This is a genomic window from Citrobacter sp. HN-141 (assembly GCF_033341895.1).
In the GTDB taxonomy this organism is placed as follows: Bacteria; Pseudomonadota; Gammaproteobacteria; order Enterobacterales; family Enterobacteriaceae; genus Citrobacter.
This window is the reverse complement of record NZ_JAWPBF010000003.1, coordinates 170718-227439: the sequence shown is the minus strand read 5'-3', so window position 1 is coordinate 227439 and position 56722 is coordinate 170718. Positions and strand designations below refer to the sequence as shown.

At 54.2% G+C, this 56722-nt stretch carries 60 protein-coding genes (2 of these 60 only partly in view); 31 read left to right on the top strand and 29 right to left on the bottom strand.

Going from position 1 to position 56722, the window contains the following annotated elements; all coding sequences use genetic code 11:
* Nucleotides 1-716: the 5' portion of an aspartate-semialdehyde dehydrogenase gene (gene asd / locus RYZ59_RS05695; protein WP_137381955.1), read on the bottom strand. Its footprint begins 391 nt before the window's first position; 716 of the gene's 1107 nt are visible here — the first part of the coding sequence; the start codon lies at nt 714-716; the stop codon falls past the left edge of the window.
* A gap of 191 nt (nt 717-907) precedes the next feature.
* On the opposite strand from asd, the gene yhgN reads away from it, so the two are divergent.
* Nucleotides 908-1501: an NAAT family transporter YhgN gene (gene yhgN, locus RYZ59_RS05690; RefSeq protein WP_006687438.1), complete on the top strand. Its 594-nt coding sequence runs from the start codon at nt 908-910 to the stop codon at nt 1499-1501.
* Between the two features lie 58 nt (nt 1502-1559).
* On the opposite strand, the gene gntU is transcribed toward yhgN, so the two are convergent.
* From gntU to RYZ59_RS05665, 5 genes are all read right to left on the bottom strand, one after another.
* Nucleotides 1560-2900 carry a gluconate transporter gene (gene gntU, locus RYZ59_RS05685; protein WP_318045363.1) on the bottom strand — a complete coding sequence of 447 codons (1341 nt, stop codon included), beginning with the start codon at nt 2898-2900 and terminating at the stop codon, nt 1560-1562.
* A complete protein-coding gene (gene gntK, locus RYZ59_RS05680) occupies nt 2900-3430 on the bottom strand; it encodes a gluconokinase (RefSeq protein WP_032940611.1) in 531 nt (176 codons plus the stop codon). Before gntK ends, gntU begins: the two co-directional genes overlap by 1 nt.
* Nucleotides 3431-3571: 141 nt before the next feature.
* Nucleotides 3572-4567 carry a gluconate operon transcriptional repressor GntR gene (gene gntR / locus RYZ59_RS05675; RefSeq protein ID WP_318045367.1) on the bottom strand — a complete coding sequence of 332 codons (996 nt, stop codon included), beginning with the start codon at nt 4565-4567 and terminating at the stop codon, nt 3572-3574.
* A gap of 165 nt (nt 4568-4732) precedes the next feature.
* Nucleotides 4733-5428 carry a quercetin 2,3-dioxygenase gene (yhhW, locus tag RYZ59_RS05670; protein WP_318045369.1) on the bottom strand — a complete coding sequence of 232 codons (696 nt, stop codon included), beginning with the start codon at nt 5426-5428 and terminating at the stop codon, nt 4733-4735.
* Nucleotides 5429-5551: 123 nt separating this feature from the next.
* Nucleotides 5552-6589, bottom strand: coding sequence for an oxidoreductase (locus RYZ59_RS05665; protein WP_318045371.1), 1038 nt, complete (start codon nt 6587-6589; stop codon nt 5552-5554).
* A 467-nt stretch (nt 6590-7056) separates the two neighbouring features.
* Between RYZ59_RS05665 and yhhY the strand changes: the two genes are divergently transcribed.
* Complete coding sequence (gene yhhY, locus RYZ59_RS05660) at nt 7057-7545, top strand: N-acetyltransferase (RefSeq protein ID WP_137381960.1); 489 nt, start codon at nt 7057-7059, stop codon at nt 7543-7545.
* 63 nt (nt 7546-7608) lie between these two features.
* On the opposite strand, the gene ggt is transcribed toward yhhY, so the two are convergent.
* Nucleotides 7609-9354, bottom strand: a complete 1746-nt coding sequence (gene ggt / locus RYZ59_RS05655; RefSeq protein WP_318045374.1) for a gamma-glutamyltransferase — start codon at nt 9352-9354, stop codon at nt 7609-7611.
* Between the two features lie 117 nt (nt 9355-9471).
* On the opposite strand from ggt, the gene RYZ59_RS05650 reads away from it, so the two are divergent.
* The gene (locus tag RYZ59_RS05650; protein ID WP_202037535.1) at nt 9472-9915 is read left to right on the top strand and encodes a DUF2756 family protein; all 444 of its coding nucleotides are present in this window, start codon (nt 9472-9474) and stop codon (nt 9913-9915) included.
* Here the strand turns inward: RYZ59_RS05650 and ugpQ are convergent.
* The 12 genes from ugpQ to livK form a co-directional block, all read right to left on the bottom strand.
* Nucleotides 9912-10655 (bottom strand): glycerophosphodiester phosphodiesterase, encoded by a 744-nt coding sequence (ugpQ, locus tag RYZ59_RS05645; protein ID WP_318045376.1) that lies wholly within the window; start codon nt 10653-10655, stop codon nt 9912-9914. The two genes, RYZ59_RS05650 and ugpQ, sit on opposite strands and share 4 nt — an antisense overlap.
* Complete coding sequence (locus tag RYZ59_RS05640; protein ID WP_318045378.1) at nt 10652-11722, bottom strand: sn-glycerol-3-phosphate import ATP-binding protein UgpC; 1071 nt, start codon at nt 11720-11722, stop codon at nt 10652-10654. Before RYZ59_RS05640 ends, ugpQ begins: the two co-directional genes overlap by 4 nt.
* A 1-nt stretch (nt 11723) precedes the next feature.
* Nucleotides 11724-12569: a sn-glycerol-3-phosphate ABC transporter permease UgpE gene (gene ugpE / locus RYZ59_RS05635; protein ID WP_137381964.1), complete on the bottom strand. Its 846-nt coding sequence runs from the start codon at nt 12567-12569 to the stop codon at nt 11724-11726.
* Nucleotides 12566-13453 carry a sn-glycerol-3-phosphate ABC transporter permease UgpA gene (ugpA, locus tag RYZ59_RS05630; protein WP_271441367.1) on the bottom strand — a complete coding sequence of 296 codons (888 nt, stop codon included), beginning with the start codon at nt 13451-13453 and terminating at the stop codon, nt 12566-12568. Before ugpA ends, ugpE begins: the two co-directional genes overlap by 4 nt.
* A 101-nt stretch (nt 13454-13554) precedes the next feature.
* The gene (gene ugpB, locus RYZ59_RS05625; RefSeq protein WP_202037531.1) at nt 13555-14871 is read right to left on the bottom strand and encodes a sn-glycerol-3-phosphate ABC transporter substrate-binding protein UgpB; all 1317 of its coding nucleotides are present in this window, start codon (nt 14869-14871) and stop codon (nt 13555-13557) included.
* 237 nt (nt 14872-15108) lie between these two features.
* Nucleotides 15109-15516, bottom strand: coding sequence for a dTDP-glucose pyrophosphorylase (locus RYZ59_RS05620; RefSeq protein ID WP_202037530.1), 408 nt, complete (start codon nt 15514-15516; stop codon nt 15109-15111).
* A gap of 115 nt (nt 15517-15631) precedes the next feature.
* On the bottom strand, nt 15632-15913 hold the full coding sequence (locus RYZ59_RS05615) for a hypothetical protein (protein WP_202037529.1): 282 nt from the start codon (nt 15911-15913) through the stop codon (nt 15632-15634).
* Between the two features lie 101 nt (nt 15914-16014).
* Entirely contained in the window at nt 16015-16728 is a 714-nt protein-coding gene (gene livF / locus RYZ59_RS05610) for a high-affinity branched-chain amino acid ABC transporter ATP-binding protein LivF (RefSeq protein ID WP_271441318.1), read from the bottom strand.
* A 17-nt stretch (nt 16729-16745) separates the two neighbouring features.
* Complete coding sequence (gene livG / locus RYZ59_RS05605) at nt 16746-17513, bottom strand: high-affinity branched-chain amino acid ABC transporter ATP-binding protein LivG (protein ID WP_048213581.1); 768 nt, start codon at nt 17511-17513, stop codon at nt 16746-16748.
* Nucleotides 17510-18787 carry a branched chain amino acid ABC transporter permease LivM gene (livM, locus tag RYZ59_RS05600; RefSeq protein WP_137381969.1) on the bottom strand — a complete coding sequence of 426 codons (1278 nt, stop codon included), beginning with the start codon at nt 18785-18787 and terminating at the stop codon, nt 17510-17512. The genes livG and livM overlap by 4 nt, the downstream gene beginning before the upstream one ends.
* Entirely contained in the window at nt 18784-19710 is a 927-nt protein-coding gene (gene livH, locus RYZ59_RS05595) for a high-affinity branched-chain amino acid ABC transporter permease LivH (RefSeq protein ID WP_003023435.1), read from the bottom strand. Before livH ends, livM begins: the two co-directional genes overlap by 4 nt.
* A 61-nt stretch (nt 19711-19771) precedes the next feature.
* The gene (gene livK, locus RYZ59_RS05590) at nt 19772-20881 is read right to left on the bottom strand and encodes a high-affinity branched-chain amino acid ABC transporter substrate-binding protein LivK (RefSeq protein WP_202037527.1); all 1110 of its coding nucleotides are present in this window, start codon (nt 20879-20881) and stop codon (nt 19772-19774) included.
* 423 nt (nt 20882-21304) lie between these two features.
* On the opposite strand from livK, the gene panM reads away from it, so the two are divergent.
* Complete coding sequence (gene panM / locus RYZ59_RS05585; protein ID WP_318045657.1) at nt 21305-21688, top strand: aspartate 1-decarboxylase autocleavage activator PanM; 384 nt, start codon at nt 21305-21307, stop codon at nt 21686-21688.
* A gap of 159 nt (nt 21689-21847) precedes the next feature.
* Here the strand turns inward: panM and livJ are convergent, their stop codons facing one another.
* The 5 genes from livJ to ftsY form a co-directional block, all read right to left on the bottom strand.
* Entirely contained in the window at nt 21848-22951 is a 1104-nt protein-coding gene (gene livJ / locus RYZ59_RS05580; protein ID WP_170974354.1) for a branched chain amino acid ABC transporter substrate-binding protein LivJ, read from the bottom strand.
* A gap of 270 nt (nt 22952-23221) precedes the next feature.
* Nucleotides 23222-24076 (bottom strand): RNA polymerase sigma factor RpoH, encoded by an 855-nt coding sequence (gene rpoH, locus RYZ59_RS05575; RefSeq protein WP_003023425.1) that lies wholly within the window; start codon nt 24074-24076, stop codon nt 23222-23224.
* A 254-nt stretch (nt 24077-24330) separates the two neighbouring features.
* A complete protein-coding gene (gene ftsX / locus RYZ59_RS05570) occupies nt 24331-25389 on the bottom strand; it encodes a permease-like cell division protein FtsX (protein ID WP_005121584.1) in 1059 nt (352 codons plus the stop codon).
* Nucleotides 25382-26050 carry a cell division ATP-binding protein FtsE gene (ftsE, locus tag RYZ59_RS05565; protein WP_137381973.1) on the bottom strand — a complete coding sequence of 223 codons (669 nt, stop codon included), beginning with the start codon at nt 26048-26050 and terminating at the stop codon, nt 25382-25384. Before ftsE ends, ftsX begins: the two co-directional genes overlap by 8 nt.
* 2 nt (nt 26051-26052) lie before the next feature.
* On the bottom strand, nt 26053-27585 hold the full coding sequence (gene ftsY / locus RYZ59_RS05560; RefSeq protein WP_318045389.1) for a signal recognition particle-docking protein FtsY: 1533 nt from the start codon (nt 27583-27585) through the stop codon (nt 26053-26055).
* Nucleotides 27586-27736: 151 nt separating this feature from the next.
* On the opposite strand from ftsY, the gene rsmD reads away from it, so the two are divergent.
* Complete coding sequence (rsmD, locus tag RYZ59_RS05555) at nt 27737-28333, top strand: 16S rRNA (guanine(966)-N(2))-methyltransferase (RefSeq protein WP_318045391.1); 597 nt, start codon at nt 27737-27739, stop codon at nt 28331-28333.
* Nucleotides 28323-28598 (top strand): DUF1145 family protein, encoded by a 276-nt coding sequence (locus tag RYZ59_RS05550; protein WP_137381976.1) that lies wholly within the window; start codon nt 28323-28325, stop codon nt 28596-28598. The genes rsmD and RYZ59_RS05550 overlap by 11 nt, the downstream gene beginning before the upstream one ends.
* A 100-nt stretch (nt 28599-28698) precedes the next feature.
* Here the strand turns inward: RYZ59_RS05550 and RYZ59_RS05545 are convergent, their stop codons facing one another.
* Entirely contained in the window at nt 28699-29058 is a 360-nt protein-coding gene (locus tag RYZ59_RS05545; protein WP_318045394.1) for a DUF2500 domain-containing protein, read from the bottom strand.
* A gap of 141 nt (nt 29059-29199) precedes the next feature.
* Here RYZ59_RS05545 and RYZ59_RS05540 point away from each other — a divergent pair, with 141 nt between their 5' ends.
* Together RYZ59_RS05540 and zntA are read left to right on the top strand one after the other, a co-directional pair.
* Nucleotides 29200-29826: a lysoplasmalogenase gene (locus RYZ59_RS05540; protein WP_318045396.1), complete on the top strand. Its 627-nt coding sequence runs from the start codon at nt 29200-29202 to the stop codon at nt 29824-29826.
* Nucleotides 29827-29901: 75 nt separating this feature from the next.
* Nucleotides 29902-32100 carry a Zn(II)/Cd(II)/Pb(II) translocating P-type ATPase ZntA gene (gene zntA, locus RYZ59_RS05535; protein ID WP_318045398.1) on the top strand — a complete coding sequence of 733 codons (2199 nt, stop codon included), beginning with the start codon at nt 29902-29904 and terminating at the stop codon, nt 32098-32100.
* Between the two features lie 77 nt (nt 32101-32177).
* Here the strand turns inward: zntA and tusA are convergent, their stop codons facing one another.
* Nucleotides 32178-32423: a sulfurtransferase TusA gene (tusA, locus tag RYZ59_RS05530; RefSeq protein ID WP_005121576.1), complete on the bottom strand. Its 246-nt coding sequence runs from the start codon at nt 32421-32423 to the stop codon at nt 32178-32180.
* Nucleotides 32424-32591: 168 nt separating this feature from the next.
* Here tusA and RYZ59_RS05525 point away from each other — a divergent pair, with 168 nt between their 5' ends.
* Nucleotides 32592-33257, top strand: coding sequence for a 7-cyano-7-deazaguanine/7-aminomethyl-7-deazaguanine transporter (locus tag RYZ59_RS05525; RefSeq protein WP_005121575.1), 666 nt, complete (start codon nt 32592-32594; stop codon nt 33255-33257).
* Between the two features lie 72 nt (nt 33258-33329).
* A complete protein-coding gene (locus tag RYZ59_RS05520; protein ID WP_005121574.1) occupies nt 33330-33887 on the top strand; it encodes a DcrB family lipoprotein in 558 nt (185 codons plus the stop codon).
* Nucleotides 33888-33890: 3 nt separating this feature from the next.
* On the opposite strand, the gene RYZ59_RS05515 is transcribed toward RYZ59_RS05520, so the two are convergent.
* The gene (locus RYZ59_RS05515) at nt 33891-35108 is read right to left on the bottom strand and encodes an MFS transporter (RefSeq protein WP_318045402.1); all 1218 of its coding nucleotides are present in this window, start codon (nt 35106-35108) and stop codon (nt 33891-33893) included.
* A 133-nt stretch (nt 35109-35241) separates the two neighbouring features.
* Between RYZ59_RS05515 and RYZ59_RS05510 the strand changes: the two genes are divergently transcribed.
* The 21 genes from RYZ59_RS05510 (at nt 35242) to nikR (ending at nt 52837) form a co-directional block, all read left to right on the top strand.
* Nucleotides 35242-36288 carry an AI-2E family transporter gene (locus RYZ59_RS05510; protein WP_202037518.1) on the top strand — a complete coding sequence of 349 codons (1047 nt, stop codon included), beginning with the start codon at nt 35242-35244 and terminating at the stop codon, nt 36286-36288.
* 471 nt (nt 36289-36759) lie between these two features.
* Nucleotides 36760-37137, top strand: a complete 378-nt coding sequence (locus RYZ59_RS05505) for a hypothetical protein (RefSeq protein ID WP_122973906.1) — start codon at nt 36760-36762, stop codon at nt 37135-37137.
* 68 nt (nt 37138-37205) lie between these two features.
* Nucleotides 37206-38267, top strand: coding sequence for a class I SAM-dependent methyltransferase (locus RYZ59_RS05500; RefSeq protein WP_137381983.1), 1062 nt, complete (start codon nt 37206-37208; stop codon nt 38265-38267).
* 40 nt (nt 38268-38307) lie between these two features.
* Nucleotides 38308-39030, top strand: a complete 723-nt coding sequence (locus RYZ59_RS05495; RefSeq protein WP_318045406.1) for a beta-ketoacyl synthase chain length factor — start codon at nt 38308-38310, stop codon at nt 39028-39030.
* Nucleotides 39027-39842, top strand: a complete 816-nt coding sequence (locus tag RYZ59_RS05490; RefSeq protein WP_318045408.1) for a lysophospholipid acyltransferase family protein — start codon at nt 39027-39029, stop codon at nt 39840-39842. Before RYZ59_RS05495 ends, RYZ59_RS05490 begins: the two co-directional genes overlap by 4 nt.
* The gene (locus RYZ59_RS05485) at nt 39823-40080 is read left to right on the top strand and encodes a phosphopantetheine-binding protein (protein ID WP_048213596.1); all 258 of its coding nucleotides are present in this window, start codon (nt 39823-39825) and stop codon (nt 40078-40080) included. Before RYZ59_RS05490 ends, RYZ59_RS05485 begins: the two co-directional genes overlap by 20 nt.
* A 12-nt stretch (nt 40081-40092) precedes the next feature.
* Entirely contained in the window at nt 40093-40344 is a 252-nt protein-coding gene (locus RYZ59_RS05480; RefSeq protein ID WP_005121566.1) for an acyl carrier protein, read from the top strand.
* A gap of 6 nt (nt 40345-40350) precedes the next feature.
* The gene (locus RYZ59_RS05475; protein ID WP_318045411.1) at nt 40351-40932 is read left to right on the top strand and encodes a hypothetical protein; all 582 of its coding nucleotides are present in this window, start codon (nt 40351-40353) and stop codon (nt 40930-40932) included.
* Nucleotides 40929-42290 (top strand): AMP-binding protein, encoded by a 1362-nt coding sequence (locus RYZ59_RS05470; RefSeq protein ID WP_318045412.1) that lies wholly within the window; start codon nt 40929-40931, stop codon nt 42288-42290. The genes RYZ59_RS05475 and RYZ59_RS05470 overlap by 4 nt, the downstream gene beginning before the upstream one ends.
* The gene (locus RYZ59_RS05465) at nt 42277-42630 is read left to right on the top strand and encodes a hydroxymyristoyl-ACP dehydratase (RefSeq protein ID WP_318045414.1); all 354 of its coding nucleotides are present in this window, start codon (nt 42277-42279) and stop codon (nt 42628-42630) included. The genes RYZ59_RS05470 and RYZ59_RS05465 overlap by 14 nt, the downstream gene beginning before the upstream one ends.
* Nucleotides 42621-44312, top strand: a complete 1692-nt coding sequence (locus RYZ59_RS05460) for a glycosyltransferase family 2 protein (protein ID WP_318045416.1) — start codon at nt 42621-42623, stop codon at nt 44310-44312. Before RYZ59_RS05465 ends, RYZ59_RS05460 begins: the two co-directional genes overlap by 10 nt.
* Before the next feature lie 3 nt (nt 44313-44315).
* On the top strand, nt 44316-44738 hold the full coding sequence (locus RYZ59_RS05455; RefSeq protein WP_045448568.1) for an acyl-CoA thioesterase: 423 nt from the start codon (nt 44316-44318) through the stop codon (nt 44736-44738).
* The gene (locus RYZ59_RS05450; RefSeq protein ID WP_318045420.1) at nt 44735-45340 is read left to right on the top strand and encodes an outer membrane lipoprotein carrier protein LolA; all 606 of its coding nucleotides are present in this window, start codon (nt 44735-44737) and stop codon (nt 45338-45340) included. The genes RYZ59_RS05455 and RYZ59_RS05450 overlap by 4 nt, the downstream gene beginning before the upstream one ends.
* Complete coding sequence (locus RYZ59_RS05445) at nt 45309-47627, top strand: MMPL family transporter (RefSeq protein ID WP_318045422.1); 2319 nt, start codon at nt 45309-45311, stop codon at nt 47625-47627. Before RYZ59_RS05450 ends, RYZ59_RS05445 begins: the two co-directional genes overlap by 32 nt.
* Nucleotides 47624-48208: a DUF3261 domain-containing protein gene (locus tag RYZ59_RS05440; protein WP_318045424.1), complete on the top strand. Its 585-nt coding sequence runs from the start codon at nt 47624-47626 to the stop codon at nt 48206-48208. Before RYZ59_RS05445 ends, RYZ59_RS05440 begins: the two co-directional genes overlap by 4 nt.
* A 1-nt stretch (nt 48209) precedes the next feature.
* Nucleotides 48210-49379 carry a beta-ketoacyl-[acyl-carrier-protein] synthase family protein gene (locus tag RYZ59_RS05435; RefSeq protein ID WP_318045426.1) on the top strand — a complete coding sequence of 390 codons (1170 nt, stop codon included), beginning with the start codon at nt 48210-48212 and terminating at the stop codon, nt 49377-49379.
* Entirely contained in the window at nt 49376-49852 is a 477-nt protein-coding gene (locus RYZ59_RS05430) for a 3-hydroxy-fatty acyl-ACP dehydratase (RefSeq protein WP_318045428.1), read from the top strand. The genes RYZ59_RS05435 and RYZ59_RS05430 overlap by 4 nt, the downstream gene beginning before the upstream one ends.
* Nucleotides 49849-50580 carry a 3-ketoacyl-ACP reductase FabG2 gene (locus RYZ59_RS05425; RefSeq protein ID WP_202037508.1) on the top strand — a complete coding sequence of 244 codons (732 nt, stop codon included), beginning with the start codon at nt 49849-49851 and terminating at the stop codon, nt 50578-50580. Before RYZ59_RS05430 ends, RYZ59_RS05425 begins: the two co-directional genes overlap by 4 nt.
* On the top strand, nt 50577-51806 hold the full coding sequence (locus RYZ59_RS05420) for a beta-ketoacyl-ACP synthase (protein ID WP_048213607.1): 1230 nt from the start codon (nt 50577-50579) through the stop codon (nt 51804-51806). Before RYZ59_RS05425 ends, RYZ59_RS05420 begins: the two co-directional genes overlap by 4 nt.
* Nucleotide 51807: 1 nt before the next feature.
* Nucleotides 51808-52386: a 4'-phosphopantetheinyl transferase AcpT gene (acpT, locus tag RYZ59_RS05415; protein WP_318045431.1), complete on the top strand. Its 579-nt coding sequence runs from the start codon at nt 51808-51810 to the stop codon at nt 52384-52386.
* A 49-nt stretch (nt 52387-52435) separates the two neighbouring features.
* Nucleotides 52436-52837: a nickel-responsive transcriptional regulator NikR gene (nikR, locus tag RYZ59_RS05410; RefSeq protein ID WP_005121550.1), complete on the top strand. Its 402-nt coding sequence runs from the start codon at nt 52436-52438 to the stop codon at nt 52835-52837.
* An 83-nt stretch (nt 52838-52920) separates the two neighbouring features.
* Here nikR and RYZ59_RS05405 read toward each other — a convergent pair whose 3' ends face one another.
* Both RYZ59_RS05405 and rbbA read right to left on the bottom strand, forming a co-directional pair.
* The gene (locus tag RYZ59_RS05405; RefSeq protein WP_137381997.1) at nt 52921-54045 is read right to left on the bottom strand and encodes an ABC transporter permease; all 1125 of its coding nucleotides are present in this window, start codon (nt 54043-54045) and stop codon (nt 52921-52923) included.
* Nucleotides 54045-56722 carry the 3' portion of a ribosome-associated ATPase/putative transporter RbbA gene (gene rbbA / locus RYZ59_RS05400; RefSeq protein WP_318045434.1) on the bottom strand. The gene runs 70 nt beyond the window's last position, so 2678 of the gene's 2748 nt are visible here — the last part of the coding sequence; the start codon falls outside the window, past its right edge — the gene reads right to left on this strand; it ends in the stop codon at nt 54045-54047. Before rbbA ends, RYZ59_RS05405 begins: the two co-directional genes overlap by 1 nt.

Genomic DNA, 56722 nt, shown 5'->3' with positions numbered 1-56722 from the left:
TGACCGTTATCGAGCTGTTTGTCGATCCACGGAATCAGGCTACCGGCCAGCGGTACGCCAAAGTTATCAACCGGCAGTTCACCGCTACGGGACAGGGTCGTGACTTTGCGTTCGATGTCGAGGATAGCAGAGGAAGGTGTCGCCAGTTCATCGGCCACATGGCTATACAGATGCCCCATCTGCGACAGCAGTTCACGCATATGACGTGCGCCGCCACCGGAGGCCGCCTGGTAAGTTGCCACGGATACCCAGTCAACCAAATCATTGGCAAACAGGCCGCCGAGCGACATCAGCATCAGGCTAACAGTGCAGTTACCGCCGACAAAAGTCTTAATGCCTTTGTTCAGACCGTCGGTAATGACATCCTGGTTAACCGGATCGAGAATGATGATGGCATCGTCTTTCATGCGCAATGAAGAAGCCGCGTCAATCCAGTAACCCTGCCAACCGCTTTCACGAAGCTTTGGATAGATTTCGTTGGTATAATCGCCGCCCTGACAGGTCACGATGATATCGAGCGCCTTCAGCGCGTCCAGATCAAAAGCGTCCTGAAGTGTGCCGGTCGCGGTTCCACCGAAGGTCGGTGCCGCCTGCCCGAGCTGGGAAGTAGAAAAGAAAACAGGGCGAATGGCGTCAAAGTCGCGCTCTTCAACCATGCGTTGCATGAGAACAGAGCCGACCATACCGCGCCAGCCGATAAAACCAACATTTTTCATAGCGTTTTTTTCCTGCAGAGATGTGTGCTGTGTATGCTAACCAGTATCCTACTGGCCTATCCTTCACCATACAAAAAGCAGCCAAAGTCGCAAGTGAAATTAATCAATGATAGCGAAGCCATCAGTAATGCGACTTATCCCGCTGCGCAAGCAAGCAGAAAGTCCGTGGTAATTATCAGGGAATTTGAGTTATGAATGAAATCATTTCAGCGGCAGTTTTATTGATCCTGATTATGGATCCGCTCGGAAATCTGCCCATTTTCATGTCCGTATTGAAACATACCGAACCAAAACGCCGTCGCGCGATTATGATTCGCGAGCTGTTCATTGCTCTGTTGGTGATGTTCATTTTCCTGTTTGCGGGCGAGAAAATTCTGGCATTTCTTAACCTGCGAGCTGAAACCGTCTCCATCTCCGGAGGCATCATTTTGTTCCTGATTGCCATCAAAATGATTTTCCCCAGCGCCACCGGCAACAGCACCGGACTGCCAGCAGGCGAAGAACCCTTTATCGTGCCGCTGGCGATTCCACTGGTTGCCGGTCCAACAATCCTGGCATCGTTAATGCTGCTCTCGCATCAGTACCCGAATCAGATGGGGCATCTGGTGATTGCGCTACTGATCGCCTGGGGCGGTACCTTTGTGATTTTGCTGCAGTCTTCGCTGTTTTTACGTCTGCTGGGTGAGAAAGGGGTTAACGCGCTGGAGCGCCTGATGGGGCTGATTCTGGTGATGATGGCCACCCAGATGTTCCTCGACGGCGTGCGGATGTGGATGAAGGGGTGACAGTATTTTCTTTGATTTTGTAGGCCCGGTAAGCGTAAGCGCCACCGGGCAACAAGACTCAGCTCAGCAGCTGGAAGGCAATCATACCGACAATCGCGCCGACCGTACCGAGGATGGTTTCCATCATCGTCCAGGTCTTCAGCGTTTGTGCTTCCGTTGCACCGGTAAATTTACCGAACAGCCAGAAACCGGCATCGTTCACGTGGCTAACCACAATAGAACCGCCCGCGATACAGATAGACAGTGCCGCCATCTGCGCACCGGAGAAGTTCAGTTGCTCAATCACTGGCATCACCAGACCCACAGCCGTTAAGCAGGCTACGGTCGCGGAACCCTGAATAATACGTACCGCCGCTGCCAGCACAAAGCAGGTAATGGCAATCGGTAAGCCCATACCGGTTAACGCTTCGCCCAGCGCCGGACCGACGCCGGAATCCACCAGCACCTGTTTGAACACGCCACCCGCACCAATCACCAGCAGAATAATCCCCGCCGGTTGCAGCGCATGGCCGCAGATTTCCATCACGCGGTCTTTTGGCATGCCCTGGCGCACCGCCAGACCGTAAATCGCCACCAGACAGGCAACCAGAATCGCGGTAAACGGATGACCGATAAACTCGAACCATTCGTAGGTTGAAGAACCGACCGGAACAAAGCGTGCGGCGATGGTTTTCAGACCAACCAGCACCAGCGGCAGCAGGATCAGCGACAGGCTGAAGCCAAAGGACGGCATTTTGCCTTCGCCCAGATGCGGCTCGGTAATGTCTTCCGGTACATGCAGCTCAACGTAACGGCTGATGAAATTACCCCACAGCGGCCCGGCGATAATCATGCCCGGGATCGCCGCACACAGGCCAATCAGGATCATCCAGCCAAAGTCGGCGTGCATCTGAGAAGCCAGCAGCATCGGCGCAGGCCCCGGCAGCAGAAACGCCGCCGCTGCCGCCACACCCGCAAACAGCGGAATGACCAGCTTCACCAGGTTGGTACCGGTGTGGCGCGCCATCGAGAATGCGACACTTATCAGCAGCACAATCGCCACTTCAAAGAACAACGGCAGCGCGCAAATCAGACCGGCCAGGCCGATCGCATAATGCGCACGGCTGTGACCGAAGGATTTCAGCATCTTGACGGCAATCTGATCGACTGCGCCGGTTTCATGCAAAATCTTGCCAAACATCGCGCCCAGCGCCACCACAATCGCCAGAAAGCCGAGCGTGCCTCCCATCCCTTTTTCCATCGTTGCCGCGATTTTATCGAGCGGCATACCGGAAAAGAGACCTGCACCAATGGATACCACCATCAAAGCAACGAAGGCGTGCATACGCGCCTTCATTACTAAAAACAGCAGTAATAAAACGGACCCTACTGCTGTTAAAACAAGCGTTAATGTAGTCACTACTTACTGCCCTGGTTAATAACCTCAATGGTGCTAGCTACCACACCGTCCAGCGGCTGATCGATATCCACCACCAGAACATCGTTTTCATTCGCACCCGGTTCTTCCAGCGCTTCAAACTGAGTTACCAGCATCTGCGTTTTGAAGAAGTGACCTTTACGCGCCTTCAGACGACTTTCGATAACGTCAAAATCCCCTTTCAGGTAGATGAAAGAGAGATTCGGGTTACCGTCACGCAGCTGATCACGATAGTCTTTTTTCAAGGCTGAGCAGACGATCAGCGAAACCTTGTTGGTGCGCTGCATCGCGAAGGCGGCGTCATTCAGCGCCTGTAACCACGGTTTACGGTCGTCATCGTTTAACGGCTCACCGGAAGCCATTTTCATGATGTTGCTGCGCGGATGGAGAAAATCGCCATCAAGAAACGCGGCCTGCAGTTGATGCGCCACTTCGCTGGCGACAGCAGATTTACCGCTGCCCGATACGCCCATCAGAACGTAAACGTGGTGATCATGATTAGTCGTGCTCAAAGCGTTGCTCCCACTGGTACAAGAATCAGGAAATTGTTACGGGTAACTGTTATCGGTAACATTGTCCAGCCGGATAAATGGAGAAGCAATATCCATTCGTGCCCGAAGTGTATAAGTGTGAGCTACTTCAAAATTGTTGGGTTAAATAGATCCGCCCGGTGACAAGGTGAAACCTAAATCTAACATTTTAGGTGTAACTACCTCACCACGGATGCGCGCCAGCAGACGTTCTGCACCAATGCTGCCCATCCGTTCACGCGGCGTCAGTACGCTCGCCAGACGCGGTTCCATCACCTGGCCGATATCGTGACCGTGGAATCCGGCAATCGCCATATCATCGGGTATTCTTAATCCCAAACGCTGACATTCAAACGCTGCGCCTACCGCTAAGTCATCGTTGGTACAGAAGACGCCATCAAGCTGCGGGTATTCACGCCGCGCCTGACGGATAAGCTCGATACCGGAGGAGTAGGAAGAAGACTGCTCCACCATCACACTATACGGCACCAGGCCGGCGTCGCGCATGGCTTGCTCGTAGCCCTTCTGTTTGATGATAGTACGTTCATCAAGACGCGCACCCAGATAGGCAATATGGCGATGGCCACGCGCGATAATGGCGGCGGTCATCTGCCGGGCGGCCTCGAAGTTGTCAAAGCCGACGGCAATATCCAGACACGGTGACTGGCTGTCCATCAGTTCAACCACCGGGATACCCGCAACCTCAATCATTTTCAACGTCCGGGGCGTATGGCTACGTTCGGTGAGGATCAGACCGTCGATATTCCATGACAGCATCGATTCCAGGCGTTCCTGCTCCATCTCGGGCTTATAGCCGTAGTGCGCCAGCATGGTCTGATAACCGTGGCGGTCAGTCACGGCCTCAATGCCGCGTAGCACTTCAGCAAAAACCTGGTTAGTAAGAGACGGTAACAGCACGCCGATAGCGCGGCTGGTGGCGTTAGAAAGGATATCAGGAGCGCGATTGGGAATATAACCCAGCTCATCAAGTGCAGCGGAAATTTTGCCCCGCAGCGCCACGGAGACCTGCTCCGGGTTACGCAAAAAGCGACTGACCGTCATTTTGGTCACGCCCACGCGGTCGGCTACATCCTGAAGTACGGGTCTTTTCTTTTTCATCGTCCTGAAGCGTTAAAAAGGGATAGATATCCCCAGTTTACCACGGACGTGCGGAATAAATGACAAAGGATGAAGAGCCGGATGGCAACGCTGTCGCGTCTTATCCGGCCTACATCAACACGTAGGCCCGATAAGCTACGCGCCATCGGGCAAGATTACGCAGATTTAGACTGGCGGCAGGTCAAACAGTAACACTTCGCTGTCGCTGTCGGCATGAATAGAAATTGCCTGTTCATCCCAGATTGCCAGACCGTCGCTGGTGGTCGCTTTGGTCCCATTAATGGTGACGTTACCTTTTACCACCTGGATCCAGACGCGGCGTTCAGCGGCAATCTGATGCACCGACTGTTCATCTTTAAGCAGCGCCCAACGGTACAACTCCATATCCTGATACACTTTCAGCGAACCCTCTCGCGCATCCGGTGACAGCACCAGCTGTTTGCCCTGAACAGCATCGAAACGACGTTGCTCATAACGCGGCGTAATACCGTTTTCCTGCGGCATGATCCAGATCTGATACAGATGCAGTTTCTCAGTATTGCTCGGGTTGTACTCCGAGTGACGGATCCCCGTCCCGGCGCTCATAATCTGGAATTCACCTGCTGGAACCTGCTCCTTATTGCCCATGCTGTCCTGATGCTCCACCGCACCTTCCAGCACGTAGGTCAGGATTTCCATGTCTTTATGGGGGTGAGTACCAAATCCCTGGCCTGCGTCGATCACGTCATCGTTAATCACGCGCAGTGCCGAGAACCCCATAAAGTTCGGGTCATAGTAGTTGGCAAAAGAGAAGGTATGCCAGGAATCGAGCCAGTCATGATTAGCATGACCACGGTCGTTAGCTTTGCGTAAATAGATCATTGTGTTCACCCCCAGATGTTTTCGATGGAGTAAGTGTGGACTCAATCCGCCTGGGATCATAGAGGGTGAAAATTGACTCCTCTGTTCAAAAAATATGAACAAACCCAGAGGAGTCTGTACAGGCTATTTGGCGAGGGTAATCGTGGCAGGCGTTGCCTGTTCAAAGGCGCGTTCGAGGATCTCCAGGTTGGTAAGAACTTCAGATTCCTTGACGTAATTAGGCGTACCCACTGTCAGCGTCTGATACAGCGCATCATAGACGCGGCCATAGTCGCCGACTTCCGGTTTCACCTCTTCTTTCACTGAGACGCCTTCATCATTGATGTACTCCAGCAGCCCAATGGAATCGTCAGCGGCAAAACCGGGTTCTCCCGGCATGATATTCGCCTTCAGGCTGGTTTCCTGCTGGTCGATGCCGTATTTCACAAACGAACCTTTGGTGCCATGCACGATAAACTTCGGATAGTCGATTTTCACCAGATGACTGGTTTTAACAATGGCTTTCAGGTCGCCGTAAAACAGCTGCGCTTCAAAGGTATCGTCCGGGTTCGCTTTGTTACGCAGGCTGCGGATGTCGTAGGCCACATGATCGGGGCGTCCGAACAACGAGATAATCTGATCCATGGTGTGTACGCCCAGACCATAAAACGCGCCGTCCTGCGGCAGTCCCGGCTTGGTTTCTGCTTCAGGACGGTAGTAATCGAAATGGCTTTCAACCTCCACAATCTTGCCGAGCTTGCCGCTCTCAATGGCTTTTTTCGCGGTGAGGAAGCAGGAGTCAAAACGGCGATTCTGATACGGCGTAACGGTCAGCCCTTTGCTTTGCGCCAGTTCAAACAGCTCTTTTGCTTGCGCAAGCGTCGGGGTGAAGGGTTTCTCAACCAGCACATTCTTACCCGCTTCCAGCACGCGTTTAGCGTATTCGAAATGGCTGTCAGCATGCGTACAGACGATCACCAGTTTCACCTGCGGATCGTTTAAGATCTCGTCGAGGTCGCTGGTAAAGTGGATATGTGAATACTGCGGCGCCTGCTCTTCCGGTTTCGCGTTGCGGCGAAAAATATGTGCGACATGCCAGCTGTCTTTGCGGTTCAGGACATAAGGTAAATGGTAGCGAGTGGTACTTTTGCCAAAACCAATAAATGCGCAATGTAAGGCCATGAGACAATCCTTCTGAAGGTGAATGTCTACACCATAGCGCAAAGCGGCTGGAGACTGAATGTTGGATTCTTTGCCGGATGGCGGCGGAGCCTTATCCGGCCTACAAAAACAGTAGCCTCAAGCTCGGGCGTAAGTGGCGTAGGCAGATTATTCACGGCCTGCGCGCAGCAACCGGAGCGTACACAGAGTACGTGAGGATTGCGAGCACAGCCCGGGATTAAGCTGACAAGTAAGCTAGCCCGAAACCCAGTCAAAAAAAAAGCCAGCAAAAGCTGGCTAAAGTAATACTGGAAGCAATGTGAGCAATGTCGTGCTTTCAGGTTCTCCGTAGGGGTTCCCCTGAACGCAGAGAAATAATAATCATTCTCATTCGCACTTGTCTACTTATTTTTGCAAAAAAATGCAGTTGACGGAATTTTCTTTCTCAGCGAGTGTAAATACACAATTACCCCTGCAGGAGATAAGGAATGAGTGAGATAGTGATACGCCACGCTGAACCAAAAGATTACGACGCTATTCGTCAGATCCATGCGCAGCCGGAGGTGTACCACAACACGCTACAGGTTCCTCATCCTTCCATGGAGATGTGGCAAGTGCGACTCGCCGAGCAGCCCGGCGTCAAACAACTGGTTGCCTGCATTGATGATATCGTCGTGGGACATCTTTCCATTGCCGTCGCCCAACGCCCGCGCCGCAGCCACGTCGCTGATTTTGGTATTTGTGTTGATGCTCGTTGGCAGAACCGCGGCGTTGCCAGCGCCCTGATTCGCACAATGATCGACATGTGTGACAACTGGCTGCGCGTCGATCGTATTGAGCTAACGGTATTTGTTGATAATGAGCCTGCTGTAGCAGTCTATAAGAAGTACGGCTTTGAAATCGAAGGCACCGGTAAGAAATACGGCCTGCGCAACGGTGAGTATGTTGATGCCTACTTTATGGCGCGCGTGAAGTAACGGGTAAGAAACCGCCAGGAAGTACTCGCCGGGCCTGCATTAACGGCAGACCCGGCAATACCATCAATATCCCGCCGTTAAATCATCCACGGAACGCGGGTCGGACGCGCCATACAGTGCGCCATCCGGTCCAACCATAATGCTCTGCGTGCTGCCCATTGCTTCTTTCAGCACCACTTTCTGTCCTTTCTGCTCCAGCAGCTTGATGGTGTCAGGGCTAAACCCTTTTTCAACGCGCAGTTCATCCGGCAACCATTGATGATGGAAGCGCGGCGCGTTGGTCGCTTCGGCAACGTTCATCCCAAAATCAATGCTGTTGACCACCATTTGCAGCACGGTAGTGATAATTCGGCTTCCGCCTGGGCTGCCGGTCACCAGCCAGGTTTTCCCGTCTTTTACCACGATAGTCGGCGACATCGACGACAGCGGACGCTTCTTCGGCCCGACGGCGTTGGCATCGCCTCCCACCAGCCCGTAAACGTTCGGCACACCCGGTTTAGCAGAGAAATCATCCATCTCATTATTGAGCAGAATACCGGTGTTACCCGCCACAATACCGGTTCCGAAGGTGGTATTCAGGGTATAGGTCACCGCCACGGCATTGCCGTCTTTATCCACCACCGAGAAGTGCGTAGTCTGGTTACTTTCATAGGGAGCAAGTTTGCCAGGCTTGATTTGGCTGGAAGGCTTCGCTTTGTTGATATCAATCTGATCGGCAAGCGTTTTAGCATAGGCTTTGTTGGTCAGCGCCTGCCACGGCACTTTCACAAAATCCGGGTCGCCCAGATATTCGGAACGGTCGGCGTAAGCATATTTCTCCGCTTCAGCCATAACCTGCATGGCATCGGCGCTGCCAAACCCGTACTTCTTCATATCGAAGTTTTCGAGAATATTGAGGATCTGCACGATGTGAATACCGCCAGAGGACGGCGGCGGCATCGAGAAGACCTGATAACCACGGTAGTCACCGCTGATTGGCGCACGCTCTACGGCTTTGTAGTCAGCTAAGTCCGCTTTGGTGATAAGCCCGCCATTCTTCTTCATCTCCTCGGCTATCTGATCGGCAATCGCCCCTTTATAAAACGCATCAGGGCCATTCTCGGCAATCATTTCCAGGCTTTTCGCCAGATTCTTTTGCACCAGCTTGTCGCCCTTTTTCAGCGGCTCGCCGTCCTTCCAGAAAATGGCTTTGCTGTTCTCGTGATTAGGGAGCACTTCGCTGCCATAGGTTTTCAGATCGTCGGCCAGCGCGTCGTTAACCACAAAGCCCTCTTCCGCCAGCTTCATTGCCGGACGTACCACTTTATTCAACGGCAGCGTACCGTATTTCTCCAGCGCCAGCGAGAAACCCGCCACGGTACCCGGCGTACCGGAAGCCAGATGCGAAGTCAGTGACTTTTTCGCATCGGCGTTACCCTGTTCATCAAGGAACATATCGCGAGTCGCGCCAGCAGGCGCCATTTCACGGAAATCAATTGCTGTCGTCTTCCCGTCTTTGGTGCGCAGCATCATAAAGCCGCCACCACCCAGGTTACCCGCCTGTGGATGCGTCACCGCCAGCGCATAACCAACGGCGACGGCAGCATCGACGGCATTACCGCCCTGTCTGAGAATATCAACCCCAACCTGCGTGGCCAGCGCATCCACGGACGCCACCATCCCCTGCTGCGCACGCACAGGATGAAACACATCTTCTTCAACACCGTAGGATACCGGTGGCGGCGCAGCCGGTGCAGCCGCAACGCTAAAACAACTTCCTGAGAGCAGAGCAGCAATGGCTACCCGGCGTAAAAACGTCGGTTTTATCATCGTTATTCTCCAGATTTATGGGGTCGGCCCCCACTAAGCCTGGTGCATAACTCTGAAATAATCATCGTAACAGCGAGAAAGGAGTAAACTTAAGAGATCCCCGAGAGGAGAAAAGCGATGAAACGACTCTTACTTTTAGCCATGCTATTGCCGTTTGCAGGCTTTGCACAGCCAATCAACACCATGAATAACCCGAATCAACCCGGTTATCAGATCCCGAGTCAACAGCGTATGCAAACACAAATGCAAACGCAGCAAATTCAGCAGAAAGGGATGCTCAACCAGCAGTTGCAAACGCAGACACGCATGCAGCAACAGCATATGGAAAACCAAATCAACACCAACTCCCAGCGAGTACGTCAGTCTCAGCCAGGTGAGTTGAATTCCGGTCAGCAGCAAATGCTGCCCAACAGCAATGGCGGGATGTTAAGCGGAACGCATAACCCGGACAACTCGCTGAATAAACAGCAACAGATGCTGCCGGAAAAAAAGAATGGCGACATGCTAAAACCGTCCAGCACGCCGCAACCTAACGTTCCGTTAAAAACGCTTGGACCTTAACAGGGCTGAAAATCCGGCCCGATGACATCAATCGCATCGGTACAGATGCAGTCTACTCCCCAGCGTAGCAGTTCTGCCGCGCGCTGGGGTCGGTTGACGGTATACACCAGAATCCGCAGCCCCGCATCGCGCAACGCATCCACACGCGCCTCATCCAGCAGCTTATGATTAAGATGAATAGAGACACAGCCCAACCGGGTGGTGAGCTCTCGCCAGTCATCACGCCACTCATCAAGCAGCAAACCACGCGGCAGCTCAGGCACCGCCAGTTGCGCCGCTTCAAGTGCATCAATTTCAAACGATGACAGCAGCGGCGGCGTCATTCCCGCCCACAGTTCACGCGCGGCCAGTGCCACGGCTTTGCCGGTCAGCGTCCCGGTTCCGGTGGTCGGTTTGATTTCAATATTCGCCATCATGCCATGCTGGCGGCAGCGCTCTGCCACCTGGGAGAGCCGCGGCAATGGCTCGCCTTTAAACTCACCGCTAAACCAGCCGCCGGCATCAACACGCAGAAGATCCTGCCAGTTCAGTTCACCCGCAACGCCCCAGCCGTTGCTGGTACGTTCCAGATTGTCGTCATGCAGCAGAAAGATCTCACCGTCTTTCGACAATTTGGCATCGAATTCAATCATGGTGTGACCGTATCGCGCCCCCACGTCAATCGCCGCCAGGGTATTTTCCGGTGCCAGCTTACCGCCGCCACGATGGGCGACAATATGGGGATAAGGCCAGTTACTCATACGCGTTGTCCTGTTTCGCCATCAAAGAGATGCAAATGATTGTCTGGCAGATGCAGCCACAGCGTGCTGCCTGCCGTCGGGCGATGCTGATGCGCCAGTCGCACCACCAGCTTTTGCTCACCCCAGCGTCCGTGTGCCAGGTTATCTGCGCCCAGCATTTCCAGCGTATCTAACACCAGCGGCACGCCGCCTTCGGCCTGCGAGCTTAGCGCAATATGCTCCGGGCGGATACCCAGCGTCATATTACGCCCACCAGACTCCCTGGCGCTTCTACCAAGAGGTAACGTCATACCGTCTTCCAGCTCAAAATGGGTGCCACAAGCGCTTACGTACCCATCCAGCAGGTTCATCGCCGGGCTGCCGATAAAGCTCGCCACAAAGCGACTGGCGGGTTTTTCGTAGACTTCCACTGGCGTGCCAATCTGTTCAGCAATGCCCTTGTTCATCACCAGCACACGCTGGGCCAGCGTCATCGCCTCAACCTGATCGTGTGTGACGTACAACGAGGTGGTTTTCAGTCGGCGATGCAGATGTTGTAACTCAAGACGCATCTGCACACGCAGCTTGGCATCGAGGTTAGAAAGCGGTTCATCAAACAGGAATACCGCCGGATCACGAACAATCGCCCGCCCCATCGCCACACGCTGACGCTGGCCGCCAGAAAGCTCGCGCGGACGGCGTTTGAGCAGTTCGCCCAGTTCAAGAATACGCGCCGCCTCTTTCACCCGTTCGGCAATATGCTCCTTGCCCATTCCCCGAATCTTCAATCCCCAGGCCATGTTTTCTTCCACGCTCATATGCGGGTAGAGTGCATAGTTCTGGAACACCATCGCAATGCCACGATCTTTCGGTTCCATTTCGGTGACGCGCTTATTATCAATCCAGATGTCGCCGCCGCTCACCCGCTCCAGGCCGGCGACCATCCGCAGTAGCGTAGACTTTCCGCAACCGGATGGGCCTACCATCACAATGAATTCCCCGTCCGCGACGTCCAGCGTCAGCGGTTTAATCACCTGGGTTTTGCCGTCCCAGCTTTTGGTTACTGCCTGTAGTTTTAAACCAGCCATTTTATTTCTCACTGTCCACTAAACCACGCACAAACGCGCGCTGCATGGCTAACACGATGATTACCGGAGGGATGAGCGTCAGCAGCATGGCTGCCATTACCTGATTCCACTGTGTGGTGCCTTCACCGGTGGCAATCATGCCTTTGATGCCTGCTACGGCGGTGCCCAGGTTAACGTCGGTAATAATTAGCAACGGCCACAGATACTGGTTCCAGCCGTAGATGAAGGTGATGACGAACAGTGCCGCCAGATTGGTTTTCGACAGCGGCAGCACGATATCGCGGAAAAAACGCATCGGCGACGCACCGTCAATTCGCGCCGCTTCAACCAGTTCATCTGGCAGCGTCATAAAGAACTGGCGGAACAGGAATGTCGCGGTAGCCGATGCCATCAGTGGCAACGTCAGACCCGCATAACTGTCGAGCATCTTCAGATTGGCGATCACCTCCACCGTCGGGAAGATACGCACCTCCACCGGCAGCATCAGGGTGATAAAAATCATCCAGAAGAACAGGTTACGCAGAGGAAAGCGAAACCAGACAATGGCGAATGCGGAGAGCATCGAGACGGTGATTTTTCCCACCGTAATACTGAATGCCATGATGAAACTGTTGAGCATCATCAGCCAGAACGGTGCGCTATTCACCCCCACACCATTGACCCAGATGTATTTCATGTTTTCCAGCAGTTGTGTGCCGGGCACCAGCGTCATCGGCGTTTCAAACACCGCTTTGTTATCCAGCGTCGCCGCAACAAACGCGACGTACAGCGGAAACAGGATCACCATGATCCCCAGAATCAACATGGTATGGCTGAATATTGTCAGCCCGCGACGATTCTCTATCATTGGTAACGCACCTTACTTTCCACATAGCGGAACTGCACCACCGTCAAAATAATGACGAGGAACATCAGCACCACCGACTGCGCGGCTGATGCGGAGAGATCCAGTCCGACAAAACCTTCACGATAGATTTTATAAATTAGCGTGGTAGTAGCCTGCACCGGCCCGCCCGCTGTCGCAGCATCGATCACCGGGAAGGTGTCAAAGAAGGCGTAAACCAGATTCACCACCAGTAGAAAAAAGCTAACCGGCGCAATCAGCGGCAGCGCCAGCTTAAAGAAGCGGCGAATCGGCCCTGCGCCATCAATTGCGGCAGCCTCAATCAGCGACCGCGGGATCGACTGCAGTGCGGCAAAGAAGAACAGGAAGTTGTAACTAATCTGCTTCCAGACCGATGCAAACACCACCAGAAACATCGCCTGACCGCTGTTTTGCGCATGGTTCCAGTCATAGCCAAATTCACCGAGAAAATGGGTAATCAACCCACGTCCTGGGTTGAACAGAAAGATCCACAGCACGGCGGCAACCGCGGGCGCAACGGCGTAGGGCAACAGCATCAGCGTTTGATAAAAACGGCTTCCGCGTACCACGTAATTCACCAACGCGGCAAAAAATAGCGACACCAACAGGCCGCTTACCGTAACCAACGAGCTGAACTTGATAGTGGTCCAGAACGAATCAAGGTAGTACGGGTCATGGAACAGTGCGACAAAGTTTTCCAGCCCGACAAACTGACTGGAGAGACCAAAGGGATCAACACTTTGCAGTGAGTACCACAGCGCTTCACCGGCAGGCCAGATAAAGAAAATAACGGTGATAACCAACTGCGGGGCCACCAATGCGTAAGGCAGCCAGCGCGATTTAAACACCGGACGGGATGATGACATGAAGTTTTTATTCCTGAGCAGTGCCGGATGGCGCTGCGCTTATCCGGCCTACGGGTATGAGTAGGCCGGGTAAGGCGTAGCCGCCACCCGGCATTTCACGATTAAGACTTGGTCGATTGCTCAAAGCGGCGCAGTAACTGGTTGCCACGTTCAACGGCGGCATCCAGCGCCTGCTGCGGGGTTTTCTTCCCGGTCCAGACGCTTTCCAGCTCTTCATCCACGATGGTGCGGATCTGTGGCATGTTGCCCAGACGCAGCCCTTTGGTGAACGGCAACGGCGGCTTGTTCAGCATCTGACGAGTGGCGATATCCGCGCCGGGGTTCTTATCATAGAAACCCTGCTCGCGGGTCAGATCGTAGGCGGCGGTGGTGATAGGCAGATAGCCGGTCTTCTGGTGCCATTCGGCAGCAATTTCCGGTTTCGCCAGGAAGTTGAGGAACTCCGCGACGCCCTGGTAGGTTGCTTTGTCTTTACCCTGCATTACCCACAGGCTGGCCCCGCCAATAATGGCGTTCTGCGGTGCACCTTTCACATCGGCATCGTACGGCATCATCCCAACGCCATAGTTGAATTTAGCGTAGTGGCGGATATCCGCCAGAGAGCCGGACGACGCGGTGGTAATCGCACAATCACCGTTGTAGAACTTCTCGGTGGATTCGTCTTTACGCCCGAAGTAGCTGAAATCGCCCTTTTTATTCAGCTCTTCCAGCAGCGCGATATGTTTCACCTGCTCCGGTTTGTTGAACTCCAGTACGGCATCAGTACCGTCAAAACCGTTATTTTTAGTCGCGACCGGTAATCCGTTCCAGGCGCTGAAGTTTTCAATCTGGATCCAGCCCTGCCAGCCGCTGGCATACCCGCACTTCATACCCGCGGCTTTCAGCTTCGCGGTGTATTCCGCCAGATCCTGCCAGGTTTTCGGCGGTTGCTCAGGATCTAAACCGGCTTTTTTGAAGGCATCTTTGTTGTAGTACAGCACTGGAGTGGAACTGTTAAACGGCTGAGAGAGCAAGTGTCCGGTTTTAGAGTCGGTGTAATAACCTGAAACCGTCGGCACGAACTGAGATTCGTCGAAGTTAATCCCGGCCTCTTTAAACACTTCGTAGACCGGTTTAATGGCTTTGGAGGCCATCATCGTGGCGGTACCGACTTCATAAACCTGCAGCAGTGCAGGTGCGTTTCCGGTACGGAAGGCGGCAATACCCGCGCTCAGACTCTGCTCATAGTTGCCTTTGTACTGCGGAACAATTTTGTAGTCCGGATGAGCCTCATTAAAACGTTGCGCCAGTGAATCAACTTCTTTACCCAGTTCGCCTTCCATTGAATGCCAGAACGGGATGGTGGTAACGGCCAGTGCCTGACCTGCAAATGCCAGGCTAAGTGCCAGTCCTAAAGCTGTATGTCGTAACGATATCATCGGTTATCTCTCTTGTTGTGCCGTATGCGCGATATCACGCGTTTTATGCTCGCGGGGGTAACATGACATGCTCGAATGACAGAAAAATAACTTTTTTATTACAAAAAAAAGATAGTAAGGCGACAAACAGATGGCAAGGCGGTGAAAGCGGAGTGACAGGAAAATGCGGGGTGGAGCACAACAAAGCCGGGGAGGTGCCTTACCCGGCCCATAAAAAGATTTGCCGTACAGATGAGATCACTCAGGTTGTGCGAACGTAAACTCCAGCGCCAGGCCCAGGATCTGCATACCATGAATGTTATCTTCCGGAGATATCGCCACCAGGCTTTCCAGAAACTTGAGTCGCCGTGACTGGGCGTTGATGATGAGTTTTCCCCGTAATGCAGGAAGCTTCAGCGAAGAGATGGGATAAACCACGCGCCCGCAGACTTCCACCGGCAGCCTGCGCAAATCGACTTGCTGAAGTACGCCCACAGAGGAATACAGCAGCGCTACAGGCGTTACGGCGAGCAACGGTGAGGGACTAATACTGACAAAATCCAGCAGAAGTTCTGGACGCAGATAGTTCAGCCCATTAAACGAAACCGTGACGCCATCAATTGCGGGCATGGGCTGCACATTAGTTTGACGCGGTGAATCATTCATGCAATTACCATTGATATAAAATATAAATCAAGCTATTGATTATACTGAATATAGCGTACAAATGCTGGGACAGAACTCGCAATCCCTGAAGGTATGAATGATTGCGTTGCCAGTCTTACTCTCTTCGCCAGCGGCGTTCATATTCGTTCTGTAAACGCTGCTGCTCCCGCCGCTCACGGTCACGCTGGATATCCGATTTTTCATCTTCCCAGCCCGGACACACTGAACTGCTGAATACCTCGCAGGGTGAGTTGGATTGTGCTGACGGGTTGACCGGCTTTTCTTGCCAGATTGCAGGATCGCGCGGATCGAAAGTTTGCTCTTTCACTGCCTGCGCACTGAATGAGCAGGCCACTAGCAGACTTCCAATCGCCATACAGGCACCTGAACGTGTCATCCTTTCTCCGTGTTCATGTTTATTATTGATAATCATTATCAATAATAACATAGCGCAATAAAAAAGGGGCCTGCTGAGCCCCTTGTCTATTTAGATAACGGTTAACCGCCCAGATAAGCGCTACGCACCGCTTCGTTCGCCAGCAATGCATCACCGGTATCTTCCAGCACCACGTGACCGTTTTCCAGCACGTACCCACGGTCAGCGAGTTTCAGTGCCTGGTTGGCGTTTTGTTCGACGAGGAAAATCGTCATCCCCTGCTCGCGCAATTGCTCAATGGTGTTAAAGATCTGCTGGATAATGATCGGCGCCAGCCCCAGAGACGGCTCATCGAGCAGCAACAAACGCGGCTGGCTCATCAAAGCCCGGCCAATCGCCAGCATCTGCTGCTCACCACCAGACATGGTTCCCGCACGCTGGATACGACGTTCATGCAGACGTGGAAACAGGTCGTATACCCATTGAATACGCTCCTGAAACTGGTCGCGCTCGGCAAAAAAGCCCCCCATCGCCAGGTTCTCTTCTACCGTCATACGGGAAAATACGCGACGCCCTTCCGGGACAATCGCCACCGCTTCACGCATGATTTTTGCCGTCTGCCAGTCGGTAATATCTTTACCATCAAAGACAATACGCCCACTTGTAGCCCGAGGATCGCCGCACAGCGTTCCGAGCAGCGTGGTTTTCCCCGCACCGTTGGCACCGATAAGCGTCACGATTTCACCCTGATTGATGTACAGGCTGACATCGTGCAGTGCCTGGATCTTGCCGTAGTGGGCGTTGACGTTGTCAAAAGACAACATGACTTTTTCCATCTTATGCCTCACCACCATTATGCTTCACCTAAATAGGCGCGGATCACGTCCGGGTTGTTACGAATCTGCTCCGGTGTCCCGTTCGCCAGCGGCGTCCCCTGGTTCACCACGTAAATACGGTCTGAAATGCCCATCACCAGCTTCATGTCGTGCTCAATCAGCAAAATGGTGGTGTCGTGATGATCGCGCAGTTCAGCAATCAGCTCGTCCAGCTCTTTGGTTTCTTTCGGGTTGAGGCCCGCAGCAGGTTCATCGAGCATCAGAATTTCCGGCTGAGTGACCATACAACGGATAATCTCAAGGCGGCGCTGGTCGCCATAGGCCAGGTTGCTCGCCTGCCGGTTAGCATGCTGCAGCAGGCCGATACGATCAAGCCAGGTGGCGGCGCGGTCCAGCGCTTCATCCTGCGCGCGGCGAAAAGCCGGAGTTTTTAACAGCCCGGAGAAAACCCCAGCTTTCAGTTGCTGATGCTGCGCCACCAGCAGGTTTTCAATCACGGTCATTTCGCGAAACAGACGCACATGCTGGAAGGTACGCACCACGCCCATACGCGCAATTTGCTGGCCCGGCAGCCCTTCAAGGTGCTGGTCGCGCAGCTTAATCGTCCCGCCGGTCGGCTTATAGAACCCGGTCAGGCAGTTGAAGACCGTGGTTTTCCCCGCGCCGTTCGGGCCAATCAGAGAGACAATCTCTTTTTTATGCAAATCCAAAGACACATTGTTGACCGCCAGCAGGCCGCCAAAACGCATCATCAGGCCGCTAACCGATAATAATGGCTGACTCATGCCTGCTCTCCTTTTGCTTCCCCGTTTTTCAGCTTCAACTGTGGACGGGTCATCGGCAGCAAACCCTGCGGACGCCAGATCATCATCAGTACCATCAAACCACCCAGCATTAACATGCTGTATTCATTGAAATCACGCATCAGTTCACGTGAGACCACCAGCAGGATGGCCGCCAGGATCACCGCAAACTGCGATCCCATCCCCCCCAGCACGACAATCGCCAGCACAAAGGCCGACTCGGCAAAGGTGAACGATTCCGGGCTGACAAAACCCTGGCGCGCGGCAAACAGCGTTCCGGCAAAACCGGCAAACGCAGCGCTGATAGTAAAGGCGGTCAGCTTGATGCGCGTAGGGTTTAAGCCCAGTGAACGGCACGCGATTTCATCTTCACGCAGCGCTTCCCATGCACGGCCCAGTGGCATACGCAACAGGCGGTTGATGACAAACAGCGAGAAGACCACCAGCAGCAGCGCCACCAGGTAGAGGAAAATCACACGGTCAGAGGGATCGTATTTCACGCCAAAGAAGTTGCTGAAGGTATCCCAGCCGCCTTCACGGGCGCTACGGCTGAATTCCAGACCGAAAAAGGTGGGTTTAGGGATCTGGCTGATACCGTTCGGGCCACCGGTGACTTCGGTATTATTGAGCAACAGGATACGCACGATTTCGCCAAAGCCTAAGGTCACTATCGCCAGGTAGTCGCCGCGCAGACGCAGAACCGGGAAGCCAAGCAGGAATCCTGCCGCCGCCGATACCAGTCCCGCCAACGGCAAACAGGTCCAGAAACCAAGACCGTAATAGTGATTCAGCAGCGCAAAGGTATACGCACCAATGGCATAGAATCCGCCGTAACCCAGCACCAGCAAGCCGGAAAGGCCGACCACCACGTTTAAGCCGAGGCCGAGGATGATATAAATCATCGTCAGCGTAGCGATATCCACCGTGCCGCGCGACACCATAAATGGCCATGCGACAGCAATGACCAGCAGCGCCACCAGGAACAGCTTCTGTTTGACGGTTGAGCCATCAATCGCCGGCAGAATGAACTTCGGTCCGGAGACGCTCTTCAGGCTCTTCTGGAAAACGGGACGCAGCAATTGGAAAAGAAAGACCACGCCGGTACCGATAAACACCCACTGCCAGCGGATATCCGCAGCGGTATCCACCACCAGCTTCGTGCCATCCAGTTCAAGTTGAACGCCCATGAAGACGCCCGCCAGGATGAAAAACATGACCGCTGAAAGCAGCGCCATTGCAAAATGCATCGGTTTCATACTTTCTCTACCTCCGGGCGACCCAGAATACCGGTCGGCATTACCAGCAGCACCAGAATCAGCAGTGCGAATGACACCACATCTTTGTATTCCGTACTCAGATAAGCAGAGGAGAGCGCTTCCGCCACGCCCAGAATCAGGCCGCCGATCATCGCCCCAGGGATGCTACCGATACCGCCAAGAACCGCCGCGGTAAAGGCTTTCATCCCGGCCATAAAGCCAATATAGGGGTTAATGACACCGTAGAACTGTCCAAGCAACACACCTGCTACCGCCGCCATTGCTGCGCCAATCACAAAAGTCAGCGCGATCACGCGGTCAGTGTTAATGCCGAGCAGGCTGGCCATTTTCAGGTCTTCCGCGCAGGCACGACAGGCGCGTCCCATACGCGAATAGCGGATAAACAGCGTCAGCGCCAGCATCGCAAGGAAGGTCACAATCCAAATAACCAGCTGCATGGTGGTGATGGACGCAGAGAAGTTTTCACTGCTGCCGACAGTCCACTGACCGTTAAACAGGCTGGGCAGCGCCACATCGCGCGAACCTTCAGTCAGGCTGACGTAGTTTTGCAGGAAGATAGACATCCCGATGGCGGAAATCAGCGCAATCAGGCGCTTGGAGCTGCGTACGGGCCGATACGCCACGCGTTCAATGCTCCAGCCGTAGGCGCTGGCAATCACGATGGCACCGACGAAGCCCGCGGCAACCAGCAGCCAACTGGAATCAATGCCCATCATCATTAGCGCAGCGATGATCATAAAGGAGACATAACTGCCGATCATATACACCTCGCCGTGGGCGAAGTTGATCATGCCGATAATACCGTACACCATCGTGTAGCCAATGGCGATCAGCGCGTAGGTGCTTCCCAGCGTGACGCCGTTAAACATCTGCTGCAAGAAATAGAGGAACTGCTCGGACATAAGGTAACCTTTTTAAACCCGCCCGTTTTGCACGGGCGGTGGGATAACGCGTCTTCAGGTATTACTTCGCGACAGTCGATGAACCATCCGCGTGCCACTGGAAGACACCAAACTCAAATCCCTTCAAATCGCCTTTTTCGTCCCATTTCAGCGGCCCAATCACGGTATCAGCCCCGTGTGCTTTCAGATCTTTCACCAGGTCTAACGGCTCTTTGCTACCGCTACGATCCATCGCTGTCGCCAGTGACTGAACGGCTGCGTAGGTGATCCATACGTAAGGTCCGGTTGGATCTTTCTTGTCAGCGTTGAGCGCATCGACGATAGCTTTATTCGCCGGGTCCTGGTCATAGCGTTTTGGCATAGTAACCAACATGCCTTCCGCGGCATCACCGGCAATGTTAGACAGTGAGGCATTGCCTACACCTTCTGGTCCCATAAACTGCGTCTTCAGGCCAACTGAACGCGCCTGACGCAGCATTTGCCCCATTTCCGGGTAGTAGCCACCGTAATAAACGAAGTCGATATTTTCTTTTTTCAGGCGGGCGATCAGCGCAGAAAAATCTTTCTCCCCAGCGGTGATCCCATCAAAGAAGACGATGTTGGCTTTTCCTGCTTTCAGGCTGTCCTGCACCGAACGCGCCAGGCCTTCACCGTACTGCTGTTTGTCATGAATGATGGCGATACGCTGTGGCTTCACCTTCTCCAGGATGTATTTCGCAGCAGTCGGCCCCTGAGAGGAGTCCAGACCCGCGGTGCGCATGATGTGCGCGTAACCACGCTGCGTCAGTTCCGGGTTAGTCGCTCCCGGAGAAATCATCAGAATGCCTTCATCTTCGTAAATATCTGATGCCGGTTGAGTCGATGAAGAACACAGGTGACCAATTACGTACTGAATGCCGTCATTGACGATTTTGTTCGCGACGGCAACGGCCTGTTTCGGATCGCAGGCATCGTCATATTCCACGGCAACCAGTTTGTCGCCTTTGATCCCGCCTTTGGCATTGATATCTTTAATGGCCTGACGTGCGCCATTAAATTCCATATCACCCCACTGCGCGACCGGACCTGACATCGCGCCGACAACAGCGACCTTGATATCTTCCGCCATGACCGCGTGTGACATTGCCAGTGCTATCACCCCTGCGATGATTGTTTTCGCATTCCGTTTCATTACCTGAATCCCCATTCGTGACGTAATTAATATTTTGTATTTATGTGGTTAAAAAGCAGTCTGTGCTTTTTTTGAACTGCACTATTTTTACCAGTCTCATTAATGGTTTAGCGCAGTTTTTTAAGCAAAATCAGGCTAAAATCTCTATTTTTCAGTCGATTAAGAAAAGATAATATTCTGCTTTTCACTATAGATAAACAAAAAAAAGTACGTTTGTCAGCATAAAATAACGGTACAAAGAGCCGAATAAAATGCTGCATTCCAGGGTATTATTCTGCCTGTTTTTCAATCTCTACGGTTTCAAACTGTCATTGCCGTTGTTACAAAATTATTAATCTGGTTATTCACATAAAAAAGAGAAAGCATCCAGGCGAATTATTTCGGTACACTCATTCCATCTTTTGTGATTTGGACATGCTGTTAATGAAGCTGACCATCGTTCGTTTAGAAAACTTCAGTGCTCAGGATCTCCTCGATCTTGGCAAAATCTGGCCGGAATATTCCGCCTCATCATTAAGCGTAGATGAAACGCACCGGATCTATGCCGCACGCTTTAACGAGCGCCTGCTTGGCGCAGTTCGCGTAACCCTGAGCGGCACACAAGGCGCGCTGGATTCATTGCGCGTACGCGATATCACCCGTCGTCGTGGCGTTGGGCAGTATTTGGTTGAAGAAACTCTCCGCGAAAACCCGGACGTGAGCTCATGGTGGATGGCGGATGTTGGCGTTGAAGACCGCAGCGTGATGGCAGCGTTTATGCAGGCGTTAGGCTTTACAGCACAGGCGGATGGCTGGGAGAAACGGTAAAAAAACCGTCCCCAACCAATTGTATTACTCGCATTTTCCCAAGAATTTCGCGTTGCAGGCGGGCGGCAAGTTATAAAATCCCCGGGAGCTTACATAAGTAAGTGACCGGGGTTGAATAACGTAGCCAACGCACCTGCAGCGCGAAAGGCGCCGGGAAAATTATTTAGCGTCGGTCGCCGTACCATTAGCATGCCAGTCAAACACGCCAAATTCGAAGCCTTTCAGATCGCCTTTCGCATCCCATGACAGCGGCCCCATCACGGTTTCCACTGAGTTGGCTTTCAGGTATTTGGCAATTTCAGCCGGATCGTCAGACTGGTTCAGACCGGCCTGCAAGGATTGCAGCGCGGCGTAGGTGGTCCATACGAATGCACCGCTTGGGTCCTGTTTCTTGGCTTTGATCGCGTCCACAATCGGTTTGTTCGCCGGAACCTGATCGTAGTTCTTCGGTTTCGTTACCAGTAAGCCTTCTGCAGACTCACCCGCGATGTTAGACAGCGACACGTTTGCGACCCCTTCAGGTCCCATAAACTGGGTTTTCAGACCCGCAGCGCGTGCCTGGCGCAGGATCTGCCCCATTTCCGGGTGGTAACCGCCGTAGTAAACGAAATCGATATTCTCTTTCTTCAGACGCGCCACCAGCGTAGAGAAATCTTTCTCGCCAGCGGTGATCCCGTCGAAGAACACCACGTCAGCGTTGGCTTTCTTGAGGTTGTCCTGTACGGAACGCGCCAGGCCTTCACCGTACTGTTGTTTGTCGTGAACGATCGCAATGCGCTTCGGCTTCACTTTTTCAACGATATATTTGGCAGCAGTCGGGCCCTGATCGGAATCCAGACCGGTGGTACGCATCACCAGTTTATAGCCGCGCGCGGTGAGTTCCGGTGCCGTTGCCGCAGGGGTGATCATCAGAATACCTTCGTCTTCATAGATATCTGACGCAGGTTGAGTGGACGATGAGCACAGGTGGCCGATAACGTATTTAATCCCGTCGTTGACCACTTTGTTAGCAACCGCTACCGCTTGTTTCGGGTCACAGGCATCGTCATATTTCACCATGACCAGTTTGTCGCCCTTCACGCCGCCCTTGGCGTTGATATCCGCAATGGCCTGTTCTGCGCCGGTAAATTCCTGATCGCCATACTGCGCCACCGGGCCGGACATCGCGCCGACGACGGCAACTTTAATATCCTTAGCAAAGGCCATATTGCTCAAAGACAGGGCGATACATCCTGCCAATAACGCTTTACCCTTCATATTCATCCTGACAATCCCCATTATTGTGGTTATTACGTGTGTTGTGATGTTGTTGTTCAGCACTTTATATCGATTATTGGATAGCTACCCGTGCTTTAGCAGCATACTCTGCTAAAACATACCCGATTTTTATTATTTTGGAATAGCTAAATTTGACATGCAGATAACAACTTGATGACAAAAAGCATAAACGTCAGGAGAGAGGGGGAGAGATAAAAACAAAAAACCCCGGATTTTCATCCAGGGTTTATCAGCATTTCCAGGTCGGCTGGAAGATTACGCTTCGATTGCGGCGCGCAGTTTTTTCATGGCGTTCTTTTCAAGCTGACGAACACGTTCAGCGGAAACGCCGTAGCGATCGGCCAGTTCCTGCAACGTAGACTTGTTGTCTTCGTCCAGCCAGCGGGCGCGGATAATATCCTGGCTACGCTCGTCCAGACCTTCCATTGCGTGAGTCAGCTTGTTCGCGGCCTGATCTTCCCAGTTATCCTCTTCAATGCCATCAGCAAAGTTGGAGGATTTATCCTGCAGATACAGAACCGGAGCCATCGGCTGGCTGTCGGACTCGTCGTCCGAAGACATGTCAAACGTCATGTCCTGCGCCGCCATACGGGATTCCATTTCGCGCACATCTTTGCTGGAAACACCCAGCTCGCGAGCAACCATTTCCACTTCATCCTGATTAAACCAGCCCAGACGCTGCTTGGTTTTACGCAGGTTAAAGAACAGCTTACGCTGTGCTTTGGTGGTCGCGACTTTCACGATACGCCAGTTACGCAGAACGTATTCGTGGATCTCAGCTTTGATCCAGTGCACGGCGAAGGAAACCAGGCGCACACCCACTTCCGGGTTGAATCGACGCACGGCTTTCATCAGGCCGATATTACCTTCCTGAATCAGATCCGCCTGCGGCAGGCCATAGCCCGCGTAGTTACGAGCAACATGAACAACAAAGCGCAGGTGAGACAGGATCAGCGTTTTAGCTGCTTCCAGATCGCCCTGGTAATGCAGCTTTTCAGCCAGCGCCCGCTCCTCGTCAGCCGACAACATCGGCCACGCGTTCGCAGCCCGGATGTAAGACTCCAGGTTACCAACAGGGGCTAAAGCTAAATTTTGCATTTCTTTGGTCATTCAAATCCTCTCAATCTTTGTCATCTGGCGTTGGTAAAAACCAATAGCAACAACCATGCCAGAGCTTATGAGCAACGAGAATATCATTCAATCTTTTATCAGACAGTGATTTTATCCACAAGTTCCATGTCGTAATGTGTATAGATTACGCACAAAATGTGACATCACAATGAATACGCCGGGAAGAGACAACAGGGACTCTTTCCCTGCAGAGCGAACTACTCAGTGCAGGGAAAGATTATACCAGAGATTTTTTAATCGGGGGTAAAGTGGCGTAAATGTTGAACCGTGGCAAGCCAGGCTGCCACCCAGCCAATCATTGAGCACACCAGCAGCAATAACAGGCACTCATCGAATGATAACCCATTGATATCAAACTTAGTTCCAAATACCTGAGCCACCTCAGTCACCGCTGACGACAGACGCATCACCAAAATTTCTGACAAAATCAGTGAAAGAAATGCACCAGAAAAACCGAGCAGTGCCCCGCCGTAGAGGAACGGACGCAGGATAAATCCATCCGTCGCGCCAATCAGTTTTTGCACGTTAATGGTATCGCGACGCGCAAAAATGCTCAGACGCACACTGTTACCGATGACCAGGAAGACCGCCGCAACCATCAGCACGCCAATCATCGCGGACACACGACCGACCAGGCCCGTTAACGCAGCCAGTCGCGCAAACCAGCTGTCATCCATGCGTACTTCATCGATACCGTTGATTTGCGCAATGCGATCACGCAGCGTGTTCAGTGATTCCGTGCCCTGGAAATCCAGTTTCGGAATAACAACCGCCACAGCCGGCAGCGGGTTTTCTTCCAGCATATCCAGCGCGCCGCCAAAGCCGGACCAGTTACGGAATTCGCCCAGCGCATCGTCACGGGAGAGGTAATTCACTTTCTCCACGCCCTGCTCGGCCTGTAACTGCCCCACCACGCGTGCCGCCGCATCATCATCCAGCGTTTTTTGCAGATATACGGTGATCTGCGGGGACGGGTAATACTGGCTTGCCGCCTGGTTCACGTTCTTGTAGACCATGTAACAAACACTTGGCAACGTCAGTGAGATCGCGATAACCATCACCGTCAGGAACGTCGCCAGCGGCTTGCTTTTCAGATCCTGCAACGCCCCCTGGAACGCATAGCGCACTTGCTCGTTAAAGACGTTGGTTTTACGCGAGTTCGGTTTTGGCGACGCTTTCGCACGTTTTGGCGCGTTGCGACCACCCTCTCCTGGCGCACCGCCCGATTTACGAAAGCGATCCAGTCGGCCACCGAACTGTTTGATTTGATTGATAGCGTCGCGTCTATTCATTCACCAGGCCTCCGTGCAAGTGTCCGTCACTCAGGACAAGCTGGCGATAAGAACGACGGGAGATCAGCCCAATATCGTGCGTCGCCATTAATACCGTTACCCCGACGCGATTAAACTCTTCGAACAGACGCAGGATCCCTTCTGACAGCGCATCGTCAAGGTTCCCCGTCGGTTCATCCGCCAGCAGTACCGCAGGCTTGTTCACTACCGCGCGGGCGATGCCCACACGCTGCTGTTCACCGCCGGAGAGTTGAATCGGGAAGTTTTTCGCTTTGTCCAACAGCCCAACTTTATCCAGCGCCGCTGACACGCGACGACGAATATCGTCCCCGCTGGCACCCGCAATGATCAGTGGGATTGCCACGTTGTCGAAGACGGTTCTGTCCATCAACAGGTGGTGATCCTGAAAAATCATGCCGATCTGACGACGCAGAAACGGCACTTCACGGTTTTTCAAACGGCTGATGTCGTGCCCGCTGAAGTAGATCTTCCCGGCACTGGGCCGTTCAATTCCACAGATCAGCTTCAGCAGGGTACTTTTACCCGCGCCGGAGTGGCCGGTCAGAAACGCCATCTCGCCAGGCTGCATATGGAATGTGACTCCCTGCAGCGCTTGTCTCCCACCGAGATAGGCCTTGCTGACATGTTCAAAGCGAATCATTGTTAATCCTCTCGGGCAAAAAGTGCCTCTATAAAATCGCCCGCTTTAAACGGACGTAAATCCTCGATACGTTCGCCCACACCGATATAGCGGATAGGGATGCCAAACTGATCGGCAACCGAGAAGATAACCCCGCCCTTCGCCGTTCCGTCCAGCTTGGTCAGGGTGATACCGGTTAAACCCACCGCTTCATGGAACAGTTTGGCCTGGCTTATCGCATTCTGCCCGGTACTGGCATCGATAGTCAGCATAACTTCATGCGGCGCATCAACGTCCAGCTTCTTCATCACGCGAACGATTTTTTTCAATTCTTCCATCAGGTGCGATTTGTTCTGCAAACGCCCTGCGGTATCAGCGATCAGCACATCTACGTTTCGCGCCTTCGCCGCCTGAATGGCATCAAAGATAACGGACGCGGAATCCGCGCCGGTATGCTGAGCAATCACCGGGATGTTGTTACGCTGACCCCAGACCTGCAGCTGTTCTACCGCTGCCGCACGGAAAGTATCACCTGCTGCCAACATTACCGATTTACCCTGCTGCTCAAACTGACGCGCCAGCTTACCAATAGTGGTGGTTTTGCCCACACCGTTGACGCCAACCATTAAGATAACAAATGGTGTTTTGCCATCAACATTCAGCGGTTCGTCAACCTTCGCCAGAATCTCACCCATCTCTTCTTTCAGCAGACCGTACAGCGCTTCCGCATCTTTAAGCTGCTTGCGGCTGGCGCCTTCCGTCAGATTCGCAATGATTTTGCGGGTGGTTTCTACGCCCACATCGGCGATCAGCAGTTGCTCTTCCAGCTCTTCAAACAGATCATCGTCGATCTTTTTACCACGGAACAGACTGATAAATCCGGAACCGAGGTTTTCTTTGGTTTTCAGAAGGCTACGCTTCAGGCGCGCAAAGAAACCTTCTTTCGTCGGTTTTTCCTGCTCCTGCACAGCGTCTTCTACCACCGCCTCTTCTGCTGCTGGCGTGTCTTCAACAGGCTCAACAATCGCGGCATCTTCAGCAATTTCTTCCACCGCTTCAGCTGCCAACGCCTGTGCTTCCAGCTCTTCATCAGTTAGCTGTGGCTCGTTTTCAGCTTCTTCTTCAACGGCTTCAACAATTTCAACGGTTTCCGCTTCAGCCTGCCACTCTTCTGGTGAAACGTCTTCGGCTTTAACCTCTTCCGGCAGCGGTAATTCTTCGTGTTCGGTCACTGCCGCAGGTGCCGGTGTTTCCACTATTAATTCAACCACCGGTTCAACGTGCGGTTGCTGTTGTTGAGCAACAGGTTCTTCTTCCGGCTGCAGTTTTTCAATTTCCGCAACCTGTTCAGTGACGTCAACAACTTCAGCGGCAAAGGCTTCTGTTTCCGCCTCACTATGCGTTTCCTGCGCGCGTGACGGCTCATCAACGACGGTAGCTTCTTCAGTAACCGGTTGTTGCTCTTCGTTTTTTAGTTCTGTCTCGTTTTCCGGTGCCTGCTCTTTTTGACCAAAGCCCAGCCAGGAAAAAAAGCCACGTTTTTTCTCTTTCGCCATTTGCGACTACACTCCCCCGCTGTTGCTTCATGGCACAGCGTCAACGCTATGTACATAGCAGCTAAAAAAATGATGAAATAGTCTATCACTTAACTTAACTCACATCACCGCCTGGAATGACATGCTATAGGCGGATTGAGCAATAATAGAAATGAAAAAACCGAATCACTCAGGCAGCGGTCAGATCCGCATTATTGGCGGGCAATGGCGAGGCCGTAAACTCCCGGTTCCGGACAGTCCGGGTCTACGCCCAACGACCGACCGTGTGCGCGAAACGCTGTTTAACTGGCTGGCCCCGGTGATGGTCGATGCCCGTTGCCTTGATTGCTTTGCCGGCAGCGGCGCGTTGGCTCTGGAAGCACTCTCCCGCTATGCGGCAGATGCCACGCTTCTGGAGATGGATCGCACGGTTTCGCAGCAGTTACAAAAAAATCTCGCCACGCTGAAGGCAACACATGCCCGCGTCATCAACGCCAACACCCTGACGTTTTTAGCCCAAACGGGTACACCGCATAACGTGGTGTTTGTTGACCCGCCGTTTCGCAAAGGATTACTGGAAGAAACATTAACACTTCTGGAAACTCACGGCTGGCTGGCAAACGAAGCGTATATTTACGTTGAAAGCGAAGTCGAAAACGGCCTGCCTGCGGTTCCGGTTAACTGGTCGTTGTATCGCGAAAAAGTAGCTGGGCAGGTTGCTTATCGCCTGTATCAACGTGAAGCACAAGGAGAGCAACATGCTGATTAATCTGGGACGTCTGTTAATGCTGTGTGTCTGGGCATTCCTGCTCCTGAATATTTTTCAACCGTTCCCACGTCCGCTCAATATCTTCGTGAATGTGGCGCTGGTGTTTATGGTGCTGATGCACGGCATGCAGTTGGCGCTGCTGAAATCCACCATGCCGAAAGATGGCCCACAAATGACCCGCGGCGAGAAAATCCGTATTTTTCTGTTTGGCGTATTTGAACTGCTGGTCTGGCAGAAGAAGATTAAAGATCAGTTGAAGAAGTAACTGCGATCTTTTCGCCCGACGGCGCGTCGCGGGCCGGGACGACTAAACCTGTAGGCCGGATAAAGCGTAAGCCGCCATCCGGCATCAGCCAAATGAAACCTTAATGTTCAGCCGTAAAATCAACAAAACGCGAACCCTTGTAGCTCAGCGTGCCTTTGTCGCCAACCGTTAGCGCATGATACTGCTGGGCATCAAGACGAAAGGTCTGCTCCAGGCCGCCGCTTTGCGGTTTGAAGCTGGCTTCATAGCGCATGCTGGTGCCCGCTGGCGTCACTTCCTGTTGACGTGAACGCCGGTCATTTAGCGGCTTCTCTCGCTTATTACTCACCACCACCCTCTTTTGCACTAACGGTGCAGCATCATTTTCCGCTTTTTCCCGCCGCTGCTGGACAAAGCGAAACGACGCGGCAATAACGATTAAGACAATGATCACAATAAAAAAAAGGGGTGGCTTACTCATATTATTAACCCATCAGAAAATGCGGAAATAAGCATACCTTGCCTGTTATGGTGTTGTCATCTGGCGGTATCGGACTCTACACTGGTCAATAGAGCCGTAAGCACCCCGCTTACGAAAAAATAACGAATTCAAGGAACTAAGATGCTTTGGTCGTTTATCGCTGTTTGTCTTTCCGCATGGTTGTTCGTGGATGCTTCCTATCGTGGGCCCGCCTGGCAACGCTGGGTCTTTAAACCCCTGACGTTATTGCTCCTGCTGCTGCTGGCCTGGCAGGCGCCAATGTTTAACGCTATCAGCTATCTGGTGCTGGCTGGCCTGCTTGCCTCGCTGCTGGGCGATGCGCTGACGCTATTGCCGCGCCAACGCCTGCTGTACGCCGTGGGGGCATTCTTCCTGTCGCATCTGCTGTACACCATCTACTTCGCCAGCCAAATGACGCTGTCGTTCTTCTGGCCTCTGCCGTTGGTACTGGTGGTACTGGGGGCGTTGCTGATCGCCGTGATCTGGACGCGTCTGGAAGAGCTGCGTATCGCCATTTGTACCTTTGTCGGTATTACTCTGATGATGGTCTGGATGGCAGGCGAACTGTGGTTCTTCCGCCCGACGGCTCCGGCGCTGTCAGCATTTTTGGGGGCCTCTCTCCTGTTCATCGGCAACATTGTCTGGCTGGGGAGCCATTATCGTCGCCGCTTCCGCGCCGATAACGCAATTGCCGCCGCCTGCTACTTCGCCGGGCATTTCCTGATTGTTCGTTCGCTGTATCTTTAAAAATCCTTGACTCTGGAGTCGACTCCAGAGTGTATCCTCCGGTTAATACGAAATGATTATCAATCGGAGGATGCCATGTCGACACCAGAGGCCAATGGCAAAAAAGCCCCACAGTTTTCTTCATTCAAGCTCGCGCCTGCGCCGCAGAAAGCTGATGACTGCTGCTGTGAAGGCAGTTGCTCAACCCCACCGCCCGTATCCGATACCGTACAAGGTACCCGCTATTCCTGGAAAGTGGCGGGCATGGACTGTGCGGCCTGCGCCCGAAAAGTAGAGAATGCGGTCCGCCAGGTCAGCGGCGTTAACCAGGTTCAGGTTCTGTTCGCTACCGAAAAGCTGGTGGTGGATGCCGGTTCCGATGTCCGCCAGCAAATTGAAAGCGCAGTGCAGAAGGCCGGCTACACCCTGCGTGATGAGCAGGCGCCAGAAGAAGCCCCCGAATCACGGTTTAAAGAAAATCTGCCACTGATTTCATTGATTATCATGATGGCCATCAGTTGGGGACTGGAGCAGCTCAATCACCCCTTCGGCCAGATAGCCTTTATCGCCACCACACTGGTGGGTCTGTACCCCATTGCACGTCAGGCGCTGCGCCTGATGAAGACCGGTAGCTACTTTGCCATTGAAACGCTGATGAGCGTCGCCGCCATCGGGGCATTGTTTATCGGTGCAACGGCGGAAGCGGCCATGGTACTGCTGTTGTTTTTAATTGGTGAACGCCTGGAAGGATGGGCAGCCAGCCGCGCCCGTAAAGGGGTCAGCGCGCTAATGGCGCTGAAGCCGGAAACCGCCACGCGTCTGCGTAACGGCGAGCGCGAAGAGGTGGCCATTAACACCCTCCAGCCAGGCGACATCATTGAAGTTGCCGCCGGAGGACGTTTACCCGCCGACGCTAAACTGGTTTCGGGTTTTGCCAGCTTTGATGAAAGTGCATTGACGGGTGAATCTATTCCGGTTGAGCGGGCATTGGGCGAAAAAGTCCCGGCAGGTGCCACCAGCGTAGACCGACTGGTCACTCTCGAGGTTCTCTCTGAACCCGGTGCCAGCGCAATTGACCGTATTTTGAAACTGATTGAAGAGGCCGAAGAGCGTCGCGCCCCTATTGAGCGTTTTATTGATCGCTTCAGCCGGATTTATACCCCGGCCATCATGGCGATTGCCTTGCTGGTCACGCTCGTACCGCCGCTGCTGTTTGCCGCTTCCTGGCAGGAATGGATTTATAAAGGGCTAACGCTGCTGCTGATCGGTTGCCCGTGCGCACTGGTGATTTCAACCCCTGCCGCAATCACTTCCGGATTAGCCGCAGCGGCGCGTCGCGGAGCGTTAATCAAAGGCGGTGCCGCACTGGAACAGTTGGGCAGAGTCACGCAGGTGGCGTTTGATAAAACCGGCACCCTGACCGTCGGTAAACCGCGCGTCACGGCGATTCATCCGGCAAGTGGGCTAGACGAAGCTGCACTGCTGGCGTTGGCAGCGGCCGTTGAACAAGGCGCAACGCATCCGCTGGCCCAGGCCATTGTCCGTGAAGCACAGACGCGTGAACTGAGTATTCCACTAGCGACAGAACAGCGTGCGCTGGTTGGCTCAGGGATTGAAGCACAGGTAAACGGCGAGCGCGTACTGATTTGCGCGGCAGGCAAACATCCTGCTGATGTCTTTGCCGGGCAGATAAGCGAACTGGAAAGCGCAGGCCAAACCGTCGTGCTGGTCGTGCGTAACGATGCCGTTCTCGGCGTACTGGCCTTGCAGGACACGCTGCGCGACGATGCCCGCACCGCCATCAGCGAGCTGAATCAACTCGGTGTGAAAGGGGTGATCCTGACCGGCGACAATCCTCGTGCGGCAGCCGCTATTGCCGCTGAACTGGGGCTTGAATTCAAAGCGGGGCTGTTACCGGAAGACAAGGTACAGGCCGTTACCCAGCTCAACCAACTGTCACCGCTGGCGATGGTCGGCGATGGGATCAACGACGCTCCGGCGATGAAAGCCGCCACTATCGGCATTGCCATGGGTAGTGGAACCGATGTTGCACTGGAAACTGCCGATGCGGCCCTGACGCATAACCGTCTGCGTGGCCTGGTACAAATGATCCAGCTGGCGCGCGCCACCCACGCCAATATTCGACAAAACATTACGATTGCGTTGGGTCTGAAAGGGATTTTCCTTGTTACCACGCTGCTGGGGATAACCGGATTGTGGCTGGCAGTGCTGGCTGATACGGGGGCGACGGTACTGGTGACCGCCAACGCGCTGCGCTTATTACGTAAAGGATAATGTGTGTGTGCCGGATGCGGCGTTGCCTTATCCGGCCTACAGGTTACACAGCGTGAGCGCCATCCGGCATGACAAGATTACTGGCCTTTGCGCAGCAGATAGCGGTACGGCAGCGAGTCGGTCTCTTTTGCCACCAGCTCATGTTCCATAAAAGTACAGAAGCCGGGAATATCGCGGGTTGTCGCCGGATCGTCTGCAACAATCAGCAGCGTCTCACCGGCCTGCATGCCACGCACGGTTTTACGCACCATCATGACGGGTTCCGGACAGCGCAGCCCCTGCGCATCAAGAGTATGGTCGGGAGAAGTAAACAGATCGCTCATCGTAGTCTCATTCATACAAAAACGGCGTTATTTTACGCTCTGTTGTGGCGTAAGCCAATCAGGTTAACGATTGCGTGAAAAACAACCATTGCAATGTGTTTTTAAAGCAGTATCATGCGACGGTTTTTTATTGGGTTCCCTCACCCCATCCAACAAAAAGGTCACAATATGACTCCGTTTACACAAAATCAGCGCGTAAAAGCGTTGTTCTGGCTATCGCTATTTCATCTGCTGGTGATCACCTCCAGCAACTATCTGGTGCAGCTTCCGATCTCCATTTTTGGTTTTCATACCACCTGGGGCGCGTTTAGCTTTCCGTTTATTTTCCTCGCGACCGATCTGACCGTGCGTATCTTTGGCGCACCGCTGGCAAGACGCATCATCTTTGCCGTGATGGTTCCTGCGTTGCTGATCTCATATGGCGTGTCTTCACTGTTCTATATGGGCTCCTGGCAAGGTTTTGATGCGCTGCTGCACTTTAACCTGTTTGTCGCCCGTATCGCCGCTGCCAGTTTTATGGCTTACGCGCTGGGACAAATTCTGGATGTGCACGTCTTTAACCGCCTGCGTCAGAACCGTCGCTGGTGGCTCGCGCCTACGGCCTCAACGCTGTTTGGCAACATCAGCGATACGCTGGCGTTCTTCTTTATCGCCTTCTGGCGCAGCCCGGATGCCTTTATGGCCGAGCACTGGATGGAAATCGCGCTTGTCGATTACTGCTTCAAAGTGCTGATCAGCATTATTTTCTTCCTGCCGATGTATGGCGTGTTGCTGAATATGTTGCTGAAAAGGCTGGCAGATAAATCTGAAATCTCTGCATTGCAGACGAGTTAAAGGTTCATTTTCCGAGTTGTGATAAGATGGACGAATGAGCCGTTATGGCCGTTTATCGAAAGGAAGAAGTCAATGCGCAATCTGGTTAAATATGTCGGTATTGGCCTGCTGGTTATGGGGCTTGCGGCCTGTGATAATAGCGATACAAAAGCGCCAGCAGAGGGTGCTGCCGCACAAAGCAGCGCCGCCGGACAACCGGTTAACCTGCTCGACGGCAAACTCAGTTTTTCCCTGCCGGCAGACATGACCGATCAGAGCGGCAAGCTGGGCACTCAGGCCAACAACATGCACGTTTATTCTGACGCAACCGGCCAGAAAGCGGTGATTGTGATTGTCGGTGACGATACCAGTGAAGCACTGCCTGTACTGGCAAAACGTCTGGAAGACCAGCAGCGTAGCCGTGACCCGCAGCTGCAGGTGGTCACTAACAAGTCAATTGAGCTGAAAGGCCACACGCTGCAGCAGTTAGACAGCATCATTTCAGCGAAAGGCCAGACTGCCTACTCCTCCGTGGTGCTGGGTAAAGTGGACAACCAACTGCTGACTCTGCAAATCACGCTGCCTGCTGACGATCAACAGAAAGCGCAAACGACCGCAGAAAACATCATTAACACGCTGGTTATCCAGTAATCGTTAAGACGATGATGCGGCCTCCGGTGACACCACCTGAGGCCGTTTTTTTAGCCGCCATGTCAGCAATAACGCCACCGCCACCAGCCCTGCGGCCGCCAGATAGATAACCGGTACCCCCGCCCATGTCATCACCAGCCCCGCCAAAGGCCCGGTGACGCCCAGCGACAAATCCATAAATACCGTATAGGTCGCCAGTGCCGCGCCCTGATTCTGCTGCAGGACCGCTTTTACCGCTACCACACCCAGCGCCGGGAAGACTAACGAGAACCCTGCGCCGGCCAGTAGCACGCCGATTTTCGCCATCCACGGCATGGAAGCCATCCCGACCAGCAACAGCCCAACAATTTCGACGCTAAAGCAGATCATCGCGACATTCAGCCCGCCTAACCGGTTGATGCCATTTGGGAATAGCAGACGAGTACCAACAAACGTGCAGCTAAATAGCGTCAGCGCGAATGCCGCGCCGTCCCAGCCTTTTGCGTCGTAAAACAGGGTAATAAACGTGGCGATCACCCCAAAGCCGGCAGAGGCCAACGCCAGTGCCATGCCGTACGGCCAGACGCGCCCAAGCACCGCGCGAAACGGCATCGGTTTGCCCTTGCTGGCCTTCACTGCCGGACGCGGCAGCGCCAGCAATATTGCCAACAACGCCACGGTCATCACGGTCAGCGCCAGCCCCTGTAAGCCACCCCAGGCGTAGCACAGCACACCCAGCGGTGCACCTATCGCCATCGCCCCGTAGGTGACAATCCCGTTCCATGAAATCACCCGTCCAATGTGCATTGAGCCAACCACCCCAACGCCCCATAATGTAGAGCCGGTCCCGGCAAAGCTTTGCCCGATACCCAGAATCACGCGCCCGAGGCACAGCAGTAATAAACTGGCCAGCGGCCAGCCATGAGCGCTCCCTGCCAGCAAATAGCCCAGACCACTTAAAAAACAGCCGCACAGCCCAAATACCACAATTTTTTTCGGCCCCAGCAAATCGGCATAGCGACCGGCATGAGGGCGGCTCAACAACGTCGCGAAGTATTGCAGACTGATAACCAGCCCGGCCCAGAAGGCACTAAACCCCATAACATCATGGACATAACCCGGCAATACCGCGAGCGGCAGGCCGATGGTCAGATAGCTGGCGAAGTTAAACATCACCACGGAGACAATGCGCAGATTGAGGCGTAAACCGCTCAGCGTCGGTTCAGCGACGGGTTCGGGCATGGGGGGTCACCACATATTCACAACAGTGTTTCATTTCTACCATGTTGCCGGACAGAAATCAGCTGTCAGATTAGGAATATAGGTCGCAAGCCAGCCGCTACACTTAATGCAAAAATGCACACAGGAAGAAGACATGACAACCATCCAGCCTGATAAAACAGGTTTGCACATTTTGCTTAAACTGGCCGCGCTGGTGGTGATCCTCGCGGGTATACACGCCGCAGCCGATATTCTTGTACAGCTACTGCTGGCCCTGTTTTTCGCCATTGTGTTGAATCCCCTGGTAACCTGGTTTATTCGTCGGGGGATCCGTCGCCCGGTTGCCATTACGCTGGTGGTCGTGGTGATGCTCATCGTCCTTACCGCGCTGGTTGGTGTCCTGGCGTCGTCGATCACAGAATTCATGGCCATGCTGCCCAAGTACAATAAGGAGCTGACGCGCAAAGTCCTGTATCTGCAAGAGATGGTGCCCTTTCTGAATTTGCATATGTCGCCAGAGCGCATCCTGCAACGTATCGATTCCGACAAGCTCATGACCTTCACAACCACGCTGATGACCAGCCTTTCCGGTGCGATGGCCAGCGTCGTTCTGCTGGTGATGACGGTGGTCTTTATGCTGTTTGAGGTACGCCACGTCCCCTATAAAATGCGCTTTGCGCTGAACAATCCGCAGATCCATATTGCGGGGCTGCATCGGGCATTAAAGGGCGTATCCCACTATCTGGCACTGAAAACGTTGCTCAGCTTATGGACTGGCGCCATCGTCTGGCTGGGGTTGGCGCTAATGGGCATTCAGTTCGCTCTGATGTGGGGCGTGCTGGCCTTCCTGCTCAATTATGTGCCCAATATAGGCTCGGTTATTTCCGCCGTGCCGCCTATGATTCAGGCGTTGCTGTTCAATGGCCTTTACGAGTGCGTGTTGGTCGGCGCGCTGTTTCTGGTGGTGCATATGGTGATTGGCAATATCCTTGAGCCACGTATGATGGGGCATCGCCTGGGATTGTCGACGCTGATCGTTTTCCTGTCCCTGTTGGTATGGGGATGGCTGCTCGGTCCCGTGGGCATGTTGCTCTCCGTCCCATTAACCAGCGTGTGTAAAATCTGGATGGAAACCACCACCGGTGGCAGCAAACTGGCCATTTTGCTTGGTCCCGGCAGACCCAAAAGTCGGCTACCCTGAAAAACTACCAACCGAGGTAGTTTTTATCTTTTTATATGCCCGTTAAACTGATATCCATACAGGTATATATCGCAATTTATCTTAAATAAAGAGTGAAAAGGATTTCATTTTTTAATAAAGAAAATACATAAGTCAAGGTGGTGGTTTCTTTGCCAAAACGCATAAAAATAATGAATCCCCCCACAGCATTTAACTCAAACTATCTGCCTATATTTAAAGGTTATTTTATTTGATACGTTTTATCTAAAAATCTATACTTCTCGCCAATGATGATGCTGAAAAATTTCCGTTGAAGAAAGTCACCGAATATTACCATCCGGCAACCTCATCGCCTTGCTATCGGACACGTGAAATAAAATGCTGATTTAGCTTAAATAAAATCACAGGTGCTGCAGGGTGATCATTATTTCGAAGCTTATTATTAAACACGTATAAACAGTACTTTGATAGGGAGTTTTAATGAAACAGTATATTAAGTGGTTTGCGGCCATTGCCGTTGTCGGTGCGCTGGCGGGATGTGCGCGTACTGCGCCGATCGATCAAGTTCACACCAGCGTAAGCGCGGGACACACTCAGGATCAGGTTAAAACCGCGATTCTGAAAGCGGGCATTCAACGCCAATGGGTCATGTCTGAAGCCGGTCCTGGTGTCATTAAAGCACGCCAACAAACCCGCGACCATGTGGCTGAAGTCCGTATCACTTATACCGCCACCAGCTATGACATTAAATACGACAGCAGCCTTAACCTGCAGGCTTCTGGTGGAAAAATCCATAAAAACTACAACCGCTGGGTACGCAATCTGGATAAAGACATCCAGCTCAATCTGTCAGCCGGTGCCAATCTGTAATTACGCCTAAAGTCGGGCCGAAAAGGCCCGATACTCTTACTCTCTGCCATTTAACAGGTTGTCCCCACATGTACGAACAGGATTCGCTTAGCGCACTGGATGCCATTACTGAAGCACAACGTATTGCCTTTGCCCCTATGCTTTTTCAAACCGCGTTGTGTCTGCGAAATGCGGGAGTACTCACCTGGCTGGACAAGCAAGGTAAACGCGGCGCCACGCTCGACGAAATTACCGAGAACAGCACCATCAACGAATATGCCGCCAGCATCCTGTTGGATATGGGGTTAAGTGGGCGAATCATTACCCACAAAGAAGGATATTATTACCTCGCAAAAGTCGGCCACTTCCTTTTACATGACACAATGACGCGTGTGAATATGGATTTCACCCAGGATGTTTGTTATCAGGGACTGTTCTATCTGGAGAATGCGCTGAAAGAAGGGAAACCCGCGGGATTAAAAATTTTTGGCGACTGGCCAACAATCTATCCGGCACTGTCGCAATTACCCCTGGCTGCGCGTGAAAGTTGGTTCGCTTTCGATCATTACTATTCAGATGGCGCATTTGATGCCGCATTGCCATATGTATTCGCCAGCGCCCCTGCAACCCTGTACGATGTCGGCGGAAATACCGGGAAATGGGCATTACGTTGTTGTCAACATGATGACAATATTGCAGTCACTCTATTAGATTTGCCGCAACAAATTGCACTTGCCCGCGAAAATATCGAAAATGCGGGATTATCCCATCGCATAAATTTCCATGCTGTGGATATGCTTAGCGACTCGCCTTTACCCGCAGAGGCAGATATCTGGTGGATGAGCCAATTTCTGGACTGTTTTTCCCCGGAACAAATTATCGCCATACTGAGCAACATTGCTCGGGTGATGAAACCGGGCGCGAAGCTGTGCATTATGGAACTGTTTTGGGATGCCCAAAAATTTGAAGCGGCCTCATTTAGCCTGAATGCATCTTCGCTTTATTTTACCTGTATGGCGAATGGCAACAGCCGATTCTACAGCGTAGAGAAGTTTTATCACTATCTGAATCAGGCAGGTTTTCAGGTAGATGAACGCCACGACAACTTAGGTGTTGGGCATACTTTATTGATATGTCAGAAGAAAAAATAAGAAACAATCGGAACAACCGATTTACCGCGGATACGCGTTGATGAAATTTGCTTTCAACATTATCGACTGGCAGGCCAAGGCGCCAGGATTAAGCGAAACAGAACAGTGGCATGAATGGTCACGGTTTTCGCACGCCATCGATCCCACCGCGCCATTGGCTAAACTCAGCGAGTTACCGATGATGACGGCTCGCCGCCTCAGCTCCGGTAGCAAACTGGCCGTTGATTGCGGGCTGGCGATGCTACGCCGTCATAATATCGATGCCGTGTTGTACACCAGCCGCCATGGTGAACTGGAGCGTAACTACAGGATCCTGCACGCCCTGGCGACTGAGCAGGCTCTCTCACCAACCGATTTTGCCCTCTCTGTGCATAATTCTGCGGTGGGAAACCTGACCATCGCCGCGAAAAAACCGATTGTCTCCTCCTCGCTTTCTGCAGGCAGGGATACGTTCCAGCAGGGGCTGTGCGAAGTCATCGGGCTGTTGCAGGCGGGATATCAGCGCGTATTGATGGTCGATTTTGACGGTTTTCTGCCCGAGTTTTATCATCCACAGTTACCGCCTGATATGCCGACATGGCCGTTTGCCGTCGCACTGGTTATTGAGTCCGGTGATCGCTGGCAATGCGAAACCCGTCCACACCGCGCGCAAGGTGAGACGCCATTGCCACAAAGCCTGTTGTTTTTACAACATTATTTGCAAGATACCGCGGCGTTTACCCTGCCAGGCGAGCGCGTACAGTGGCAGTGGAGTCAGGGATGAACACGATTTTCCTGCGGCTTAATTGGGTATGGCGACTGGTGATGACCGGTTTTTGCTTTGCCCTGTTTGGCCTCGGCGGACTGCTCCTTTCTACCGTCTGGTTTAACGTATTGCTCATCGCAGTATGGGATAAAGCCCGACGTCGGCGTATCGCCAGGCGCAGCATTGCCGCCAGTTTTCGCCTCTTTTTAACGGTGGCGAAGCGCCTTGGCGTGCTGGATTACCAGATTGCAGGTCGAGACGTTTTACGCAACGAACAAGGGTGCCTGGTCGTCGCCAATCATCCGACGCTCATCGACTACGTGCTACTGGCCTCGGTCATGCCAGAAACCGACTGTCTGGTGAAAAGCGCATTACTAAAAAACCCGTTTCTCGGCGGTGTGGTCCGGGCAGCAGATTATCTGATTAACAGTCAGGCTGATGCGCTGTTACCCGCGTGCCAGCAACGTCTGGAACAAGGCGATACCATTTTAATTTTCCCCGAGGGAACCCGTACACGCCCCGGAGAGGAAATGACGTTACAGCGTGGTGCGGCGAATATCGCCGTACGCTGCAGCAGCGATTTACGCATCGTCACCATTAACTGCAGCGAACAGATGCTGGATAAAGAAAGCAAATGGTACGACGTTCCATCGATAAAGCCCATGTTCACCATTTCAGTACACGAACGGGTTAAGATCGACCAATTTTACGACGCAAATTCACAAGAACCGGCGCTGGCCGCAAGGCAGTTAAACCGGCATCTTTTGCTTCAATTACAACCAGGTACTTTACCTCTTTCAGGAATTAATGATGCAAGCGCTTTATCTTGAAATCAAAAATCTCATTATAACGACATTGAATCTCGACGAACTGACAGCTGACGATATTGATACCGAAGCGGCACTCTTTGGCGATGGATTAGGTCTGGACTCAATCGACGCCCTGGAGCTGGGGCTGGCGGTGAAAAACGAGTATGGCGTGGTCCTCTCAGCAGAGAGCGAAGAAATGCGTCAGCACTTCTTCTCCGTCGCCACGCTGGCATCGTTCATTCACGCGCAACGTGCCTGAGGATAGTCCGTTATGACCGAACAAAAAGCCATTTACGAAGAAGTCTCCTCACTGCTGGTCAAGCTGTTTGAAGTCGACCCGCAGGACATTAAGCCTGAGGCGCGCCTGTACGAAGATCTGGAGCTCGACAGCATCGACGCCGTCGACATGATCGTGCATCTGCAAAAGAAAACCGGTAAGAAAATCAAGCCGGAAGAGTTCAAAGCAGTACGCACCGTACAAGATGTCGTCGACGCGGTAGAACGCCTTCTCAAAGAAGCGTAATTCACCGTGTCGGGCACTCGCTCGCTGCCAGTCGTACAACTGCTAACAGGCCTACTGTTGTTGGCCTGGCCGTTTTTGATCTGGTTTGGCCTTGCGCATAACAGTCTGCACTGGTTGCTACCGTTGATGGCGCTACTCCTTTTTTTACGCTTTCGCCAGACCCGGCGACAGGCGGGGCCGTTGCGCGTCGTGACACAGGTCGTGGCGGTCGCGGGTATCACCTTGTGCATTGCCAGTTATCTGCTCAAGACGCATCAGTTGCTGCTGTTTTACCCGATAGTGGTAAACGGCGTCATGCTGTCGGTATTTGGTGGCTCTCTGTGGTCCGCAATGCCCATTGTTGAACGCCTGGCGCGGCTGCGCGACCCAAATCTGCCCGAGGCAGGAGTACGCTACACTCGCCGTGTGACGCAAATCTGGTGCGCCTTTTTCATCATCAACGGCAGCGTTGCGCTCTTTACCGCACTGAATGGCGATATGACTCTGTGGACGACCTGGAACGGTATGGTTTCCTATCTGCTGATGGGAACATTGATGGTCGGCGAGTGGTTAGTTCGCCAACTGGTGATAAAACGAGATACCCAATGAAGCAGCCCCTCACACTTGCTCAATGGCTCTGTGACCCACGCCCGAACGACGTTCCTGTTGCGTGGCAGGAAGAGCATACCTGGACGCTGGGTCATCTGCGCCACGATGTGGCCCAGTTGATAACGTACCTGCAGCGGCAGGAAGGTGAACGCTGGGCATTGTGCTTCGAGAACAGCTATTTATTTATCGTCGCGCTGCTGGCCACGCTACATGCTGGCAAAACGCCGGTGATCCCTGGGCATTGTCGCGTTTCGTTGTTAAACGAGCAGCACAGGCTGTTTGACGGCGTACTGAGCGATAAAGCGCTGGAGTGGCAGGGAACGCTGCGGGTGGTCAGTTCTGCCATGACATCCGTGACCCACGACATCACCTTTCCGGCAATACGCAGCGACGCCTTTGTGGAGCTGTTCACTTCCGGTTCGACCGGCCAGCCGAAACGCGTGATCAAACCGATCGCGCGTCTGGATAGCGAAGCGGCATTGCTCGCTACACGCTTTGCCGATCGTCTGGCAGGTTGCCGGGTGGTCGCGTCAGTGGTACCGCAACATCTGTATGGCCTGACGTTCCGTATCTTTTTGCCGATGGCCTTAGGTCTGCCGCTGCACGCGGCAATGCTGTGGTATGCCGAACAACTGGCGGCGTTGAGCTCTGATCATCGGTATGCGTTTATCAGCAGTCCGGCGTTTCTGAAACGCCTCGATCATCACCTGGCGCCGCCGCCGGTCGAACTGATTCTGTCTGCGGGCGGTATGCTGCCCTGGCAGGACGTCGCGCAGGCTGCTGACTGGCTGAATGTCTGGCCCGATGAGATCTACGGCAGCACTGAAACCGGAGTCCTTGCGTGGCGTTATCGCCATCAAGATGATGTGGCATGGCTGCCTTTTCCCGGCGTCAGATTCCAGCCAGAAAACGACGCGTTTCGCGTATTTTCACCGCTAATTGCCGCTGATGATGGCCTGTTGCTGGATGATATTCTGCAATTTACTGAAAACGGTCAGTTTCGCCTGATGGGCAGGCGCGGGCGAGTTGTCAAAATTGAAGAGAAACGCATTTCACTCAGCGAAGTGGAGCAACGCTTGCTGGCGCTGGACGGTATCCGTGACGTCGCGGCATTGCCGGTCTCACGCGGGGGGCGCCAGGGCGTTGGCGTCCTGCTGGTACTGGATGACAAAGCCCATCAACGCTGGCTCGCGTGCGGAGGAAAACCGCAAGAACTGACCTGGCGACGTTCGCTGTTGCCCTGGCTGGAGCCGGTCGCCGTTCCCCGCTACTGGCGGGTGATTGATGAGATTCCGGTCAACAGCATGAACAAGCGTGTCTATGCGCAATTACAGGAGTTATTTCATGAAACCCCATGAAATCGAGCGCCATCAGGCACAGCCTCAACAGGCTGAGATTGTTTTACATCTCGACCCTTCGCTGTTTTGGTTCAGCGGACATTTTGCCGTGCAGCCACTGCTGCCAGGCGTTGCACAGCTGGATTGGGCGATGCATTACGCCACCACGTTGCTGGTCCCTGGCTGGCGTTTTCACAGTATTCAGAACGTGAAGTTCCAGTCACCGCTATTGCCTGAAACCACCGTCACCCTGAGCCTGAGCTGGCAGGAAGAACGTCAGATGCTCTCTTTTAGTTACCAGCGCCACGACGATGAAGCGCGCCATACCGCCAGCAGCGGGAAGATTCGGTTATGCCGCTGACGTTTTCCCCGTGCGTGTTGATCCCCTGCTATAACCACGGCGCGATGATGTCGGGCGTATTGGATCGTCTTCAGCCGTTCAATCTCCCCTGCATTGTGGTGGACGATGGCAGCGACAAGACCACACAAGACGAACTGGCACGCCTGGCGGCAGAATACCGCAATCTGACGTTAATTCGCCTGCCGGTCAACGCAGGCAAAGGCGCGGCGGTGATTAGCGGAATACAGGCGGCGGCAGATGCCGGGTTCAGTCATGCCGTGCAGGTCGATGCCGACGGGCAGCATGCCATTGAAGATATTCCCAGGCTGCTTGCATTAGCAAAAGAACATCCGACAGCGCTCATTTCCGGGCAACCGATTTACGATGATTCTGTTCCTCGCTCGCGCCTGTACGGACGCTGGGTAACCCACATCTGGGTGTGGATAGAAACGCTCTCGTTGCAGCTAAAAGACAGTATGTGCGGCTTCCGGGTGTATCCGGTGGCACCTACACTGCAACTGGCACAGCGCGTGACGCTCGGCAAACGGATGGATTTTGATACCGAAGTGATGGTGCGCCTCTACTGGCAAGGCAACACCAGCTATTTTATCCCAACGCGAGTTACCTATCCGCAGGACGGGCTATCCCATTTCGACGCGCTCAAAGACAATCTGCGCATTTCATTAATGCACACTCGCCTGTTTTTTGGCATGTTGCCGCGCATCCCCTCCCTGCTTTTTCGTCGTTCATCAACACACTGGGCGCAGCAGCAGGAAGTCAAAGGGCTGTGGGGAATGCGTCTGATGCTGCTGGTCTGGCGTTTACTCGGTCGCAAAGCCTTCTCCCTGCTACTGTATCCGGTAGTCGGCGTTTACTGGCTCACCGCATCAACTGCCCGAAAAGCCTCTCAGAGCTGGATTAGCCGCGTACGGGCGCAACTGATCGCACGCCGGATGCCAGTACCGTCAAACCTGACCAGTTATCAGCATTTCCTGCGTTTTGGCGGCGCGATGCTGGATAAGATTGCCAGCTGGCGCGGTGAGCTGCACATCGGCCGCGATGTTGTTTTTGCACCAGGCGCTGAAGAGACGCTAAATGTCAGCGACCCGCGAGGAAAACTGCTGCTGGCTTCGCATCTGGGCGATGTCGAAGCCTGTCGGGCACTGGCCCAGCTGCAGGGCAGTAAAACAATCAATGCGCTGGTATTTAGCGATAACGCCCAACGCTTTAAACAAATTATGGAAGAAATGGCCCCGCAGGCTGGGTTAAAACTGCTTCCGGTGAACGATATCGGCCCGGATACCGCCATTCTGCTCAAAGAGAAACTGGATCGTGGCGAATGGATAGCCATCGTCGGCGATCGCATCGCCGTCACGACCCAACGTGGCGGCGAATGGCGTGTCTGCTGGAGCCGCTTTATGGGACACGTTGCGCCATTCCCACAGGGCCCGTTCATTCTTGCGTCTATTTTACGCTGCCCGGTGGATCTGATTTTCGCCCTGCGCCAGCAAGAGAAGCTACATATCCACTGCGAACCGTTTGCTGACCCGCTGCTCTTGCCACGCGCCACCCGACAACAGGCATTACAACATACCGTCGATCGCTACGCCGAACGCCTTGAGCACTATGCACTTCAGTCGCCACTCGACTGGTTTAACTTTTTCGATTTCTGGCAACTGCCGGACACCAAAGACAAGGAGTAAAGGGTGCTTAACGATCCCCGCTTTACGGCTGAAGTCGAGCTGACCATTCCGTTTCACGACGTCGATATGATGGGTGTAGCGTGGCATGGCAACTACTTCCGCTATTTCGAGATTGCCCGTGAGGCACTGCTGAACCAATTCGATTACGGTTATCGGCAGATGAAAGAATCTGGCTATCTGTGGCCCGTGGTCGACACTCGCGTGAAGTATCGCAATGCCCTGACTTTCGAGCAGCGTATCCGTGTACGCGCCCAAATTAAAGAGTTCGAAAATCGCCTGCGTATCGGCTACGAAATTTTTGATGCTGAAACAGGGAAACGCGCCACAACAGGCTACACCATCCAGGTCGCCGTCGACGAAAAAAGCCGTGAACTGTGCTTTGTCAGCCCCGATATTCTGTTTGAACGGATGGGAGTGACACCATGAAATTATGGCCATTGCTTCTGCTGCTCGTCAGCCCTTTCGTCAGTGCTCTGACGCTTGACGCCCTGCAACAGCGTTTTACCGAACAACCGGTGGTTCGCGCCCACTTCGATCAAACCCGGACGATAAAGGATCTGCCGCAGCCGCTGCGATCTCAGGGCAACATGTTGATCGCCCGCGACCAGGGGCTGTTATGGGACCAAACCGCGCCGTTCCCGATGCAGTTGCTACTGGATGACAAACGGATGGTTCAGGCGATTAACGGTCAACCTCCGCAGACCATCACCGCGGAGAATAACCCGCAAATGTTCCAGTTTAACCATCTGCTACGGGCGCTATTCCAGGCGGATCGTAAGGTACTGGAACAAAACTTCCGCGTGGAGTTTGCAGATTTAGGGGACGGTCGCTGGACGCTACGCCTGACGCCAATCACCACCCCGCTGGATAAGATTTTTGCGACGATTGATTTAGCCGGCAAGACCTACCTGGAGAGCATTCAGCTCAATGATAAGCAGGGCGATCGTACCGATATCGCGCTTTCCCAACACCAACTCACGCCAGCGCAACTGACCGATGACGAACGCCAACGCTTTGCCGCCCAGTAAACGCCCCGCGCTACTATGGGGAGCCGCCTGCCTGATTCTGCTTGGCGTCCTGCTGACGCTGCTACCTCAGGCCCGGCTTAACAGCAGCGTGCTGGCCATGTTGCCAAAACAGACGCTGGGGGCCATCCCGCCGAGTCTGAACGAGGGGTTTATGCAGCGCCTTGACCGGCAATTGGTCTGGCTGGTGAGCCCCGGTAAACAACCGGACCCGGCGGCGGCGCGCGACTGGCTGGCGCTACTGCAAAAATCGCACGCGCTGGCCCAGGTGAAAGGCCCGATGGATGCCAACAGCCAGCAGGCCTGGGGGGCTTTCTTCTGGCAACATCGTAACGGCCTGATAGATAACGACACCCGCGCCCGTCTGCAAAACGGCGGCGAAGCGCAGGCCCAGTGGATTCTGTCCCAGCTTTACTCGGCGTTCTCCGGCGTCAGCGGCAAAGAGCTACAAAACGACCCTCTCATGCTGATGCGCGGCTCGCAGTTGGCCATGGCTAAAAATGGGCAGCGTTTACGCCTGATGGACGGCTGGCTGGTCACGCAGGACGAGCAAGGCAACTACTGGTATCTGTTACATGGTGAGTTGACCGGCTCATCGTTTGATATGCAACAGACGCACCAATTGGTCACCACGCTGAATACGCTGGAAGGTGAGTTCAAAACCCACTATCCGCAGGCACAACTGCTGTCTCGCGGGACGCTGTTCTACAGCGATTACGCCAGCCAGCAAGCGAAACAGGATATCTCGACCCTCGGTATAGCGACCGTGATCGGGGTGATCCTGCTCATCGTGGCCGTGTTTCGTTCGCTACGTCCGCTGCTGCTGTGCCTGATTTCAATTGGTATTGGCGCACTGGCGGGAACCGTCGTCACGCTGCTGGTTTTTGGCGAGCTCCATCTGATGACGCTGGTGATGAGCATGAGCATTATCGGTATTTCCGCCGACTATACGCTCTACTATTTGACCGAGCGGATGGTGCACGGTGCAGAAACATCGCCATGGCAAAGCCTTGCCAAAGTACGCAATGCCCTGCTGCTGGCACTGCTCACTACCGTGGCGGCTTATCTGATTATGATGCTGGCCCCCTTCCCCGGTATTCGCCAGATGGCGGTATTCGCGGCGGTGGGTCTGAGTGCCTCGTGCCTGACGGTCATTTTCTGGCACCCATGGTTGTGTCGTCGCTTGCCGGTGCGCCCGGTTCCGGCAATGGTACTCATGCTACGCTGGCTTGCCGCCTGGCGGCGGAATAAGACATTATCCGTTGGCCTGCCGGTGGCGCTGGCATTGTTCACGTTGGCAGGTATGGCGACGCTACGCGTAGACGATGATATCTCCCAGTTACAGGCGCTGCCGCAGGGCATTCTCGCTCAGGAAAAAGCGATTACCGCCCTGACCGGGCAAAGCGTCGACCAGAAGTGGTTTGTCGTGTACGGCAAATCCGCTCAGCAAACGCTGGAGCGACTGGAAGCCTTTACTCCCGCGCTGGAAGAGGCAAAAAAAGACGGATTACTCAGCGGATATCGCACCATTCCGTTAAATTCGCTCACCCGGCAGCAGCAGGATCTCACCCTGTTAAAAGATGCCGCACCCGCCGTCACAAAGGCCTTAAACAGCGCCGGACTGGCAACGGTGAAACCCGATCTTAGCGCTATGCCGGTCACCGTCGATGCCTGGCTTTCCAGCCCGGCCAGTGAAGGCTGGCGCTTGCTGTGGCTGTCGCTGGCGGACGGCGAAAGCAGCGTGCTGGTTCCCGTTGAAGGCGTGAAACACAGTGATGCTTTAAACACACTCAGCACGAAATATTCCGGCGTGGCGTGGGTGGATCGTAAGAGCAGCTTTGACAATCTGTTTGCCCTTTATCGCCATATTCTGACCGGCTTGCTGTGCGTTGCGCTGGCGGTAATTGCCTGTGGCGCCGTGATTCGACTTGGCTGGCGTAAGGGCTTAATTAGCCTGGTCCCCTCCGTGTTGTCTTTAGGTTGTGGTCTGGCGGTACTGGCCCTGAGTGGTCATGCGCTCAACTTGTTCTCACTGCTGGCATTGGTGTTGGTACTGGGAATTGGCATTAACTACACGCTGTTTTTCAGTAATCCACGCGGCACGCCGCTGACGTCGCTACTGGCTATCACGCTGGCGATGATGACCACGCTCCTGACGCTCGGCATGCTGGTCTTTAGCGCCACCCAGGCAATCAGCAGTTTTGGCATTGTGCTGGTAAGCGGCATTTTCACCGCCTTCCTGCTGTCACCGCTGGCGATGCCAGGGAAAAAAGAGAAAAAAAGAAGATGATTAAACAGATATTCTGGCGCACCGCTGCGCTGGTCGCCACGCTGATGCTGGCCGGATGCAGCCACTCACAGCCCGAACAAGAAGGCCGACCACAGGCGTGGCTGGAGCCGGGCGCACGCGTGACGCTACCCGCGCCGGGGATCTCTCCGGCGGTCAATTCCCAGCAGCTCCTCACCGGCAGTTTTAACGGTAAAACCCAGTCGCTGCTGGTGATGCTTAACGCCGATGATAAAAAACTCACCCTGGCAGGCCTCTCTTCTGTCGGTATCCGCCTGTTCCTCGTCACTTACGATGAAAAAGGGCTGCATGCCGAACAATCAATCGTGGTGCCGCAGCTGCCGCCAGCCAGCCAGGTGCTCGCCGACGTGATGCTCAGCCACTGGCCGATTAGCGCCTGGCAGCCGCAGCTGCCTGAGGGCTGGACGCTCACCGATATCGGCGACAAGCGCGAGCTGCGCAACGCCCGCGGCAAACTGGTCACGGAAATCACGTATCTGAATCGAAAAGGAAAACGCGAACCGATCAGCATTGAGCAGCACGTTTTTAAATACCACATCACCATTCAATACCTGGGTGACTGAGATGATCTACATTTCTGCCGTTGGCATGATTAACGCGTTGGGTAATAACACCGATGAAATCGCAGCCAATCTCACACGTGGCATAGCGCCGGGAATGCGTCCGCGCGCGAACTGGCTGCAGGGACACCCACCCGCCGTATTAGCAGGCGTTGACGGTGAGCTGCCCGCGATCCCTCAGCAATTTAGCGCTCATCGTTCGCGCAATAACCAGCTACTGCTGGCCGCACTGGCGCAAATCCAGCCGCAGGTGGACGACGCTATCGCCCGCTTTGGCCGCGATCGTATTGCTGTCGTTCTCGGCACCAGCACCTCCGGTCTGGATGAAGGTGACGTTCACGTTGATCTGATGCTCAATGACAAAGAGAGCACCGACTGGCGCTACCCGCAGCAGGAACTGGGCGATCCGTCGCGTTTTCTTAGCCACTGGTTGGCGCTGGATGGCCCGGCCTTTACGCTCTCAACCGCCTGCTCGTCCAGTGCGCGGGCTATCATGAGCGGGCGTCGCTTAATCGAATCTGGTTTGGTGGATATTGCCATTGTCGGCGGTGCCGATACGCTAAGTCGGATGCCTATCAACGGTTTCCACAGCCTGGAATCGCTCTCCCCAACGCGATGTCAACCGTTTGGCCGCGACCGCAATGGGATCACCATCGGTGAAGGCGCCGCCTTGATGGTATTAACCCGCGAGCCACAGCCCATTGCGCTCCTGGGCGTCGGTGAATCCAGCGATGCCTACCATATTTCGGCTCCCCACCCGCAGGGAGAAGGCGCCATTCGCGCCATAGGCCAGGCGCTTAACGACGCAGGAATGACACCGGAACACGTGGGCTATATCAATCTGCACGGAACGGCCACTCCGCTAAACGATCAGATTGAGTCCAACGTGGTGAGCACACTATTTGGCGACACGGTTCCATGCAGTTCGACCAAACACCTGACCGGGCACACGCTGGGCGCTGCGGGGATCACCGAAGCCGCGATCGGTATGCTGATTCTGCAACGCGAACTGCCGCTGCCTCCGCAGGATTTTAGCCAGTCACCGCGCGATGAAACATTGCCACCCTGCGGCATCATTGAACAGCCGCAGCCGCTGACTCGTCCGGTAATCTTATCTAACTCGTTCGCCTTCGGCGGTAATAATGCCAGCATCCTGCTCGGGAGAATCTCATGAGCCACTATTTATCACCGGGCGATTATTTACCGCATGATGCGCCGATGCTGCTCCTTGAAGAGGTCGTCAGTGTGGCGGACGAAACCGCCACCTGCCACGTGACGGTATCGGCAAACAGCGTACTGGCCCCGTTCCTCGACCCCGATGGCAATCTGCCCGGCTGGTTCGCACTGGAATTAATGGCACAGACCATTGGCGTCTGGTCTGGCTGGCACCGCCAGCAACACGGTCAGGCGAGTATTGCGTTAGGCATGGTGCTGGGCGCACGTGAGTTAGTCTGTGCTGCGGGTGTTCTGCCTGCCGGGAAAAAGCTGAGCATCCATGTCAAATTGCTGATGCAGGATGCACGATTCGGTAGCTTTGAATGCGTCATTCAGGCAGACAACAAGACGCTGGCAACCGGTCGCGTCAACACCTTCCAGCCGACAGCAGAAGAAATTAACACGCTATTTCAACAAGGAGCGTCCACATGAGTCGTTCAGTTTTAGTTACGGGTGCCAGCAAAGGTATCGGTCGCGCCATCGCCAGACAACTGGCGGCAGACGGCTTTGTGGTCGGCGTGCACTACCATCGCGATGCGCAAGGTGCACAAGACACGCTAGAAGCTATCCTCGCCGCGGGCGGCGCAGGGCGTCTGTTGACGTTTGACGTTGCCAATCGCGAGCAGTGCCGTGAAGTACTGGAGCACGATATTGAGGTTAACGGCGCATGGTACGGCATTGTCAGCAACGCTGGTGTGACGCGTGATGCCGCCTTCCCTGCGCTCAGCGATAACGACTGGGATGCGGTGATCCACACCAACCTCGACAGCTTTTACAACGTCATTCATCCGTGCATGATGCCAATGATTAGCGCACGCCAGGGTGGTCGTATCATCACATTGTCTTCAGTATCCGGCGTGATGGGCAACCGCGGTCAGGTTAATTACAGTGCAGCAAAAGCCGGTATTATTGGCGCCACCAAAGCGCTGGCCATCGAACTGGCAAAACGCAAAATTACCGTAAACTGCATTGCACCGGGACTGATTGATACCGGGATGATCGAGATGGAAGAAGCCGCCTTGAAAGAGGCAATGTCGATGATTCCCATGAAACGAATAGGTCAGGCTGAAGAAGTGGCCGGGCTTGCCAGCTATTTAATGTCGGATGTGGCGGGCTATGTCACTCGCCAGGTGATTTCCATCAATGGAGGGATGTTATGACACGTCGTGTCGTGATTACAGGCATGGGCGGCGTCACCGCCTTTGGGGAAAACTGGCAGGATGTCTCCGCCAGGCTGTTGGCCTATGAAAATGCGGTACGCAAAATGCCGGAGTGGCAGGTTTATGACGGGCTGCACACGCTGTTGGGCGCGCCAATCGACAACTTCACGCTGCCGGAACACTATACCCGCAAGCGCATTCGCGCCATGGGTCGCGTATCGCTGATGTCCACTCGCGCCTCAGAACTGGCGTTAGAACAGGCCGGACTGATTGGCGATCGGGTACTGACCAACGGTGAAACCGGAATAGCATACGGTTCCTCCACAGGCAGCACCGGGCCGGTGAGTGAGTTCGCGACCATGCTGACCGAGAAGCACACCAATAACATCACCGGCACGACCTACGTGCAAATGATGCCGCACACCACGGCTGTTAACACCGGGTTGTTTTTCGGCCTGCGTGGGCGAGTCATCCCGACATCCAGCGCCTGCACCTCCGGTAGCCAGGCCATTGGTTACGCATGGGAAGCCATCCGTCACGGCTATCAAACGGTGATGGTTGCTGGCGGTGCAGAAGAACTGTGCCCTTCCGAAGCCGCCGTATTTGATACGCTGTTCGCCACCAGCCAGCGCAACGACGAACCGAAAACTACCCCCTCCCCATTCGATGAAAAACGCGATGGCCTGGTCATCGGGGAAGGCGCAGGTACGCTGGTGCTGGAAGAGTTGGAACACGCTAAAGCACGCGGAGCAACGATTTACGGTGAAATCGTCGGCTTTGCCACTAACTGCGATGCTGCCCATATCACCCAGCCACAGCGTGAAACAATGCAGATTTGCATGGAAAAATCGCTGAGCATGGCCGGTATTAGCGCCCGGGATATCGGCTATATTTCAGCGCACGGTACCGCAACCGATCGTGGTGATATTGCAGAAAGTCAGGCGACTGCCGCAATTTATGGTGATAATGTGCCGCTATCCTCGCTTAAAAGCTATTTTGGGCATACCCTTGGCGCTTGTGGCGCGCTGGAGGCCTGGATGAGTCTGCAAATGATGCGTGAAGGCTGGTTTGCGCCTACGCTGAATTTGAGTCAGCCAGATGCCAATTGTGGCGCGCTGGATTACATTATGGGTGAAGCCCGCAAGATTGATTGCGAGTTTTTGCAGAGCAATAACTTTGCGTTTGGCGGCATCAATACTTCTATCATCATCAAACGTTGGCCGTGATATGTACCGGATCGTTCTAGGGAAAGTTTCTGATTTAAGCACCGGCGTACTGCCTCATGCGCTCTATGAGCTGGCACCGCAGGGTGCTCGCCGCGCACGCTGGCTGGCGGGCCGCGTGCTGCTTTCCCATGCCCTTTCGCCATTGCCTGATATCGTCTACGGCGAGCAAGGAAAACCGGCCTTTTCGGCCGACACGCCGCTGTGGTTCAATCTTAGCCACAGCGGTGATGACATTGCTCTGCTGCTTAGCGACGAAGGGGAAGTGGGCTGCGATATTGAAGTCGTGCGCCCGCGCGAAAACTGGAAGACGCTGGCGAATACGGTGTTCAGTCTTGGAGAACATGCCGAAATCGAAGCGGAACATCCGGACCACCAACTGGCGGCTTTCTGGCGCATCTGGACGCGCAAAGAAGCCATCGTTAAGCAGCGTGGCGGCAGCGCCTGGCAAATTGTCAGCGTCGATAGCACTACGCTGACATCCTCGCTCTCCGTTAGCCAGTGCCAGCTCGACAGCCTGAGTCTGGCCGTGTGCACGCCAACGCCATTTACCCTGACAGCCGACGCCGTGCAGAGGCTGTAACTCCCGCATTCCCTGTGCGCCGATGCGCGACATGAAAGGTTAACTGCAGATGCAACGAGTCACCATTACTCTCGATGACGATTTACTGGAAACGCTGGATAGCCTGAGCCAGCGCCGTGGTTACAACAACCGCTCTGAAGCGATTCGCGATATTTTGCGCGGTGCGCTGGCGCAGGAAACGACCCAGGAGCATGGCACTCAGGGCTTCGCGGTACTCTCGTATGTTTATGAACATGAGAAACGTGATTTGGCCAGCCGCATTGTTTCGACGCAGCACCATCACCATGATTTGTCGGTCGCTACGCTACACGTTCACATCAACCATGACGACTGCCTGGAAATCGCCGTGCTGAAAGGCGATATGGGCGATGTGCAGCATTTTGCCGATGATGTAATTTCCCAGCGCGGCGTACGTCATGGTCATTTGCAGTGCCTGCCGAAAGAAGAGTAATTGCCTGTTTCGTTGCCGGATGGCGGCTGCGCCTTATCCGGCCTACGTAGGCCGGGCAAGCGAAGCGCCCCCGGCAATGATGATTACGCCATCGTGCCAATCGTCTTGCGAAAGCGTAGTAGCGCTATCAGGAAAAACGCGCTGCCAATCGCCAGCAACGTCAGAAACTGCGGCCAGACGATACTGAACCCAGCCCCACGATAAAGAATCGCCTGCGCCAGGCTGACAAAGTGGGTGGTCGGCATGGTTAGCATGATGTCCTGCACGGCCTGCGGCATACTTTCACGCGGCGTAGAGCCTCCTGAGAGCATCTGTAACGGCAACAGCACCAGAATCATCAGCAATCCCAGTTGCGGCATCGACCGTGCCAGCGTCCCCATAAAGATACCGATCGAGGTAGTGGCAAACAGGCTCAGCGCCACACCCAGCATAAATAGCGGTATCGAGCCTTCGATCGGCACGCCGAGTACCCCTTTCACCATCAACATCAGCGACAACCCGGAAACGACCAGCACCACCAGTCCCATCGACCAGATTTTTGCCATCATGATTTCAAACGGTGTCACCGGCATCACCAGCAGGTGCTCTATCGTCCCGTGCTCGCGCTCGCGGATCAGCGCCGACCCGGTGAGCACAATCGCCAGCATGGTAATGTTGTTGATAATCGCCATCACCGCGCCAAAACGGGCAGGTTCCAGATTAGGGTTAAAGCGCATGCGCATTTCCAGCGCCACCGGCGGCTCAGTGTTGTCACGGTAACGCGCCACAAAGCTGTTCACTTCGCCACTGATGATATTCTGGATATAGCTGTTGCCGGTAAACGCCTGGCTCATTCGCGTGGCATCCACGTTAACCTGAATATCCGGCTGTCGTCCTGCCAGCACATCGCGCTGAAAATCAGGTGGAATATTCACAGCAAAGGTATAGCGTCCGGCATCCAGACCAGCATCCATTTCATCGGCGGTGATCATCTCCGGCGGTAAAAACCACGGGCGATAAAAGCTGTTCACAATGCGGTTCGACAACTGCGACTGGTCCATATCCGCGATAGCAATCGGCGCCAGATGCAGCGACCCGGGCAGCACCGTCGCAGAAGAGTAAACCGATACCGTGAAGGCGAAAACAATCAGCGTCAGCATCGCTTTGTCGCCCAGCAGGCTGCGCAACTCTTTGATACCAAGATTATAAATATTGCGTAATCGGCGCATCACCCCTCCTGTTTTTTCAGCAGTAATACGCTCAGACCGATCACCACCGGAATGGCGATTGCCAGCGGGATAAACAACTGCCACAGATCCATCAGATCCAACGCTTTCGAGAACGTTCCACGCGCAATGGTCAGAAAATGACTGGTCGGGTAGATTTCACCAATCCATCGGCCCGGCCCTTCCAGCGAAGCCACCGGATCGATCATCCCGGAAAACTGCGTTGCCGGGATCAGCGTGATAATCGCGGTACCAAAAATGGCGGCGATCTGGCTTTTCATAAACGTGGAGATTAACAGCCCCAGTCCGGTAGCAATGGTGACGTACAGCAGCGCCGCCAGCGTCAGGGTTAAAAAGCTCCCCTTATGCGGCACGCCGAACACAAACACCGACAACGCGCACAGCAGCAGGAAGTTAAGCATCCCCAGCACGATGTACGGCAACTGTTTGCCGAGTAAAAACTCGCTGCGGGTCGTGGGGGTAACGTACAGGTTGATAATCGATCCCAGCTCTTTTTCGCGCACCACGCTGAGCGCGCTGAGCATGGAAGGGATCATCATCAACAGCAGCGGGATCACCGCCGGAACAATCGCCGGCAGGCTCTTCACATCCGGGTTGTAGCGATAACGCGTCTCAATGGTCATCAACCCGTTCTGACCACTGGCATTGGGTTGACGCGCCATCACATCCTGCAGCCAGGTCTGGTGCATAGCCTGTACGTAACCCCTTACCGTTTCGGCCCGGCTCGGCATCGCGCCATCAACCCAGACGCCAATCTTCACCGGCGTTCCACGCGCAATATCGCGGCCAAAGTTAGGTGGAATTTCTATCGCCACCGCCACTTCGCCCGCACGCATTCGCTTGTCCAGTTCGTCATAGCTGGTAAGCGGCGGTTGCTCGATAAAATAGCGCGATCCCGCCAGATTCAGCGCCCACGCCTGGCTGCTGACGGTCTGGTCACGGTCGAGTATGGAGAAACGCAGATTTTCCACGTCCATGCTGATGCCGTAGCCCATAATCAGCATCAGAATCACCGTCCCCATCAGCGCCAGCGTTGAACGCACCGGGTCCCGCCGCAGCTCCAGCGCTTCACGCCGGCTGTAGCTGAACAAGCGCCGCAGGCTAAAGCCCTGGCGCGGCGGCTGACTGTTTTCATGCACGACCGGAACATTGGCTGGCGGTAACTGAGCTTCCGGTGCCGGGCCTGCGGCTTCCTGTAGCCAGGAGATAAACGCCTCTTCCAGGTTGGCTGCGCCGCGTTGTTTCACCAGCTCCTGCGGCGTACCGCTGGCGAGCACTTTTCCGGCGTGCATCAGCGACATCCGGTCGCAGCGCTCCGCCTCATTCATAAAGTGGGTAGAGATAAAAATGGTGACTTTATCCTGGCGCGACAGATCGACCATCAGTTGCCAGAACATGTCCCTCGCCACCGGATCGACCCCGGAGGTCGGTTCGTCGAGAATCAACATTTCCGGGCGATGAATCACCGCCACGGCCAGCGACAGGCGCTGACGAATCCCCAGCGGTAAGGCACCAGGTAGCACGTCTTCAACATCGGTCAGCGAAAAGCGTTCGCTCATCTCTTGCACGCGCCCTGGGATTTCCGCTTCGGGGATATGGAACAACCGTGCATGAAGCTCAAGGTTTTGCCGCACGGTCAGTTCGCTGTAGAGCGAAAATGCCTGCGACATATAGCCCACCCGACGGCGGGTATCGATATTTTTCGGGTCAACCGCTTGCCCAAACAGCCACGCCTCACCTTCGCTTGCGGGCAGCAGTCCGGTGAGCATCTTCATGGTGGTGGATTTACCGCAGCCGTTGGAGCCGAGAAAGCCGAAGATCTCCCCGCGGGGAATGCGAAAGTTAACGTGGTCAACGGCGACAAACTTGCCGAAGCGCATGGTCAGATCTTTCGCCTCAATGGCGACCTCTTCCTGCTCGGCGTGATACGGCGGGATCACAACCGGCTTGTGCGCCTGACGCTGCGCTTGCGGTAACAGCGCGATAAACGCCTGTTCCAGCGTGGCGCTGTTCGTTTTTTCGCGTAGCTGCTGCGCGCTGCCGGTAGCTAATACCTCACCCGCGTTCATCGCCACCAGCCAGTCAAAGCGCTCGGCTTCTTCCATATAGGCGGTGGCGACCAGCACGCTCATATTGGTCTGCCGCTGGCGAATGCTGTTAATCAGATCCCAGAACTGGGCGCGTGACAGCGGGTCTACCCCGGTGGTGGGTTCATCGAGAATTAACAGCTCCGGGTCGTGGATCAACGCACAGCACAGCCCCAGCTTTTGTTTCATCCCGCCCGAGAGTTTCCCAGCAGGACGGTCGCGAAACGGTGCCAGTCCGGTGCTATTCAGCAGCTCGGTAATCCGCGCCTCACGCTCCGCTTTGTCATGCCCAAACAGGCGGGCAAAGAAATCGACGTTCTCATACACCGACAGCGTGTGGTACAGGTTTTTGCCCAGTCCTTGCGGCATCCAGGCAATACGCGGGCAGACATCACGACGATGCTTCGGGTCGCGCATGTCGCTACCCAGCACCATCACGTTACCCTGTTCAATCACCCGCGCACCGGAAATAAGCGACAGCAGGCTCGATTTTCCGACGCCATCCGGGCCAATCAGGCCCACCATACAGCGGGCGGGGATATCCAGCGTGATATTGTTCAGCGCGACCGTTG

Coding starts and splice junctions, on each gene's coding strand:
- ugpQ (WP_318045376.1), bottom strand. CDS start 10,655: ATGAGTAACTGGCCTTATCCCCATATTGTCGCCCATCGTGGCGGCGGT.
- tusA (WP_005121576.1), bottom strand. CDS start 32,423: ATGAGCGATCTGTTTACTTCTCCCGACCATACTCTTGATGCGCAGGGG.
- yhgN (WP_006687438.1), top strand. CDS start 908: ATGAATGAAATCATTTCAGCGGCAGTTTTATTGATCCTGATTATGGAT.
- RYZ59_RS05450 (WP_318045420.1), top strand. CDS start 44,735: ATGAAATTATGGCCATTGCTTCTGCTGCTCGTCAGCCCTTTCGTCAGT.
- RYZ59_RS05490 (WP_318045408.1), top strand. CDS start 39,027: ATGAACACGATTTTCCTGCGGCTTAATTGGGTATGGCGACTGGTGATG.
- RYZ59_RS05485 (WP_048213596.1), top strand. CDS start 39,823: ATGCAAGCGCTTTATCTTGAAATCAAAAATCTCATTATAACGACATTG.
- RYZ59_RS05640 (WP_318045378.1), bottom strand. CDS start 11,722: ATGGCTGGTTTAAAACTACAGGCAGTAACCAAAAGCTGGGACGGCAAA.
- livF (WP_271441318.1), bottom strand. CDS start 16,728: ATGGAAAAAGTCATGTTGTCTTTTGACAACGTCAACGCCCACTACGGC.
- rpoH (WP_003023425.1), bottom strand. CDS start 24,076: ATGACCAAAGAAATGCAAAATTTAGCTTTAGCCCCTGTTGGTAACCTG.
- RYZ59_RS05665 (WP_318045371.1), bottom strand. CDS start 6,589: ATGGCCTTACATTGCGCATTTATTGGTTTTGGCAAAAGTACCACTCGC.
- RYZ59_RS05550 (WP_137381976.1), top strand. CDS start 28,323: ATGCTGATTAATCTGGGACGTCTGTTAATGCTGTGTGTCTGGGCATTC.
- RYZ59_RS05650 (WP_202037535.1), top strand. CDS start 9,472: ATGAAACGACTCTTACTTTTAGCCATGCTATTGCCGTTTGCAGGCTTT.
- RYZ59_RS05435 (WP_318045426.1), top strand. CDS start 48,210: ATGATCTACATTTCTGCCGTTGGCATGATTAACGCGTTGGGTAATAAC.
- RYZ59_RS05500 (WP_137381983.1), top strand. CDS start 37,206: ATGTACGAACAGGATTCGCTTAGCGCACTGGATGCCATTACTGAAGCA.
- zntA (WP_318045398.1), top strand. CDS start 29,902: ATGTCGACACCAGAGGCCAATGGCAAAAAAGCCCCACAGTTTTCTTCA.
- acpT (WP_318045431.1), top strand. CDS start 51,808: ATGTACCGGATCGTTCTAGGGAAAGTTTCTGATTTAAGCACCGGCGTA.
- panM (WP_318045657.1), top strand. CDS start 21,305: ATGAAGCTGACCATCGTTCGTTTAGAAAACTTCAGTGCTCAGGATCTC.
- nikR (WP_005121550.1), top strand. CDS start 52,436: ATGCAACGAGTCACCATTACTCTCGATGACGATTTACTGGAAACGCTG.
- ftsE (WP_137381973.1), bottom strand. CDS start 26,050: ATGATTCGCTTTGAACATGTCAGCAAGGCCTATCTCGGTGGGAGACAA.
- ugpE (WP_137381964.1), bottom strand. CDS start 12,569: ATGATAGAGAATCGTCGCGGGCTGACAATATTCAGCCATACCATGTTG.
- RYZ59_RS05520 (WP_005121574.1), top strand. CDS start 33,330: ATGCGCAATCTGGTTAAATATGTCGGTATTGGCCTGCTGGTTATGGGG.
- RYZ59_RS05420 (WP_048213607.1), top strand. CDS start 50,577: ATGACACGTCGTGTCGTGATTACAGGCATGGGCGGCGTCACCGCCTTT.
- RYZ59_RS05480 (WP_005121566.1), top strand. CDS start 40,093: ATGACCGAACAAAAAGCCATTTACGAAGAAGTCTCCTCACTGCTGGTC.
- RYZ59_RS05440 (WP_318045424.1), top strand. CDS start 47,624: ATGATTAAACAGATATTCTGGCGCACCGCTGCGCTGGTCGCCACGCTG.
- RYZ59_RS05525 (WP_005121575.1), top strand. CDS start 32,592: ATGACTCCGTTTACACAAAATCAGCGCGTAAAAGCGTTGTTCTGGCTA.
- RYZ59_RS05545 (WP_318045394.1), bottom strand. CDS start 29,058: ATGAGTAAGCCACCCCTTTTTTTTATTGTGATCATTGTCTTAATCGTT.
- ugpB (WP_202037531.1), bottom strand. CDS start 14,871: ATGATATCGTTACGACATACAGCTTTAGGACTGGCACTTAGCCTGGCA.
- ggt (WP_318045374.1), bottom strand. CDS start 9,354: ATGATAAAACCGACGTTTTTACGCCGGGTAGCCATTGCTGCTCTGCTC.
- RYZ59_RS05445 (WP_318045422.1), top strand. CDS start 45,309: ATGACGAACGCCAACGCTTTGCCGCCCAGTAAACGCCCCGCGCTACTA.
- rsmD (WP_318045391.1), top strand. CDS start 27,737: ATGAAAAAACCGAATCACTCAGGCAGCGGTCAGATCCGCATTATTGGC.
- livK (WP_202037527.1), bottom strand. CDS start 20,881: ATGAAACGGAATGCGAAAACAATCATCGCAGGGGTGATAGCACTGGCA.
- RYZ59_RS05510 (WP_202037518.1), top strand. CDS start 35,242: ATGACAACCATCCAGCCTGATAAAACAGGTTTGCACATTTTGCTTAAA.
- livG (WP_048213581.1), bottom strand. CDS start 17,513: ATGAGTCAGCCATTATTATCGGTTAGCGGCCTGATGATGCGTTTTGGC.
- ftsY (WP_318045389.1), bottom strand. CDS start 27,585: ATGGCGAAAGAGAAAAAACGTGGCTTTTTTTCCTGGCTGGGCTTTGGT.
- livM (WP_137381969.1), bottom strand. CDS start 18,787: ATGAAACCGATGCATTTTGCAATGGCGCTGCTTTCAGCGGTCATGTTT.
- ftsX (WP_005121584.1), bottom strand. CDS start 25,389: ATGAATAGACGCGACGCTATCAATCAAATCAAACAGTTCGGTGGCCGA.
- RYZ59_RS05515 (WP_318045402.1), bottom strand. CDS start 35,108: ATGCCCGAACCCGTCGCTGAACCGACGCTGAGCGGTTTACGCCTCAAT.
- yhhY (WP_137381960.1), top strand. CDS start 7,057: ATGAGTGAGATAGTGATACGCCACGCTGAACCAAAAGATTACGACGCT.
- RYZ59_RS05425 (WP_202037508.1), top strand. CDS start 49,849: ATGAGTCGTTCAGTTTTAGTTACGGGTGCCAGCAAAGGTATCGGTCGC.
- RYZ59_RS05470 (WP_318045412.1), top strand. CDS start 40,929: ATGAAGCAGCCCCTCACACTTGCTCAATGGCTCTGTGACCCACGCCCG.
- RYZ59_RS05430 (WP_318045428.1), top strand. CDS start 49,376: ATGAGCCACTATTTATCACCGGGCGATTATTTACCGCATGATGCGCCG.
- RYZ59_RS05540 (WP_318045396.1), top strand. CDS start 29,200: ATGCTTTGGTCGTTTATCGCTGTTTGTCTTTCCGCATGGTTGTTCGTG.
- livH (WP_003023435.1), bottom strand. CDS start 19,710: ATGTCCGAGCAGTTCCTCTATTTCTTGCAGCAGATGTTTAACGGCGTC.
- RYZ59_RS05405 (WP_137381997.1), bottom strand. CDS start 54,045: ATGCGCCGATTACGCAATATTTATAATCTTGGTATCAAAGAGTTGCGC.
- RYZ59_RS05620 (WP_202037530.1), bottom strand. CDS start 15,516: ATGAATGATTCACCGCGTCAAACTAATGTGCAGCCCATGCCCGCAATT.
- livJ (WP_170974354.1), bottom strand. CDS start 22,951: ATGAATATGAAGGGTAAAGCGTTATTGGCAGGATGTATCGCCCTGTCT.
- RYZ59_RS05460 (WP_318045416.1), top strand. CDS start 42,621: ATGCCGCTGACGTTTTCCCCGTGCGTGTTGATCCCCTGCTATAACCAC.
- RYZ59_RS05495 (WP_318045406.1), top strand. CDS start 38,308: ATGAAATTTGCTTTCAACATTATCGACTGGCAGGCCAAGGCGCCAGGA.
- ugpA (WP_271441367.1), bottom strand. CDS start 13,453: ATGTCATCATCCCGTCCGGTGTTTAAATCGCGCTGGCTGCCTTACGCA.
- RYZ59_RS05615 (WP_202037529.1), bottom strand. CDS start 15,913: ATGACACGTTCAGGTGCCTGTATGGCGATTGGAAGTCTGCTAGTGGCC.
- RYZ59_RS05465 (WP_318045414.1), top strand. CDS start 42,277: ATGAAACCCCATGAAATCGAGCGCCATCAGGCACAGCCTCAACAGGCT.
- yhhW (WP_318045369.1), bottom strand. CDS start 5,428: ATGATCTATTTACGCAAAGCTAACGACCGTGGTCATGCTAATCATGAC.
- gntR (WP_318045367.1), bottom strand. CDS start 4,567: ATGAAAAAGAAAAGACCCGTACTTCAGGATGTAGCCGACCGCGTGGGC.